At 63.0% G+C, this 57,671-nt stretch carries 37 protein-coding genes (2 of these 37 running past the window's edge); 12 read left to right on the forward strand and 25 right to left on the reverse strand.

Annotated elements, in window-relative coordinates:
• Positions 1-825 carry the 3' portion of a methyltransferase domain-containing protein gene (locus tag VC352_RS03940; RefSeq protein ID WP_322978283.1) on the forward strand. 768 nt of this gene lie to the left of the window's left edge, so only the last 825 of its 1,593 coding nucleotides appear in the window; its start codon lies off the left edge, out of view; its stop codon occupies positions 823-825.
• 41 nt (positions 826-866) lie between these two features.
• On the opposite strand, the gene VC352_RS03945 is transcribed toward VC352_RS03940, so the two are convergent.
• From VC352_RS03945 to VC352_RS04005, 13 genes are all read right to left on the reverse strand, one after another.
• Entirely contained in the window at positions 867-2,477 is a 1,611-nt protein-coding gene (locus tag VC352_RS03945; protein WP_322978284.1) for a flagellar hook-associated protein 3, read from the reverse strand.
• Positions 2,474-4,495: a flagellar hook-associated protein FlgK gene (gene flgK / locus VC352_RS03950; protein WP_322978285.1), complete on the reverse strand. Its 2,022-nt coding sequence runs from the start codon at positions 4,493-4,495 to the stop codon at positions 2,474-2,476. The genes VC352_RS03945 and flgK overlap by 4 nt, the downstream gene beginning before the upstream one ends.
• A gap of 8 nt (positions 4,496-4,503) precedes the next feature.
• Entirely contained in the window at positions 4,504-5,664 is a 1,161-nt protein-coding gene (flgJ, locus tag VC352_RS03955) for a flagellar assembly peptidoglycan hydrolase FlgJ (protein WP_322978286.1), read from the reverse strand.
• Between the two features lie 9 nt (positions 5,665-5,673).
• On the reverse strand, positions 5,674-6,981 hold the full coding sequence (locus tag VC352_RS03960) for a flagellar basal body P-ring protein FlgI (RefSeq protein ID WP_416340078.1): 1,308 nt from the start codon (positions 6,979-6,981) through the stop codon (positions 5,674-5,676).
• Positions 6,982-6,991: 10 nt separating this feature from the next.
• A complete protein-coding gene (gene flgH, locus VC352_RS03965) occupies positions 6,992-7,681 on the reverse strand; it encodes a flagellar basal body L-ring protein FlgH (RefSeq protein ID WP_322978287.1) in 690 nt (229 codons plus the stop codon).
• Positions 7,682-7,730: 49 nt separating this feature from the next.
• Entirely contained in the window at positions 7,731-8,516 is a 786-nt protein-coding gene (gene flgG, locus VC352_RS03970) for a flagellar basal-body rod protein FlgG (protein ID WP_322978288.1), read from the reverse strand.
• 33 nt (positions 8,517-8,549) lie between these two features.
• Positions 8,550-9,290, reverse strand: coding sequence for a flagellar basal body rod protein FlgF (locus VC352_RS03975; RefSeq protein ID WP_322978289.1), 741 nt, complete (start codon positions 9,288-9,290; stop codon positions 8,550-8,552).
• A 157-nt stretch (positions 9,291-9,447) separates the two neighbouring features.
• The gene (gene flgE, locus VC352_RS03980) at positions 9,448-10,761 is read right to left on the reverse strand and encodes a flagellar hook protein FlgE (protein WP_322978290.1); all 1,314 of its coding nucleotides are present in this window, start codon (positions 10,759-10,761) and stop codon (positions 9,448-9,450) included.
• A 26-nt stretch (positions 10,762-10,787) separates the two neighbouring features.
• Complete coding sequence (locus VC352_RS03985; RefSeq protein ID WP_322978291.1) at positions 10,788-11,477, reverse strand: flagellar hook assembly protein FlgD; 690 nt, start codon at positions 11,475-11,477, stop codon at positions 10,788-10,790.
• A 12-nt stretch (positions 11,478-11,489) separates the two neighbouring features.
• Positions 11,490-11,933: a flagellar basal body rod protein FlgC gene (gene flgC / locus VC352_RS03990; protein ID WP_322978292.1), complete on the reverse strand. Its 444-nt coding sequence runs from the start codon at positions 11,931-11,933 to the stop codon at positions 11,490-11,492.
• A gap of 11 nt (positions 11,934-11,944) precedes the next feature.
• Positions 11,945-12,352 carry a flagellar basal body rod protein FlgB gene (gene flgB, locus VC352_RS03995; RefSeq protein ID WP_322978293.1) on the reverse strand — a complete coding sequence of 136 codons (408 nt, stop codon included), beginning with the start codon at positions 12,350-12,352 and terminating at the stop codon, positions 11,945-11,947.
• 256 nt (positions 12,353-12,608) lie between these two features.
• Positions 12,609-13,436, reverse strand: a complete 828-nt coding sequence (gene cheR / locus VC352_RS04000) for a protein-glutamate O-methyltransferase CheR (RefSeq protein ID WP_322978294.1) — start codon at positions 13,434-13,436, stop codon at positions 12,609-12,611.
• Between the two features lie 45 nt (positions 13,437-13,481).
• Complete coding sequence (locus VC352_RS04005; RefSeq protein ID WP_322978295.1) at positions 13,482-14,414, reverse strand: chemotaxis protein CheV; 933 nt, start codon at positions 14,412-14,414, stop codon at positions 13,482-13,484.
• A gap of 78 nt (positions 14,415-14,492) precedes the next feature.
• On the opposite strand from VC352_RS04005, the gene flgA reads away from it, so the two are divergent.
• The 4 genes from flgA (at position 14,493) to VC352_RS04025 (ending at position 17,077) form a co-directional block, all read left to right on the forward strand.
• Positions 14,493-15,254, forward strand: a complete 762-nt coding sequence (gene flgA / locus VC352_RS04010; protein ID WP_322978296.1) for a flagellar basal body P-ring formation chaperone FlgA — start codon at positions 14,493-14,495, stop codon at positions 15,252-15,254.
• A 132-nt stretch (positions 15,255-15,386) separates the two neighbouring features.
• The gene (gene flgM / locus VC352_RS04015; protein WP_322978297.1) at positions 15,387-15,728 is read left to right on the forward strand and encodes a flagellar biosynthesis anti-sigma factor FlgM; all 342 of its coding nucleotides are present in this window, start codon (positions 15,387-15,389) and stop codon (positions 15,726-15,728) included.
• A 51-nt stretch (positions 15,729-15,779) separates the two neighbouring features.
• Positions 15,780-16,247, forward strand: coding sequence for a flagella synthesis protein FlgN (locus VC352_RS04020; protein ID WP_322978298.1), 468 nt, complete (start codon positions 15,780-15,782; stop codon positions 16,245-16,247).
• Positions 16,248-16,336: 89 nt separating this feature from the next.
• Positions 16,337-17,077 (forward strand): flagellar brake protein, encoded by a 741-nt coding sequence (locus VC352_RS04025; RefSeq protein ID WP_322978299.1) that lies wholly within the window; start codon positions 16,337-16,339, stop codon positions 17,075-17,077.
• 11 nt (positions 17,078-17,088) lie between these two features.
• Here VC352_RS04025 and VC352_RS04030 read toward each other — a convergent pair whose 3' ends face one another.
• The 5 genes from VC352_RS04030 to VC352_RS04050 all read right to left on the reverse strand — a co-directional run bounded on the left by VC352_RS04030 (position 17,089) and on the right by VC352_RS04050 (position 23,220).
• Positions 17,089-18,417, reverse strand: coding sequence for an MFS transporter (locus tag VC352_RS04030; RefSeq protein WP_322978300.1), 1,329 nt, complete (start codon positions 18,415-18,417; stop codon positions 17,089-17,091).
• 402 nt (positions 18,418-18,819) lie between these two features.
• Entirely contained in the window at positions 18,820-19,737 is a 918-nt protein-coding gene (locus VC352_RS04035) for a LysR family transcriptional regulator (RefSeq protein ID WP_322978301.1), read from the reverse strand.
• A gap of 43 nt (positions 19,738-19,780) precedes the next feature.
• Positions 19,781-20,752, reverse strand: a complete 972-nt coding sequence (gene speB / locus VC352_RS04040; protein ID WP_322978302.1) for an agmatinase — start codon at positions 20,750-20,752, stop codon at positions 19,781-19,783.
• A 42-nt stretch (positions 20,753-20,794) separates the two neighbouring features.
• Positions 20,795-22,354: an amino acid ABC transporter permease/ATP-binding protein gene (locus VC352_RS04045; protein ID WP_322978303.1), complete on the reverse strand. Its 1,560-nt coding sequence runs from the start codon at positions 22,352-22,354 to the stop codon at positions 20,795-20,797.
• Positions 22,355-22,398: 44 nt separating this feature from the next.
• The gene (locus VC352_RS04050) at positions 22,399-23,220 is read right to left on the reverse strand and encodes an ABC transporter substrate-binding protein (protein ID WP_322978304.1); all 822 of its coding nucleotides are present in this window, start codon (positions 23,218-23,220) and stop codon (positions 22,399-22,401) included.
• Between the two features lie 450 nt (positions 23,221-23,670).
• On the opposite strand from VC352_RS04050, the gene sstT reads away from it, so the two are divergent.
• Both sstT and VC352_RS04060 read left to right on the forward strand, forming a co-directional pair.
• Positions 23,671-24,894 (forward strand): serine/threonine transporter SstT, encoded by a 1,224-nt coding sequence (gene sstT, locus VC352_RS04055; protein WP_322978305.1) that lies wholly within the window; start codon positions 23,671-23,673, stop codon positions 24,892-24,894.
• A gap of 154 nt (positions 24,895-25,048) precedes the next feature.
• Positions 25,049-25,816 (forward strand): ATP-binding cassette domain-containing protein, encoded by a 768-nt coding sequence (locus VC352_RS04060; protein WP_322978306.1) that lies wholly within the window; start codon positions 25,049-25,051, stop codon positions 25,814-25,816.
• 7 nt (positions 25,817-25,823) lie between these two features.
• Here the strand turns inward: VC352_RS04060 and fhuF are convergent, their stop codons facing one another.
• The 4 genes from fhuF to VC352_RS04080 form a co-directional block, all read right to left on the reverse strand.
• On the reverse strand, positions 25,824-26,573 hold the full coding sequence (fhuF, locus tag VC352_RS04065; protein ID WP_322978307.1) for a siderophore-iron reductase FhuF: 750 nt from the start codon (positions 26,571-26,573) through the stop codon (positions 25,824-25,826).
• 31 nt (positions 26,574-26,604) lie between these two features.
• A complete protein-coding gene (locus VC352_RS04070) occupies positions 26,605-27,585 on the reverse strand; it encodes a GNAT family N-acetyltransferase (RefSeq protein WP_322978308.1) in 981 nt (326 codons plus the stop codon).
• A gap of 59 nt (positions 27,586-27,644) precedes the next feature.
• Positions 27,645-28,967, reverse strand: coding sequence for a lysine N(6)-hydroxylase/L-ornithine N(5)-oxygenase family protein (locus VC352_RS04075; protein WP_322978309.1), 1,323 nt, complete (start codon positions 28,965-28,967; stop codon positions 27,645-27,647).
• A 168-nt stretch (positions 28,968-29,135) separates the two neighbouring features.
• Positions 29,136-29,612, reverse strand: a complete 477-nt coding sequence (locus VC352_RS04080) for a sigma-70 family RNA polymerase sigma factor (protein ID WP_322978689.1) — start codon at positions 29,610-29,612, stop codon at positions 29,136-29,138.
• A gap of 149 nt (positions 29,613-29,761) precedes the next feature.
• Between VC352_RS04080 and VC352_RS04085 the strand changes: the two genes are divergently transcribed.
• The 5 genes from VC352_RS04085 (at position 29,762) to fhuB (ending at position 38,177) form a co-directional block, all read left to right on the forward strand.
• Positions 29,762-30,760, forward strand: coding sequence for a FecR family protein (locus VC352_RS04085; RefSeq protein ID WP_322978310.1), 999 nt, complete (start codon positions 29,762-29,764; stop codon positions 30,758-30,760).
• 196 nt (positions 30,761-30,956) lie between these two features.
• Entirely contained in the window at positions 30,957-32,639 is a 1,683-nt protein-coding gene (locus VC352_RS04090) for a cyclic peptide export ABC transporter (RefSeq protein ID WP_416340079.1), read from the forward strand.
• A 114-nt stretch (positions 32,640-32,753) separates the two neighbouring features.
• Positions 32,754-35,165, forward strand: coding sequence for a TonB-dependent siderophore receptor (locus VC352_RS04095; RefSeq protein WP_322978312.1), 2,412 nt, complete (start codon positions 32,754-32,756; stop codon positions 35,163-35,165).
• 98 nt (positions 35,166-35,263) lie between these two features.
• Positions 35,264-36,190 (forward strand): ABC transporter substrate-binding protein, encoded by a 927-nt coding sequence (locus VC352_RS04100; RefSeq protein WP_322978313.1) that lies wholly within the window; start codon positions 35,264-35,266, stop codon positions 36,188-36,190.
• Positions 36,183-38,177, forward strand: a complete 1,995-nt coding sequence (gene fhuB, locus VC352_RS04105) for a Fe(3+)-hydroxamate ABC transporter permease FhuB (RefSeq protein WP_322978314.1) — start codon at positions 36,183-36,185, stop codon at positions 38,175-38,177. Before VC352_RS04100 ends, fhuB begins: the two co-directional genes overlap by 8 nt.
• A gap of 55 nt (positions 38,178-38,232) precedes the next feature.
• Here the strand turns inward: fhuB and VC352_RS04110 are convergent, their stop codons facing one another.
• The 3 genes in view from VC352_RS04110 to VC352_RS04120 are tightly spaced (each overlapping or abutting the next) and all read right to left on the reverse strand, a layout consistent with a single transcriptional unit that may run on beyond the window.
• Positions 38,233-39,201, reverse strand: coding sequence for an alpha/beta hydrolase (locus VC352_RS04110; protein ID WP_322978315.1), 969 nt, complete (start codon positions 39,199-39,201; stop codon positions 38,233-38,235).
• Positions 39,198-48,290 carry a non-ribosomal peptide synthetase gene (locus tag VC352_RS04115; RefSeq protein ID WP_322978316.1) on the reverse strand — a complete coding sequence of 3,031 codons (9,093 nt, stop codon included), beginning with the start codon at positions 48,288-48,290 and terminating at the stop codon, positions 39,198-39,200. Before VC352_RS04115 ends, VC352_RS04110 begins: the two co-directional genes overlap by 4 nt.
• A protein-coding gene (locus VC352_RS04120; RefSeq protein WP_322978317.1) for a non-ribosomal peptide synthase/polyketide synthase crosses the window boundary here: on the reverse strand, positions 48,290-57,671 show its 3' portion. 3,419 nt of this gene lie beyond the right edge of the window; 9,382 of the gene's 12,801 nt are visible here — the last part of the coding sequence; its start codon lies beyond the right edge, outside the window; it ends in the stop codon at positions 48,290-48,292. The genes VC352_RS04115 and VC352_RS04120 overlap by 1 nt, the downstream gene beginning before the upstream one ends.

Below are 57,671 nucleotides of genomic sequence, written 5' to 3' on the forward strand. Positions count from 1 at the left end.
TACTGGTACTACCAGGGATACGTCCAGTTCAAGGGCAAGCGCAGCGCGGTGTTGTTCCGCCGAGCGGTGACACCCAATGCCGCGGACGTGGTCGAGGTGATCGCCGCCCAGTCGCTACGCGAGACTCTTGAACTGAGCGACGCACAGGAGCTGCTCTGCTACTTCGGCACGCCCGCCAGCGAGGCCGATCAGGCAGACGACTGGCTCGCCTGCAAGCTGGACATACACGAGATCTTTCTTGAGAAAGGCCAGGCATTCGGCCGTCATCAGGCTCTCTACCAGGGGCATGAGGGTTGGAACCTGCCAGGCCAGCGCCCAACGCTGCAGCGCATGCGACACTACTCACTGGAGCGCTGGCTCGACGAAAGTCAGCGGGTACTCGACATCGGCTGCAACATTGGCTGCTTCGGCCTGGAGGTCTCACGCCACGTGCGCCAGTACGTCGGCTTCGATATCAATGAGTCGCTGATACGCATCGCCCAGCGCCTGGCCCATCATCATGGCGTGGACAACTGCGAGTTCCGCGTCAGCGCCTTCGATGATTTCGCCAGCCGCGAAACGCAGACCTTCGATCTGATCTTCTCGTTCGCCGTGCACGTCTGGATTGGCAGGCCCATGCCCGAATACGTCAAACAACTGCGTAGCCTGCTCAACCCTGGCGGCCGCATCATCATCGAAAGCAACGATCTGGTTCGCAATGACGAGCAGTTCTTCACCAACCTGGCCAGCTTCTACGAGGCGGGATTCGCCCTGCTGCACCAAGGGCAACTGGTGGATGACGGTGTGATCAAGCGCGGGTTCTGCGTGTTTCAAGACATCGCCTGAAACACCAGAGGTGCGAGGCCCAACAGGCTTCGCACCGGTGCTTACAGCTTGTTGAACAGGCTCAGCTGGGAAATCTTGACGAACGAGGCCTGCGCCGCTTCCAGTTTGGTTTGCTGCAGCACCAGCCTGGAAATGGCTTCGGACATATCGGTGTCACGGATGGACGACTGATTGCTGGCGGTGCTGATCTGCAGGCTCTGGTTCTCGGTGCCCAGGGTATCGATCACGTTCAACCGAGCGCCAATCGAGGACACCGTAGCATCCACTTGCCTCATGCCGTTGTCCAGATTGCTTAGTGCCGAAGCAACCGAATCCCTCAGCGCAAGCTGCGCGGCAGTATCGCCGGCAACCGGCGTTTTCAGTGTGGAGCTGAGGCTGGTGAGGGTCTCGAAAACGCTTTGCGTTTCCGCCGATTTGCCCTGCACGACGAATGTGTCCCCGGCAGCGGCAGCGGCGCTGATTTGCACCTCCACCCCGGCAAAACTGATGGTATCGGGGTAAATACCGGATAGCGTACCGCTGCTGATCGGCGTATTGCCGTTGAGCACAGGCTGGGCATAAACCTCGTAGTCCGTCGCGCTGGTGAAGCGAATCTGCACACCATTGTTGGGAAATTGGGTCGTATAGACCGTCTGGTTGGTTACGCTGCCCGAGGTAATCTGCGCAGTGCTGGTATTGCTCGCGCTGCGCGTAATGGCCACCTCGGTATCCGCGACACCGAAGCTGAAGCTATAGCCCGTGAGCAAGGTGTCCATGTCGCCCTGCTCATCAGCACTCTTCAACGCCACATCGAGCTCGAAGGTGGCACCGCGGAAGTTGATGGTCGTACCGTCGGTGGCGTTGGGGTCGAAAGCGCCATTGGTCGATGAGGCTTCGCTGGTCACATCGTTGCCGTTGGTATCGAGGATGCGGAATTGAGTGCTGCTGACCAGCTCCAGAGTGTAAGGCTGACCATCACGAAAATTCTTGTTGTATTGCGTGCTGTTGGCAACCAGCCCCGGGGACAGAAACACACGCTGGCCGTCGGTATTAGGATCGGTTGTCAGGCTGGACTGCGTACGACTGGAATTGATCACGTTCTCGAAAATGCTCCAGCCACTGTCATTCACCGCGAGCGATCCCGAACCGGAAACCTGCAGCGTCAGGTTGGTCTGATCGCCCTGATAGCTCACAGAGCCATCGGGATTACGTACGAAGGGCTGAACGCCCGTCTTCGAACCACCGAAAATGTAATTGCCGCTGGCATCCTTGCTGTTCATGATATCGAGCAACTGATCGGTGATCTCATCGAGCTCGCTGGCAACTGCACTGCGATCTTCATCAGACAGCGAACCGCCCCCCGCCTTGACTGTGAGCTCACGCGCCCGCTGCAGTATGTTGGTAACCGTTTCGAGCAGCGCATTCTCGTTGGTCAGCGCATTGGTCGCGCTGGTCATATTGGTGCTGTATTGCTTGAGCTGCTCCTGCTGTTGATCGAGCTGCAGCAGGCGAGCCGCACCGACCGGGTCATCGGCAGGCGTCTGAATCCGTACGCCGCTGGAGATCTGCTGCTGGGTCTTGACGATATCGGCGTACCCTTTCTGATAGCCGGAGACGTTACTGTAGAACATCTGCGGAGTCGAAATGCGCGTACTCATGTCGTCATGCCTCAAAAGCTGTTGATCAGGGTATCGAACGTAGAACGTGCAACTTGAATGATTTGTGACGCGGCCGTGTAGTACTGCTCGAACTTGACTAGATTCGCAGCCTCCTCGTCCAGGTTGACCCCCGACAACGATTGCTGAGCGGTTGTGGCCTGGGTCAGGATCGCCTCGGTGGCCGAGGCGTCCATTTGCGCCTGGTTGGTCTTGGCACCTACGGTCTCGATCAGCGAGCTGTAGGCAGTAGTCAGGCTCATGCCGCTGTTACCGTTGACCGCGATGGTCTTGGCAGTCTGCAGGTTCAGCACGGCCAGGGCATTACGGTTGTCGCTGCTGCCCTCGGAATTGAACGCGATGCTCAGGCTATCACCTGCTGCGGGTGAGCCGGCCAAAGTCATTTCAAAGTCGAAAGCAGTGGGAACCGTCGGCGGGTTAGCCGCGATATTGACGGTCACCTTGTTGCTCTGGCCGGGCACTATGCTCCCCGTGCCGATGCTGTTACCAGAGGCATCGTAGAGGGTATAGCCCTGCGCCCCACCACTGGCAGCATCATAGACCAGCTTGACCGGCATGCCATTTTCGAGGCTGGTCTGCATGTCCGCGACCGCGGCGCTGTCATAAATGTCGATGACAGTGGTCAACGCAGGTTGGGTGACGCTACCCGTACCAACATTGCCGGTGGCCAGGGTCGCACTCAGCGGCGCGGCGAATGCCAGTTGGTTGGAATCGGTCATGCTGACGTTGATATCGCCGGCAGCATAGCGGGTTGGCAGGATGGTGAACTTGTCGCCGGCGGCAACGGTGCCTGCATCGAGTTCAAGGGCAAAACCATCGATCACCGGCACGGGTGAGTCGGTGAGGTCATAGTTACCCATATCCTTACCGTCGGACAGGCGCCGCACGCTGTAGCCCGTCGCGCTGGTAAAGGTCACCTCGTAGTCGCTGTTGCTGAGCTTGCTGGTGTCCTCGATGGACACACGCAGATTGGCCGTGGTGTCACTGTTGCCCGTTTGCGCCAGGCTTCGCTGCTGCTGCAGGGAGAGGTCATTGATATCGCCGAAGAGCATGGCACCCAGTTCGGCATTCAGATCGAGCCCCTGCCCCAACTGGCTGTTGATCTGGTCGGAGACCGTCAGAGCCAGGCGCCCCAGGTCATTCATGGTGGTATCGAGCACGTCCTCGCGATAACGCAACAAGCCACCGATCTGTCCACCGGTGAGGGTGGATGTGACATCCAGCGAGGAGGAGCTGTTCTGGCTGAGCTGCAGGGAAAACCGCGCGGGGTCTTCGGTACTGGCCACAGCACTGAGCGTCGAGGCTGTATTGCCCACTACCAGTGGCTGACCATTGCCGACGAAGAGATTGTAGTTGCCGTCCTGCTGCACCACCGTGACACCGATCAGCTCGGAGAGGCTACGCACCGCCTCGTCGCGCTTGTCCAGCAAGTCGTTGGGCGAGCCACCAGCCGCCGACACATTCATGATCGCCTGGTTATACCCTGCCACACTGGTCGCCAGGCTATTGACCTGCTGCGTCATGCTGGCGAGTTGCTGGTTGATATAGCCGTTCTGATCCGACAGCTGGCCGTAGATCGAGTTGAAACGTTCGCTCAGGGTATTGGCCTGGGTCAGCAGCAATTGCCGCGAGGCGGTGTCGGTTGGACTGGCAGCCGCCGTCTGCAGGGACGCGAAGAAATTCGCCATCACGGCCGTGATACCGGTGGTGCTGTCGGCCAGCAATGAGTTGACCTGGTTGATCTGCGCCAGATAGGTCTGCGTTTCGCTACCCAAAGACGTAGCCGTGCGTACCTGTGTCGTCAGGAAATCGCTGTAGATGCGCCTCACATCGGTAATCGAGGCGCCACTGCCGAGGTAGGTCGCACCCAATTTCTGCGAGGGGTTGGAAACCTGCACCACCTGCTGACGGGTGTAGCCGGCCGTATCGGTATTGGTGATGTTGTTACCGGTCACGGACAGCGCGGTCTGGCTGACACGCAGGCCGGAAACACCAATCGACAGAAGATCAGCCATGAATCACCTCAGAGCGTCCGTGTTGTCGCCGCATCACTGCGTGCAATGGTCTGGTAAGTCGCATCGATCTTGCGTGCGATCTGATTGATCTTGCGGGCGTACTGAGGGTCGGTGGCATAACCGGCCGACTGCAACTCACGGACGAACTTCTCCGAATTACCGGTGCTGGACAGAGCCGTTTGATAGCGCGGGTTGCTCTGCAGGAAATCCACCAGATCATGAAAACTCTGTTTGTACGAATCGTAAGCACGGAAGTTGGCGGTCTCGCGCACCACCTGTCCATCCTGATATTCGCTGGTGACGGCACGTGCGGCATCGCCCTTCCACTGACCATGGGTCTTGATGCCAAACAGGTTGAAGCTGCTATCACCGTCGCTGCGCCGCAGGATCGACTTGCCCCAGCCGGTTTCCAGTGCGGCCTGAGCGACCAGATAGTTGGGGTCGACCCCAATACGATCAGCCGCCTCCTGAGCCAGAGGCAACATGGTCTGCACGAAATCCTGCGCCGAATCGAAGGCGGCCTTGCCCTTGGCGAGCGGAGGCTGAGCCACGCTGCGCGTCACGATCTCTTTCGACTCGTCCGAGGCCTTATCGCTGCTACGGGTCTTCGGCAGCCAGTCGGCGCCGTTATTGACCTGGCTTTCGGTAGCACTGGGGACGATCCCGGCCAGCAGACGATCCTCCAGGCGCGACGGCAACGACAGACGCCGACGATTGAGTAGCGCGGCCTGCGATACCGGCGCCTCGTCGCTGTCCTTGCTGGTGGACTTCGTGCTGCTGCCGGACTCTGCCTGCTGTACGACGGTTCCAAAAGGGCTGCTACGCGCCGGCTCGCCACGCAGGCGACTCATCTGACGAACCAAGACATCCGCCAGGCCGATACCACCGCCCTCACGCGAGAGAGTGATCGACAGTTGCTGATCGTGCATTTCTTCGTAGTGACGCGTCGTCTCGCTGTCGAACAGGCTGTCCTTGGAAATCAGCTCGTTGGCCGAGCGCATCGACTTGAAGATCTGATTGATGAACATCGCTTCGAATTCCTGGGCGACGCGTCGAACGTTGCCCTCGCTGTCGCGCTTTTCACCATTCTTCATGCTCGTCAGACGATTGAGGTCGGTGTAGGCCTCCGAGTCGCTGACCGTGCGTGTACCGCCGAGCAAGGTATTCATGGGGCCACCTCAGATGACGATCAGATCAGCCTGGAGCGCGCCCGCCTGCTTGAGCGCTTCCAGAATGGCCATGAGGTCGGAGGGCGATGCGCCCACCTGGTTGACCGCGCGCACGATCTCGTCGAGGCTGGTGCCGGGCCCGAACTTGAACATCGGTTTGGCCTCTTCCTCGGCGCCAACACGCGAGCGCGGCACTACGGCGGTCTGCCCGCCCGACAGGGCATCAGGCTGGCTGACGATCGGATCTTCAGTGATGGTCACGGTCAGGCTGCCGTGAGTCACCGCCGCAGGCTGCACTTTGACGTCCTGACCGATGACGATGGTGCCGGTGCGCGAGTTGATAATGACCTTGGCCACCGCCTTGCCAGCCTCGATCTGCAGGTTTTCCAGCACCGACAGATAGTCGACGCGCTGATTCGGATCGAGTGGCGCGCTGACGCGAATCGAGCCACCATCGATGGCCTGGGCCACACCCGGGCCGAGCAGATCATTGATCTGGTCGACGATATTCTTGGCCGTGGTGAAGTCCGGCCGATTGAGATTGAGGGTCAGAGTGTTGCCCTGATCGAAGCCACTCGGCACCGGACGCTCGACAGTGGCGCCCCCCGGGATGCGGCCGGCCGACGGAACGTTGACGGTGATACGCGAACCATCCGCGCCACTGGCATCGAAGCCGCCAACGACCAGGTTGCCCTGGGCAACGGCATAGACGTTGCCGTCGATCCCCTTCAGCGGCGTCATCAGCAGGCTACCGCCGCGCAGGCTCTTGGCGTTACCAATGGAGGAGATGGTGATGTCGATGGTCTGCCCCGGCTTGGCGAACGCAGGCAGATCGGCATGGACGGACACCGCAGCGATGTTCTTCAGCTGTACGTTGCCACCGGTCGGTACCTTGATGCCGAACTGGGCGAGCATGTTGTTGAAGGTCTGTACGGTGAACGGCGTCTGCGTGGTCTGGTCACCCGTGCCGTTGAGGCCGACAACCAGGCCATAGCCAATCAGCTGGTTACTGCGCACGCCCTGGATGGACGCCAGATCCTTCAACCGCTCGGCCTGGGTCGGCAGACTCAGGGACAGGCCGAGCAGAAGGGTCACCAGCAGCAACCAGTCATTGGCTCCCCGGTGGCGATAGCCGCGATGGGCGGTGGCGAACTGCTGCCGACAGGAAATCGCCGCCGAACCGGCAGCCCCATGACGTACCGAACCGGCTTTGCCGACCTGACGGGCGAAGGCATTGCGTGTGTTGCTGCTCTTGCGACTCGTCTGCAAGCGAGAAATGAGCAAAGCGATACCCGTGGTAATGACGGAGGTCTTCATGCGTATACCCTCAGAACGGCCACAGTGGGCTCATGAAGAACTGACTGAGCCAGCCTGGCTGACTGCTATCGGCAAATGAACCGGTTCCCGAGTAGGTCAGTCGCGCATCGGCGATACGGGTCGAGGAGACGGTGTTGTCACTGGCGATGTCATCGGCCCTGACCAACCCCGCAATTCGCACCATTTCATTGCCCGTGTTGAGCGTCAGCCATTTCTCGCCACGCACCACCAGTACTCCGTTGGGCAGCACCTCCGCCACGGTCACGGTCACGGAGCCACTGAGGCTGTTGCTTTGGGCAGCCGTAGCCTTGCCTACGTTGCTGCGCGTGCCGTTGTACTCACCACCGAGCGTCATGGTATTGCGCGTCAGCGGGTTGGTCGCCGATACCGCGCCACCGAACAGCGAGGTCAGGCCGATATTGGCCGAACTGTCCTTGCTGAGGTCGGAGCTGGCGGCCTTGCTCGCCTGCGTACGTTCTTCCAACGTGATGGTGATGACATCGCCGACGCGAAACGCCTTGCGATCATCGTAGAGATTGGTCTCGAAACCCGCCTGGTAGATAGCACCGTTGGTCGCGCTTGCCGGCAAGGGTGTACGCGGCAATACCGGCGCATAGTAGGGATCGTCGGCTTTGGGAGTCGGCGCTATGCAGCCGACCAGCGACACGCAGAGCGGCAGAAGAATATAAAGACCTTTCATTACATACCTCACATCACAGACGCTTACGCAGCGCCCAGCTCAATCAGGATCAGAGGTTCTGATTGACGAACTGCAGCATCGAGTCGGCTGTGGAAATCACTTTGGAGTTCATTTCATAAGCGCGCTGGGTGGTGATCATGTTGACCATCTCCTCGACCACGCTGACGTTGGAGTTCTCCAGGGTGTTCTGCAGTACAGTGCCCAGGCCATTGAGGCCCGGAGTGCCGACCTGAGGAGCCCCACTGGAAGCCGTTTCCAGGAACAGGTTGTTGCCGATAGCCTGCAAACCGGCGGGGTTGATGAAGTCGGCGGTCTGAATGTTACCGATGACCTGCACCGCAGCACTGTTGGCGGTCGTGACCGAAACGGTACCGTCCTCACCCACGGTGAAGGTCTGGGTCTCGGCTGGCACCACAATCGCCGGCTCCAGCGCAAAGCCATTGGAGGTCACGATCTGGCCATCGGAGTTCAGGTGGAAAGTGCCGTCACGCGAATAGGACACCGTGCCGTCGGGCATGAGAACCTGGAAGAAGCCCCGCCCATTGACGGCCATGTCCAGCGGCTGATCAGTGGTCTGCAGGCTGCCGGAGGTGAAGTTCTTCTGCGTACCGACGATGCGCACACCGGTACCCAGTTGCAGCCCCGACGGCAACTCGCTGTCCTGAGTGGTCTGGCCGCCCGGCTGACGGCGAATCTGGTAAAGCAGATCCTGAAACTCGGCGCGATCACGTTTGAAACCGGTGGTCGAGACGTTCGCCAGGTTGTTGGAAATCACCGACAGGTTCATGTCCTGTGCGGAGAGGCCGGTCTTGCTGACCCATAGTGCTGGAAGCATGTCTATCTCCTCGCCCTCATCGGGCGGTACTCATTAGCTGATCTGCATGATCCTGGCCATGGACTCCGATCCTTCCTTGGCCGTATTCATCATCTTCACGTGCAGTTCGAACTGCCTGGACAGCGCCAGCATGGACGTCATTTCGGCGACCGCACTGACGTTGCTGCTTTCCAGAAAGCCAGAATTGAGTCGGACATTGGCATCGGCCTCGAACGGCTGGCCATTACGCGAGTGGATCATTCCATCGGTTTCCTTGCGGATTTGCGCCGTATCCGGATTGACCAGCTTGATCCGGTCAACTTCGGCCAACACATTCGGCGCCTCGCCGAGTGCGCGAATGCTGATGGTGCCGTCCTGGCCGATTTCCACCTTCTGTTCTGGAGGTACAGCAATCGGCCCGGCATTGCCCATGACCGGCAAACCATTGCCGGTACGCAGCACACCCAGCGCATCGACGGAGAGGCTGGCGGTACGCACATAGGCTTCACTGCCATCCGGAGCCTGTACGGCGATCCAGCCATTGCCCTCGATGGACACGTCCATATCACGCCCTGTCTCCTGAAGCGCGCCCGGCGTGAAGTCAGTGCCTGGACGTTCGGACATGGCGTAGACGCGCGACGGATAACTGTCACCGAAGACCGGCATGGCACGCGCCTGCTCGAGATCCGCACGAAAACCGCTGGTAGAGATATTCGCCAGGTTGTTGGCGTGCGCCTTCTGCGCCAGCGCATTCTGGCTGGCACCGGTCATCGCCACATACAGCAACTTGTCCATCTCAAGATCCGCCTGAAAAACCACAGTCAACCAGGCTTCAGCAAGTCCCGTGCCACACCCACAAATAATCAATTAACTTATTGTTTTTAAAAACAAAAAGCCTCTCACTGGGAGAGGCTTAGAAGACAGTGACGGCAAGAATCTGCCGCCAGGATCATCAGCGGATATTGATGATCGTCTGGGCGATCGCATTCTCCGTCTCGATGGTCTTGGCGTTGGCCTGATAGTTACGCTGCGCCACGATCAGATCGACGAGCTGTCCTGTCAGATCGACGTTGGAGTCTTCCAACGCCCCCGCGGCAATTCCCCCCAAGGTTCCGGATGTAGGCGTACCGACAACAGGCTCACCAGAAGCCAGCGACTGCCTCCAGGCCGTGCCTCCAACAGGGGTGAGGCCCTGCATGTTGGCAAAGGTCGCCAAGGCCACCTGCCCGATCACCTCGGACTTGCCGTTGGTGTAAGTGGCAAACAATTGCCCGGTTTCATCGAAGGACAAACCCGACAACTGCCCAGTGGTGTAGCCATCTTGCGACAAGCTGTTCACTGCGAAGCTGGAATTGGTCTGGCTTGCCTTGCGCAGATCCAGGGTGACACCAGTAGCGCTGGGATCAGCGCCATTGGAGCCCCAGGTCACCGGGTCGGTCGTGGCATCGGTGATGGTCGCCGGAATCCAGTTGGCCAGTTCCAGTGTGCCATCGGCATTGACAGTAAAATCAGCCGACAAGATATTGGCCGTATCCAATGCACCGGAAGTGGTGAACGGCAGCGTGGCCTGGTAAGGCGTCGTACTGGTCGGATCCCCCGGGTTACGCCCATCCACCAGCACGTGCATGTTCCACTGATTGCTCGAATCCTTGACGAAGTATTGCGTCATGGTATGAGCGTTGCCCTGCGTGTCGTAAAGGCTCACGGAGGTCGACCAGTTATAGGAGGTCGACACGGCAGGATCGAAAGGCGAACTGGTCGGCACACTGGCCGACGAGTTGAGCGTGAGGTTCTGGGTGACCAGCGAGGTGGCGTTGGGTTCCTGGTTACTGGTATCGACCACCAGATTGGTCAGCACGCCATTGACCAGATTACCGTCAGCATCAACACCATAGCCCATCAGGTTGTTGCCGGCGCTATTGACCACATTACCCGCATTATCGACTTTGAAAGCACCGGCCCGGGTATACAGCTGGCTGCCACCATCATTCATGATGAAGTAGCCACTGCCGTTGATCGCCAGGTCGAGGCTGTTATCGGTGTAGGAAATATTGCCCTGCGTGAACTGCTGGGCAATATCGGACGTGATGACGCCACTGCCAATCGAGTTGCTTCCCGTGCCGAACATGCTGCTGGCATAGAGATCGGCAAACTCGGCGCGCGAATACTTGAAACCTGTAGTTCCCGTGTTGGCAATGTTGTTGCCCGTTACGTTCAGATACGAACTGGCCGCCTTCAGACCACTTAACGCTGTATTGAATGTCATGCTCGCGTCTCCCGACTACCTGTCGATTACTGGCCGATATTGATTACTTTGGACAACGCAACACTGCCTACGCCGGCGAGGTTGAGTGTCATATCACTTGTTCCGGAACCCAAGGTAACGCTGCTGACCGTAGCCGGCAGGTAGGTTTCGAGCGCCGTCGTGGTACCGTCCAGCGAAGCGGAAGCCTTGAAGGTGTAGGCCCCCGAGGCCTGAGCGACACCACTCTCATTGGTGCCGTCCCAGGTAAAGCTGAGGGTTCCGCTTTTTGTCTGGCTATCGAGGGGAATGGTCTTGACCAGGCTACCCGCCGAGTCATAGACCTTGACGGAGATGTTGTCAGCCGCAGACGGAATGACCAGACTGCCCGTCATACCCTCTGCCCCATCAACGTAGGTACTACTGGCCGAAACCGTCACACTACGCCCCACCAGCGAAGACGCCTGAAGTGCCTGCGAGGACTGGTAGGCGCTCAACAGCGAGTCCATCGAACTCGACACATTGGTGAGACTTTCCAGACTGCTGAACTGGGCAAGCTGGGCGACGAACTCACTGTTATCCTGCGGATCCAGCGGGTTCTGGTTGTTCATCTGCGTGACCAGCAGCATCAGAAAGTCATCCTTGCCAAGACTGGAGTAGCTGGACTCATTGGTGGTACTCGTCGAAGTCCCGGAGTACTTCGACAAGATGCCGCTGGAAATGGAATCTGTCGTGCTCATGGCGCCACGTCCTTACTGACCCAGAGTCAGAACTTTTTGCAGCATGGTCTTGGCGGTATTCATCATTTCCGCATTGGTTTGAAACGCCCGACTGGCCGAAATCATGTCCGCCATTTCCTCGACCACATTGACGTTCGGGTAGAACACATAGCCATCTGCGTTCGCCGCCGGATGATTGGGCTCATAACGCATGTCCAGGTTGCTCTGATCCTCAACGATACCGAGCACCTGCACACCGCTCCCGGCTTCATCCTGCTCGGCGAACAACGAGCCGCCACCACTGCCCTGAGCCTGCTGGAATACGGTAGCGAATACGGGATGCCGGGCACGATAGGTCTGGTCGATGCTCGAGGACACCGACTCGGCGTTGGCGATGTTGCTGGCGACGGTGTTGAGGCGAGTAGTCTGCGCGCTCATGCCGGTACCGGCGATATTGAAGACACTGGCAAGAGACATGGTCGCGCTCCTTATTCGCCACGCAGGGCTGCAGTCAGCCCTTTGAATTTGCTATTGAGGAAGGTGAAGCTGGCCTGAAAATGCACGGCATTCTCGGCATAGTTGGACTGCTCGATCTGCAGATCCACGGTGTTTTGATCCAGCGAAGGCTGCAACGGCGTACGGTAAGGCAACTCGGCTTCGCCACTGAGCACGCCATCGGCGGCAATGTGACGACTGTCGGTAAGGTTCAGGGAGACCGGGCCGCGTTGCTGACGCGAGCTCTCGGCTGCCAGGACACTGGCAAAATCCAGATCCCGCGCCTTGTAGTTGGGGGTATCGGCGTTGGCGATGTTGTTGGCCAGCACCTCGGCGCGCTGAGCGCGGAAACCGAGTGCCTTTTCATGAATGCCGAGGGCGCTGCCGAAATTGATGCTCATGTTCTGAACCTTTGCCGCTGAGGGCATCTGATCGCTGTCGCGAGATATTCAGCAAAGGCTGTGCCAACTGTTTAAAACCAATAAAATCAAATGGTTAGCTTTAATCAAGAGCAGGAAAGCAGGCAAAGCGGCAAGGCTTTACCGCCGGTGGCAAACAAGCGGCAAACGCTCAGCGTTGCCTTGCCCCTTTCACGGAATGTTCTCGCCACAAAGCAAAACGGGAGGCCGAAGCCTCCCGTTCTGGAGAATCAGGCCATCATTTGGCCTTGTAGATGATCCCCGGACTGCACTGAACCATCTGGTACTTGTCCGGCAGGCCATTGAGCGCCTCGGATGCCCCGAGGAACAGATAGCCTCCGGGCTTCAGGGTGGCATGGATGCGCGTCAGGATGTCCTTCTTCACCTCGGCGGAGAAATAGATCAGCACGTTACGGCAGAACACGATGTCGAACTTGCCCAGGGCGGCATAGCTGTCCAGCAGGTTCAACGGACGGAATTCCACTCGGCTCTTGATCGCCGGCTTGACCTGCCAGCGCCCCGGCCCGCGCGGATCGAAGTAACGCTGCAGGCGTTCCTGCGACAAGCCTCGGCCCATCGCCAGACTGTCGTACTCACCCGACTTGCAGTTGGTCAGCATCGACGGCGACAGATCGGTGGCAACGATCTGCACACCCGCCTTCAGTTGCCCCAGATTGCTGCGCTCGAACTCGTCGATCGACATGGACAATGAGTACGGCTCCTGACCGGAGGAGCAGGCAGCCGACCAGATGCGCAGGCGCTGCGCCGGGTAAGCCTTGATCAGCTCAGGCAAGACCCGGCCCTTGAGCACCTCGAAGGGGTAGGTGTCACGAAACCATAGCGTCTCGTTCGTCGTCATGGCATCGACCACCTGCTCGCGCAGCCCCCCGCGCGGCTGGCTCTGCATGCGCTGCACCAGCTCGCCCAGGGTCTTGATGCCGTTCTGTTCCATCAGCTTGTTCAGACGGCTGGAGACCAGATACTGCTTGTTACTGCCAAGCAAGATACCGCAGGCCTTTTCCAGGAATGTCCGGAACTGCTCGAAATCCAAATTACCTGAAGACACTAGTGCCGCCTCACCAACCATAACGTTCGCCAAGAAGTCGCCCTCTTAGCCCTCATCCGCTGCCCGGATACGCTCGACCACGCGAGATGCCAGATCATCAGGCTTGAACTTGGCGAGGAAGTCATCGGCACCGACCTTCTTCACCATTGCCTGGTTGAACACACCCGAGAGCGAAGTATGCAGGAGTATGTGCAACTTCTGCATGCGGGAATCAGCACGAATCTCCGTGGTCAGGGTGTAGCCGTCCATCTCCGGCATCTCGATGTCGGAGATGATCATCAACAACTCCTTATCAGGGTGCTTGCCTTCATTGGCCATGGCCTTGAGGTAATCGAGCGCCTCACGCCCATCGTTGAGCGCGATAACCTCGACGCCGACACTATCCAGGCAACGCGAGACCTGCTTGCGTGCCACCGAGGAGTCATCGACGATCAGCACGCGCTTGGACACCGCGCGACTCTGTACGTGCTCGTCGATCACCCCTGCGGAAATCACCTCTGACGTGGGCGCGACTTCGGCCAGGATCTTCTCCACGTCGATGATTTCCACCAACTGCTGATCCAGGCGGGTCACGGCAGTCAGGTAATGGTCACGGCCGGTACCCTTGGGTGGCGGATGGATCTCTTCCCAGTTCATGTTGACGATGCGCTCGACCGAGCGCACCAGGAAGCCCTGCACCTTGGTGTTGTACTCGGTGATGATCACGAAGCTGGTCTTGATGTTGTCCAGCGGCGCCCGGCCGGTGGCAATGGCCAGATCGAGAATCGGGATGGTGCCGCCACGGATGTTGGCCACGCCACGCACCACCGCGTTGGATTTGGGCATGATGGTGAGGTTGGGGCACTGCAGCACCTCCTTCACCTTGAATACGTTGATCCCGTACAGCTGAGGGCCATCCAGGCGGAACAGCAACAACTCCAAGCGGTTTTGCCCCACCAGCTGTGTACGCTGGTTAACCGAATCCAGTAACCCGGCCATGCCCGGACTCCTTTTCGTCAAGTAACGCTAACTCTGATTAGCCTAGCAGGCGGCACGGGGCTTGCTACGTCAAAGCTCATGAAGCCAATAACGTCATCATCCCGTCAGCTACTGGCAAAATGCCTCAGCGCCCTGCCCGTTTTACTCGCTTTGCCTTTGATCGGCTATAGCTGCAGCAGTGCAGCTGCGGCCATCACGACTACTGATGAGCTTATCGGCGCTGCCGAGTCCTTTCTTGAGCAGGCAGTCGTGGAATATTTACAGCGTAGCGAAATCCAGGGCCGCCATGAGGTCAGTATCAATCGACTCGACCCGCGCCTACGTCTGCCGGAATGCGACCAAGCCCTGAGCGTGCGCCTGGAAAGCCCAGCGCAACCCATCGGCAGAGTGACAACCCGTGTTCGCTGCGATGGCAGTACGCCCTGGACGGTTTTCGTGCCTGGAGAGGTTCATCTGTATCGAGACGTGGTCATGCTGACTCGTCCAATGAAACGCATGAACGTGATAAAAGCCTCGGACATTACCGTGGTGGAGCGCGATGTAGGCGAACTGACGCAAGGCTATCTGACAGACCCGACCCAGGCGATCGGCAAAAAATTGACGCGGCAGCTGCAAAGCGAGCAGGTTCTGTCCCCCAATCATCTTCAGATTGCCGAGGTGATTCGCAAGGGTGATCAGGTAGTCATCAGCGCTCGCAGCACCACGATCACTGTCCGCATGCCAGGGGAAGCGCTCTCTGACGGCGCCCCAGGCGAACAGATACAAGTGCGCAACCTGAGATCACAAAGGGTCATAAGAGCGCGCGTAATCGCCCCCGGGCAAGTCGAAGTGGCGATGTAGGCACGTTTCTTGTAGCGCAATTGAGTGGCGATTTTCTAAACTGCCGAGCGGCGCTAATTTTTTTTCTAAAGTTTTGGCGGTGGTGGCCGAAAGCTTGGCAAGCGTCCACCATATCGTCCGAGGTTCTGCATCATGGTCATTGACTTCAATCGGCTGAACAACGTTGCCACGCCGACCAGTACAAGCCGTACGGGCTCAACCCAGACCGGTAATCGTAATGAGGTCGCGCAAGGCTCGCAGGCTTCGATCGCCGCCAAGAATGAAAGTCAGCAGAGTTCCGTCAAGAACGGCGAGTCCGTGGAACTGAGCAGCGAAGCACAACAGTTGCAGAAGGTCAGCGAGAAGCTGAATGATCAGCCGATCGTCAACAGCGAGCGTGTAGCTCAACTGAAACAAGCCATCGCCGATGGCAGCTATCAGGTCGACAGCAAACGCGTCGCCCAGAAACTGCTCGACTTCGAATCCCAGCGCTAGTCCTGAGGGCTGCGCTGGGGGTGTTGGACGCCCGACCCCCAAGAGCCCGCCATGCACGACACCTCCCTGCTACACCTGTTCACTTCCGATATCGGCACCGCCGAGCAACTTCTTGAGCTGATCGACGCCGAATTCCTGGCGCTCGGCCAACGCGACCTGCCCAGCCTAGACAAACTGCTGGGAGACAAGCAGCCGCTTCTGGCTCAACTCCAGCAACACGGCAATGAACGCAGCCAGCTACTGCACGCGGCAGGCCTGAGCGCTGATCGCGAAGGCCTGGCAGCCTTGGCCGCTCGCTCCGCCCTTGGTGCAGAATTGCTCGCTCGCAGCGAAGAACTGTCAGCCCTGCTGCAACGCTGCCAGGATGCCAACCTCCGAAATGGCCGCCTGATTCGCGCCAACAAGGCGACGGTCAGCAAAATGCTGGGCATTCTGCACGGGGGGGAAACGCCAGGCCTCTATGATAGCCGCGGCGGCACAGCTAGAATCGCGCAGCACCGACCGCTCAGCCAGGCCTGAGCACCCAACAATAAAAGCACAGGTATATGCGGGCACCCAGCCAGTATGCTAGTGCCCGTCGTAGTCGAAGACTCGGAGAGTTCCGAACTGTGTCCAGTGCGTTCAACGAGGAGAATGGTCCTCAGCCCCCCAAGTTGCTCAAGGCGCCGATGGAAATCATCGCGACCCTGCGCCAACTGCTGCAGTACCACGATCCCCTGATCATCCAGTTTCACGAACGCAACCAACGCTTTCAGAGCTATGTTGTGGAGATCGACCGTGACCGGTCGCGTATCGCCCTGGACGAAGTGATTCCCTCGGATGGAGAACGCTTTTTCAAACAGGGTGAAGGCTTTTCGGTGGAAGCATTCCGCGATGGCGTGCGGATAGCCTGGAAGTGCGAGCACAGCGTCCAGTTGGGGCAACACGACGGCGCGCCCTGCTACTGGGCCCCGCTTCCCACCGAGGTCATCTATCACCAGCGGCGCAGCGCCTTTCGCGCCACGCTCAAGCAGACCGATCTGGTCAGGATCGTCCTCTCTGGCGACAAGCTACGCGAACCCCTGCCTGGACATCTGCTCGACATCTCCGCCACTGGCTGCAAGCTGCGCTTCGCGGGCGACCTTAGCCAGCAATTGCAGAACGGCCAGGTGCATGAACGGCTGGTCGCTCAACTGCCGTTCGGCGCCATGACCACCGCCGTGGAACTGCGTCACGTGCACTACGAACCCAAAGTCGATGCCACCTTCGTCGGCACACGCTTCTTCCGCATCAACGGTCTGGAACAGCGCCAGGTGGAACGCTTCGTCTACCAGTTGCAGCGCGAAGCCCGGCGCACCGAGAGCGACTGACCGCCCACGCCTCAGCCTGCGGCGTTGCCGCTGCGCTCGCGGTCTTCGCTCTGTGCAGCCTCGGCCGCCATCGCTACGGCAGGTTCCTGCATCTGTTCCTGCACGGTCTGCTCATCGACCCGTGGATCCAGCGCCGCGACCAACGGTGAGCTGGCCACGTTGCCCGGCATCGCCATGTGCTGCAGCGGCGCGTCATCGACCTGATGCAGGTGGGTGACCACTTCAGGACGAATTCGCCATATCAGGATCAACGCGCAGAAACAGACAAAGGCGTAGAGCATATTGGCGCCGTAGAAACGCATCAGCAGCCCGGTCAGCAATGGCCCGATGCAGGCTCCCACCCCGAACGTCACCAGCAGCATGGCCGTCAGTGACACCCGACGCTCGGGCTCCACATGGTCGTTGGCCAGTGCAACCGCAAGCGGATAAAGACTGAACTGCATCAGGCTGACGAGAAAGCCGATACCGATCAGCAGGCCGAGAAACACCTCCGGCAGCGCGGCGAGCGGCGCGGCGGCAATCAGCAGCAGCACCGCGCAGCCGCGAATCAGGCGCACACGATCACGTCGGTCGGACAGCCAGCCCAACGGCCACTGCACCAGCAGACCGGCGAGAATGCAGCTGCCCATGAACATACCCACCTGCTCGGTGCTCAACCCGATACGCGTCGCGTACAACGGTGCCAGACCATAGAACGAGCCAATCAGCAGCCCCGCCACCATGACGGTGGTCAGCGACAAGGGCACTCGCTTGATGAAAAAGCGTAGCTCCAGCGGCGCCGGATACAGAGGCGCCGGGTGCAGGCGGCGAGTCAGCGCCACCGGCACCAGGCACAGCGCAAAGCACAGCGCCACCAGCATCAGCAGTTCCAGCCCAAGCGTCGGATGGATCACCAGCGCCAGTTGCCCCAGGATCAACCCCAGATAGGACGCCGCCATATAGCCGCTGAAAACCAGCCCTCGCTGGCTGGCGTCAGCCTGCTCGTTGAGCCAGCTTTCGATCACCATGTACTGGCACATCATGCCCAGGCCAACCAGCATGCGCAGCAGCAGCCAGAACGGCAGCCACTCGACCAGACCGTGGCCCAGCACCGCAGCCGTCACCACGCCGGCGCAGGCCACATAAGCTCGAATATGGCCGACACGCGCAATCAACCTGTGCCCCAGTTTGCCGCCCAGCACCAGGCCGAAATAGTTGGCCGCCATCAACGCACCGACCCACAAGCCGTCCACCGTGTCAGCCAGGCGCAAGGCCAGATAGGTGCTGAGCAGACCGGAGCCAAGCAGCATCAGCAAGGTGGCGAAATACAGCGAACGGAAGGATTTCCAGATCAGGCGCACAGTGGGTAGAACTCCTTTTGCGTAGCGTGGCCAGTAGCTCACGCCCAGTACAGCGGAACATCGTGAAACGGTGGGGATGCCCCCAGCGTGGCATAGCAGAGGTTCTGAACTTCGATGGGTTCAGGCCCGAACAGTTCGACGGGCAGATCACTCGGCTTCAGATGCTCTATGACGTCATGCATGGTACATGAGTAGCGGCCTTTCATCCGGCGCTTCCAACGCATTTCCGCTCGGCTCAGCCACTGCGGCTCACGCAAGAAAAGACACGGCCGACATCGAGCGACACCTCATACCGGCGCGGCCCGCCAGGCGCTGCCTCGCTGGGTGCCTTTGGCGCAGTAGCGCAGCTCGCGTTGCAAGGGCGAGGGGATGCGATGAACCGAGTCAGGCGTTGCAGCGCGCTCATCCCGGATGGGCTGAGCTTTCGCTGCAAGCCTGCAACAATTGCAGCAGGCGGCTCACACCCGGTTTCTGCTCCAGCCCCTGACGCACGATGCATTCGAACTGCGCATCGAAAGACAGGCTCTCCGGCCGTATCGGCCGCAAACGCCCGCGCGCGACCCAGGGCTGGGCGTAGTGCGTGGGCAGATAGCCGATGTAGGTGCCGGAGAAAACCAGCAGCGCCGTGGCCTCCATGGTGTAGGCATTGACGAAATGCTGAAAGCGCAACTGGTGCGGCCGCCGACTTTCGCTCAAGTAACCACGGTCGACGTAGACGGCCTCGCTGAGAACATCGACGTTCAGGCGCTCGTCGGCCATGGCGAAGAATGGATGTGCGTCGCTGCAATAGAGTACGTTGCGCTCATGGCATAGCGGTGCGTAGTTGAGCCCGGAGAGATGGTGATGAAAGGCCCCCACGGCCAGTTCGAGCCGCTCATCGAGCACCGCCTGCTCAAGCTCGTCGGGGCGCATGATGTGCAGCTCGATACCGATCTCAGGCGTGGCTCGGCGAAACGCACTGATCGCTGGTACCAGCGGAAATGCCTCGAAGCTGGTCAGGGCGTCGACCGCACCAATCATCAGGGTTTCCCGCGGGCGCTGACTGAGCGAGGTGGTGCGATCCTGAAAGTGGGAGACGCTGGCGAACAACTCCTGCGCCGCGGCGTAGGTTTCCTGCCCCTGCTCCGTCAACTGGAATCCGGACTTGCCGCGTTTGCACAACGAATAGCCGAGACGTACTTCCAGATCGCGCACGATCACGCTGAGACGCGGCAGGCCGAGATTCAGACGAGCCTGGGCAGCGGTAAAACCGCCCGCCTCGACGATGACGCAGAACGTGCGCAGCATGCGCAAGTCAATGTCGCTCAGATTGCCTCGCATCGCGTTTGCCCCGTCCGTTCAATGGCGAAGCGAGGATTGTGCCTCATTTGTCCTGCGAGAGTGCCCGCTCGGCTACCGACTCAGCCACGATACACAGCAGCTCGAACAGCATCGTCGCGCCCACCAGCGCCGTGCAACCTCCCACGTCGAAGGGGGGCGCCACCTCGACCACATCGGCGCCGATCAGGTTCAAACCGCGCAGGCCACGAATCAGTTGCTGGGCCTGCAAGGTCGTCATGCCGCCAATCTCTGGCGTACCGGTGCCGGGTGCGAAGGCCGGATCGAGCACGTCGACGTCGAAACTGACGTAGGTCGGTTCGTCACCGACGATCCGCCGGGCTTCGCGCAACGTGGCCTCAACACCGATGTCGGCAAACTCCTCCATGGTGATGATGCGAATGCCCACCTCCTTGGCAAAATCCGTGTCACTGGCCGACGCCTGGGAGCCGCGAATACCGATCTGCACGGTACGCCGTGGGTCGAGCAGCCCCTCCTCGACCGCGCGGCGAAACGGCGTGCCATGGGTGTAGAGGTTGTCACCGAAGTAGCGGTCGTTGGTATCGGAGTGCGCATCGAAATGCACCATGCCGATGGGGCGCTGCCGGGCGATGGCACGGAACACCGGCAACGTCATCAGGTGGTCGCCGCCCACGGATAGCGGTATGGCACCTGCGGCATGAACGGCGGCAAGAAACCCCTCGATACGCGTCAGCGCATCCAGCAGATCGATTGGATTAACCGGTGCATCGCCCACATCCCCCACCCGAACCTGATCATAGGGCGACAGCCCGGTGACCGGGTGCACACGACGGATGAGGCTGGACATGTTGCGTACTTCACGCGGGCCATGACGAGCACCGGCACGGTTGGTCGTGCCGCCGTCCCAGGGAATGCCCAGGAGCGCGATCTGCACCTGGGCAGGGTCTTCGAACGCCGGTAGGCGCATGAAAGTCGGCAGGCCCGCGAAGCGCGGCACCTCGTAGGCATCGAGTGGCTGGGGAAAGGGATGGGACATGGGAAAGGGCTCCAGAGGGGAATGGGCGTTGGGGCCGGTTGCTCAGGCAACCGGTGACAGGTCGGCGTTACTCGCACGCTCGTCGAGCTTCATGAAGCGGCGTACGCGCTGGACAGCCGAGGAGCTATCCGATGCGCCGCGCAGAATTTGTAGAGGAGAGGCATCGAGCTGAATGCGTCCTTGCTCCATGAAAACGATGCGATCGGAGGTAGATAGGGCGAAATCCATCTCATGGGTCACGACGAGCATGGTCATGCCCTCACGCGCGAGGTCGCGGATGACGTTGAGCACATCCACCACCAGCTCTGGGTCGAGGGCCGAGGTCGGTTCGTCGAACAGCAGGATGTCCGGCCTCATCGCCAGTGCCCGGGCGATGGCCACGCGTTGCTGCTGACCACCGGACAACTGCTGCGGATAACGATGGGCGTGGCTCAGCAGACCGACCTTGTCCAGCAGTGCCAGCGCGTTGCGCTGCGCCATGTCCGGTGTATCCAGCCGATGACGCAGCGGCGCCAGGGTGATGTTCTCCAGCAGCGTCAGGTGGGGGAACAGCTGGAAGTTCTGGAACACCATGCCAACTCGGCGGATGCCCTGCCGCACCTGGGGTGCCGTCGGTGAACTGTCGGCGGTGATGTAAGGCATGTCGAACAGCACGATCTCGCCTTGATCGATCCGTTCCAGCGCGTTGATGGTGCGGATCAATGAGGTCTTACCCGAGCCCGATGGGCCGATGATGCTCACCACCTGGCCGGCGGCAATCTCCAGATCGATACCGGCGAGCACGCGCTGTCGCCCGTAAGCCTTGTGCAGGTTGCGCAGGCGCAATGCCTTGGGCGCCCCAGGCTGTGCGGCTTGCTCTGCCCTTAGCAAGCTTTGCGCGGTATTTCTCAATGACTGACAGGTTGCATCGTCCAGCGGCGCCACGGCACGACGCCCAAGGTCTAGGTAACGCTCCAGGCGCGCGAAGCCCCAACCGAACAGCGTGACGATCAGCACGTAGTAGACGGCCACCGCTGCCAGGGTTTCCAACACCAGGAAGTTCTGTGAGTAGAGACGCTGGCCGGTCATCAACAGCTCGGGGAGCGAGATGACAGAGACCAGCGAGCTGAGCTTGACGATGGTCACGTACTCGTTGACCAGGGTCGGCAGCGAGATACGAAACGCCTGCTGCACCACCACCAGACGCAAGGTGGTCCAGTAGGAAAAACCCAGCGCGTGCCCCGCTTCGCGCTGCCCGGCGGCAACCGAGAGCAAACCGCCGCGATGGATCTCGGCCATGTAGGCGGCTTCGGTGGCCACCAGGCCGATCAGACCGGCCGTGAACGGATCGCCCAACCACGCACCAGTCTGCGGAAATAGCTGCGGCAGGTTGTAGACGAATACCAGCAGTACCAGCAGCGGAATACTGCGGAAGAACCAGATGTACAGCCGCGCCGGTAGGCTAAGGCCACGCCGCGCCGACATCCGCGCACAGGCGAGCAGGAAGCCAAGGCAGAGCCCCAGCCCCCAGGCCGCGCTGCTGAGCACGATGACGGTGACGCAGGCACTCCAGAAATCGCGAAGGGTGAACAGGGATAGAAAGTAAGACCAGTCGAACGTCATGGAGTACCTGCATCATCGGGCGGATCGAGAAAGGGAGCGATGCATCAGTCAGGCGTCACGCCTTCGAGCTGGTACTTGTCGATCAGCGCCTGGTATTCGCCGCTTTCGCGCATCGCCGCCAGCGCCTGGCGCAGTTGCGCCTGCAGGGCGTCATTGCCCTTGCGGGTGAAGATGCCGAGGGTTTGCATGTAGATCATGCGCGGCGAGCTGACCACCAGACGGCCGCGCGAGCGCTCGGCGAACATCCTGGCGGTTCCGGCGATCTCGATCTGCGCGTCGATGTTCTTCGACAACAGAGCCTGAGAGGCTTCCGGCGCAGTCGGAAATTCGCTGACCACGATCGGCTCCTTGCCGTTGGCGACGCAGTGGCTGTCGGACAGCTCGCGAATGGGCGTGACCCATGAAGTCCCCTGCTGCAAGCCCACCCTCAGACCGCACAGGGCTTTTTCGTCTTCGGGCTGTACCGGATTGTCCTTGCCGACCAGGATGAAGGCGCCGCTGCGTGCGTAGGGAATGGCGTCTGCCTGAACCAGACGCGGCGGGGTGATGTAGAGCGCCGAGATCGTCGCGTCGAACTTGCCGCCGTTGAGGCCGAGGATGAGGTTGGCGAACTTGGTATCCTGGAAACCTACCTCCACCTTCATATGCCGGGCGATGGCCTCGCTGAGTTCAGCATCGAAGCCAACCACCTTGCCGTTCTCCCAGGACTCGAACGGCGGGTAGTTGATTTCCATCGCGACGTTGAAGGTACCGGGTGTGACGACGCTTGCAGCCGTGGCGAGTTGAGCGGTGGTCAGGGCGCCAACAGCGACCAATGTCGCTGCGCATAGCACCTGCCGCCCTTGCTTGCAGACATGTCCGCGCATGGGAATTCCTTATGAATGGGCATTCTTGGGGGCAGGTTTGCAAGAGCCGGAGCGCGTGGGGGGCATGCGCTCCGGCAGAGGTTTCACACTGATGCGTGATTATTGGTATGGGCTTGCGAGGTCACCATAAACAGGATCTGCAGAGGCATGAATCCCGAGTTGCAAAAGCCAGCTTTCGCATTTTGACAATTTACCCAGTGACATGCGCGGCAGCCGCTTTACCGGCCTCTTGTCCCTGCGTAGCGACCACAGAAGACGCTGTGGTTTGCATCGATGCGACAGCAGGTTACAGCCCTTCGCCCATCCCCGTTCTGCGTCAATGCCGCTACTCATGTCTGTGCTAGAGTCGCGCGCTATTTTTTCGGCTGCCTTCTGCTGGCTCCGCTGAAAAACCTCTCGAACCAGGCGAGACGCCACTTGCAACGCGCCCAGCAACCAGAGACCCACGCGATGTCCCAAGCCATGCCCCCTGCCCTGCAGTTCCTCAACCGCACCAGCCTGGTGACGCAGATCATCATCGGCCTGCTCGCAGGTATCGCCCTCGCCGTCATCGCCCCACAGACCGCACTGTCCGTCGGCTTCATCGGTGATGTCTTCGTTTCGGCCCTGAAGGCAGTTGCTCCGGTGCTGGTCTTCATTCTGGTCATGGCGTCCATCGCCAATCACCAGCAAGGCCAGCAGACGCATATCCGCCCGATCCTCATGCTGTACCTGATCGGCACGTTCAGCGCCGCCCTGGTCGCCGTGGCGGCAAGCTTTCTGTTTCCTTCGGCGCTGGTGCTGAGCAGCCAGGCCGGCGAACTGACACCGCCCGGCGGTATCGGTGAAGTGCTCAAGACGCTGCTGATGAACATCGTCGACAACCCGGTCAACGCCCTGCTCAAGGGCAATTTCATCGGCATCCTGGCCTGGGCCATCGGCTTGGGCTTCGCTTTCCGCCACGCCAGCAGCGGGAGCAAGCAACTGCTGGGCGATCTGTCGCATGGCGTGACCTCCATCGTCAAACTGGTGATCCGCTTCGCCCCGCTGGGCATCTTCGGCCTGGTGGCCTCCACCCTGGCCACCTCGGGCCTCGACGCACTGCTCGGCTACCTGCATCTGCTGATGGTGCTGGTGGGCTGCATGCTGCTGGTGGCGCTGCTGGTCAACCCGGCGCTAGTGTACTGGAAGATTCGCCGCAACCCCTACCCGCTGGTCTTCACCTGCCTGCGCGAAAGCGGCCTGACCGCCTTCTTCACCCGCAGCTCGGCTGCCAACATTCCGGTCAACCTGCAACTGTGCCAGCGCCTCGGCCTGCATGAGGAAACCTACTCGGTCTCTATCCCGCTGGGTGCGACCATCAACATGGCCGGCGCCGCCATCACCATCAGCGTGCTGACCCTGGCGGCCGTGCACACTCTGAACATCGCGGTCGATCTGCCCACCGCCCTACTGCTCAGTGTGCTGGCGTCGATCAGCGCCTGCGGCGCCTCGGGCGTGGCCGGCGGCTCGCTGCTGCTGATCCCGCTGGCCTGCAGCCTGTTCGGCATCCCCAACGACGTGGCCATGCAGGTAGTAGCCATCGGCTTCATCATCGGCATCGTTCAGGACTCGGCGGAAACCGCGCTGAACTCCTCCACCGACGCGCTGTTCACCGCAGCGGCCTGCCTGGCGGAGCAACAGCGAAAAATCTGAACGGTACAGCCATAAGCTGAAGGCCTGGGCGAGAGCATGCTTTCGCTCCGGGCCAGATGCGTGACGGCCGCGGAGACACACAGCAAAATTGATAACGATTAGCGTTTGAATTAGATTGGCGGCCTTATCAATACCCACTGCCGCGGATGGCCCCATGTTCGAATTGGAAAGCGTCAGCTTCAGCATTCCTGAGCGCACTTTGCTGCATCCCCTGAACCTGCGCATTGCCCCCGGGCAGATGGTCGGCCTGATCGGTCACAACGGCTCGGGCAAATCCACCCTCATCAAACTGCTGGCACGCCAACAGCAGCCCAGCGGTGGCAACATTCGGCTCAACGGAAAAGCCTTGGCCGCCTGGGGTCAACGCGACTTCGCTCAGCAGGTCGCCTACCTGCCTCAGCAATTACCCCATACCGACGGCCTGACCGTGCGTGAGCTGGTGGGCTTCGGTCGTTACCCCTGGCATGGCGCGCTCGGTCGCTTTGGCGATGAGGATCGTGCACAGATCCAGCGCGCCATGGAGCTGACCGATACCAGCACGTTTGCCGAACGCCTGGTCGATCAGCTCTCCGGCGGCGAGCGCCAGCGCGTCTGGTTGGCCATGCTGCTGGCACAGAACACCCGCTACCTGCTGCTCGACGAGCCCACCTCGGCACTGGACATCGCTCATCAGGTCGAAATCCTTTCACGCGTCAGTGATCTCAGTCGCGAACTGGGCCTCGGCGTCCTGGTGGTGCTGCATGACATCAATATGGCCGCGCGCTACTGCGACGAGCTGCTGGCCTTGCACAGCGGCCACCTCTTGGCTCAGGGCAGCCCAGCCGAGCTGATGCACGGTGAGACCCTGGAGCGTATCTACGGCCTCCCCATGGGCGTGATGGCCAATCCAGTGGACGGCTCGCCGATCAGCTACCTGCACTGAGCAAGCGCTACAGATCGCCGGTAAGAGGCAGAGGCTGATCGAGCAAGGGGCAGTTATCGCAATGCGCGAGGCTGTCCAGGCGGTAACGAATGCAACACACCCTGCGTTGACGCCAGAGACCGTCGGGGCGCAGCGCCTGGCTAACCTGCACATACCGAACCGGCCTGAACAGGGGGTTGCGAACGCCATCGGCGCTTCGCTCCCGCTCCATCAGTTCGTGGCCGTGAAGCAATAGCGAGGGGGGCAAGACCTTGCCCATTTCACCGACGAACCACTCCAGGTAATTGCCGGCGTTGCTCCAGAGCACCTTGGGCGACAGCCGCGCCTCCTTGGCCAGAATCTGGGTAAACGCCTGCAGATGATCGATCAGTTCGGCGAAGCGCTGGAAGGCATCCGACGGTTGCTCGGCAAACGACTCGCCATCGCCGGATAACTTGAAGGCCTGCGGCAGTCCCTGCTCGTCCAGCACCACCTCGACCGTATCGAACGTCAGAGGCAGCCGCCGCCCCAACACCAGCGCGGTGGCGACCACCGGCGGAATCAGTCGAACCAGATAGTGTTTGGACCACTGCGAGGCCAGTGCCCGACGATCCTGGCCAGCGTGCAAGGGGTCGAAGCGCTGCAAGACCTCGTCGAGCTGGGCGGTTTGCAGGAGTTGCCGTACCGGCAACGACGGACGCGGGTCATCGAAGGTGGCCAGGACGTCGCGATAACTCGCGAACTCGCCAAAGAACAGCGGCGCAAGGGCAGCGATCATCGCCACCCCCTGCGAGCTCGGAAGAAACGACTCAGCACAATCGGCATCGGTCGAAGAAGCGCTCGCGACTCTGCACCATCAATGCGGCGCGCTTGTGCGGGAAATCGAATTCCTTTTCCTGCCAGAAGCCCAGGCGCTGCATGTGGCCAATCATGCGCTGATTATCGGCGCGCGGCTCGGCGACGATACGCCGGGTACGGGGCTCATCCAGTAACAGATAATGCACAAGAGCCGATAGCCAGCCTTCCACCTTGTGCGGCCCGCGATGATCTTCTTCGCCAACCAACATGTGGATACCTCGATCGTAGTCATCGACCGCATAGAAAGGCGCAATGCGATCCTCCTTGGCCCAGTAAGCCTCGAAATAGGCGAACGGCTGATCGTCAAAACACCCGATCAGGGTCAACACATGCGAATCGCCCGCCAGCCGCTCCAGGTATTCGCGGTGCTGCTCGAGGCTACCCTGCTCCTGCCAGAACTCGGCTACCCGAGGGTGGTTCTGCCAGCGACTGAAGCGCTCCAGATCAGCCTCGATATCCAGTGTACGTAGCGAGATCCAGCTGCCCAGGCGCCTGTCAAAGCGACGATACAGTTCGCCATCGGGCTTCGGCGGTCGCTGCGGGTGACGCCGCCCATCGCTGAGCACGAAACGCTGCGGGTAGTTCTCGCTGGCCGCCACACGTCGCCAGGGCATGGGCAATTGCCAGAACATCGAACGCTGCACCTGCCAGAGGCCTTCCACTTCAGGACTGAGCAGCCCCGCCTGCACCAACTCAGCGGGGCAATCGTCCAGCTTCAGCAACAGGCGCTGGCAACCTGGATCGATGGCGAACCCCTGGTAGGCAAACGCCCAGACTGCAAGCGGCATATCGTGTGCCTGCAGCCACCAGACCTCGTCCTGAAGCTCGGCACGCAGCAGCGGTTGCCCATCCAGCAGGAGGGTCAGCGCATGGGCGCCACCTTCGACCAGCAGCGTGCGTCCATCGGGCAAGGGCAGAGAAACACCGGGCATGGATATCACCTCGAAAACCTCAAGACGAATGGCAGATGAAAATATTTAGTCGAATCAACTCAGGCACTTTCCAGCGCCCGAGTCGGAGTCGAAATCGCCGCCGGCAAGTGCTCGAACAGGGATTGAGAGATCTCCTGTGCACGCATCGGCAATACCGACAGCAGGGTATCGCTCAGCCCGTGACTGCTCTGGCTGAAGCCTTGCAGATAGATACCCGCCCGCAGGCGCGCATCGGCACGCACGCGATAGTCGCGCTCGACGCGGAAGTCACCCAGGTACTGCTGCAGAGGCGCCAGCAATTCGCGGTGCGAGTTGCGCTCGTAGCCGGTGGCGAGGATCACCGCATCGTAGCGCTTGCTCTCCACACTGCCGGTGGCGCTGTCGCGCAGCGCCAGCTCGATACCCGCATCACTGGCACGCGCGCTTTCCACCGTGCGCCGGCACAGGAAGCCATGGCGCGCCTGTTTGGCCACCTTCTGCCGGTAGAAGATGCCGTAGATACGCTCGATCAGATCCAGATCGACCACCGAATAATTGGTGTTGTGGTACTCCTGAATCAGCTTTTCACGCTCGGCCTCAGGCTCGTTGAATACCAGGTCGGTGTAATCGGGGGTGAATATCTCGTTGACGAATGGGCTGTCGTCAGCCGGCTTGAGCACTGCCGCGCGCAGGATCATGTCCACCTGCACCGAGGGGTAACTGTCGTTGAGGTCGATGAAAGCCTCCGCCGCGCTCTGCCCACCGCCAACCACGGCGATACGCATTGGCTCATGGCGAGTGCAGGCCTGGCTGGCCATGCGCTCCAGGTACTGGGCGTGATGGAATACGCGGGCGTCATCACGCAGATGAGAGAAGGCCGAGGGAATCCGCGGCGTACCGCCGGTGCTGAGGACGATGGAACGAGCGAGCCGGAAGCGTTCGCTGCCCTGGCTGTCGCGAGAGATCACCCGCAACTGATCAATGCCCTGGGCACCCTGCACCGGCTCGACGCGGATCACCGTCTCGCCGTAAGCGCACTGATCGGCGAATTGCTGGCCGACCCAGCGCAGGTAGTCGTTGTACTCCAGCCGACACGGATAGAAGGTACCGAGATTGATGAAATCGACCAGACGCCCCTGCGCATGCAGGTAATTGACGAAGCTGTAGGGGCTGGTGGGATTGCGCAGGGTCACCAGATCCTTGAGGAAGGAAATCTGCAATTCACTCTGGCTCACCAGGGTATTGCCATGCCAGCGGTAATCCTGCTGCCGATCGAGGAACAGCGCGTGGTAAGCACGCCCCTCACGTTCAGCCTGCTCCTGCAGGGCGATGGCCAGTGCCAGGTTGGAGGGGCCGAAGCCGATGCCGAGCACGTCGTAGGTCGGAACGATCAACTGAGTCATGATGCCTGTGTCCTTTAGCCGTTTGCCACGAACAAGCCATGGGCCTGTCTGGGAGAGTCCGCTTGCTCGGCCTGAAGGCGTGAGACTGCGGTCTTGAAGAAAAGACGAGGCAGGCACTCAGAAATTTATAATCATTCTCATTATTGATACTGGATCGACACTCGGGTCTCACCCCGCCCAATGACGCAGACGCATGCGGCAATGTTTCATGGCGTTGACGATGTGCTTCTCCACCATATCGCGAGAGATGCCCATGCGCTCGGCGATCTCGGCATGAGAACAGCCTTCCATCTTGCGCAACAGAAACGCCTGGCGACAAACCGCTGGTAGTTCGTCCAATGCGCGCTTCAACAGGCCCAGTTGCTGCGCCTGGCTGGCCTGAGCCTGCGGGTCACACGCGTCGTCGAGTTCATCGTGCCCCAGTGATTCGAGCGGCTCAGCAGCACGCACCAGCGCACTGCGGTGCCGGTCAACACTCAGGTTGATGGCGGTACGAAAGAGAAAGGCGCGCGGCTGCTCGATGACATCCATGGTCTTTCGCTCGAGCAGCCGCAAGAAGCTCTCCTGAGCCAGATCCGCAGCTGCCTGGCGATCACCCAGCGTGCGATTGAGGTAGCGGATCAATTCTTGGTAATGCTGAATCACAACGCTCTCTAAACCCCTGGAGGAACCGCCCCGCGCAGGTTCCTGATGTGTCACGGCAACAGACACTTGCTGACAGCCCGGCTCAGCGATACTTATAATCACTCGCATTTTATGCAAATGAAAGCCTTGCAAAACCTCGGAACGCCCGAATGATCGAGCAGCAATCCAGCGACGAAGACGAACGCGTCAGCATCGAGGCGGCGCACTGGTGCGCGCGCCTGCATGATGCGGACTGCACGGCCGAGGAGCGCCAGGCTTTCGCTCGCTGGATAGCCGCCGCCCCCAGTCATCAGCACGAGTACGACGTAATGCTGGGGATCTGGCAACTGGCCGATCACTTGCGCCCGGCGCATGTACCTGCGCCTCGACACGCAACCGCTCGCCCCCGTCGTCAGCGCAAACGCTGGCGCGCCGCCAGAATGGCCACTGCCGCCATGCTGGGAGCGGTGACCATCTGGCTGGGCGGTTGGTCGGCCGGTCTGCTGCCAGCGCAGGCCGGCTACTACGCAGCGCAGGAGACCCCACGCCAGGTCATGCTGGCAGACGGCTCGCACGTGCAACTGAACAGCCACAGCTGGCTGATCTTCGCCAGCTTCCGCGATCGCCGCAGTGCCTGGCTCAATAGCGGCGGCGAAGGCTACTTCGAGGTTGCCCACGACAGCGCACATCCCTTTAGCGTGCTGACCGACAACGGTCAGGTTCGCGTCACCGGCACCCGCTTCAACGTCTGGACAGACGACCAGCAGATGCTGGTCAGCCTGCTCGAAGGCGCCGTGGTGGTCAGCCCACCGAGTGGCGTCCAGGGTAGCCAGGCGCAGCTTTCGCCCGGCATGCAGGCGCGCTACCGCCAGGGCAGCAACCAGATCGACGTGGAACAGGCGAGTACCGCCAGCGCCATTGCCTGGATCGAAGGAAAACTGGTGCTGGATGACCTGTCACTCAACGTCGCCCTGCCCCTGATCAACCGCTATCTCGAACGACCGGTGCGCCTGGGCGACGCCGCCAGTGGCAACCTGCGTATCGGGGGAATCTATCGCACCGATGACCTCAAAGCGCTGATCGAATCGTTACCGACCGTGCTGCCCATCGAACTGAAGCGTCACGAGGACGGCGCACTGGTGCTGAAGAGCCGCTACGCCTCGCTCTAAAGGGTGGTGTGTCACGTAACGACCTCGCTTGCACCCGAAACGAAATCAGCACTGCCAGTCCGATCGCGGGTTTTCGTTGAGTTTTCTCCTGCCTCATTCGTCTTAACAAGAACGATTCGGCTTTGCAGTCATTTCGATTGCAACCGCGTTGCCTCGTTTTCCGGCGCAGCCTTGCGCCGAGCCTCAGGACTGGATGATGCAGACACCTCCGCAAAGTACGTTCCGCGAACTCTTCCGGCTGTTACGCCCGTTCGCCCCGCAACTCGCCGCCGCCACCCTGCTGGGCATTCTTGGTGGTGCCAGCATTACGGCGCTTCTGGCCACCATCAACTACAGCCTGCACTCTGACGAAGGCATGCAGAGCGCCCTGCTACTGGGCTTCGCCGGTTTGTGCCTGATGGCGCTGGTCGGCTCGATCATCTCCGACATCGGCACCAACTATGTCGGCCAACACGTCATCGCCAGGCTGCGCAAGGATCTGGGCAGCAAGATCATCTCGGCACCGATCGACCAGATCGAGCGCTACCGCAGCCACCGCCTGATTCCGGTGCTGACCCATGACATCGACACCATCAGCGACTTCGCTTTCGCCTTCGCTCCGCTGGCGGTGTCACTGACCGTCACCCTGGGCTGCCTGGGCTACCTGGCCTCGCTGTCGTTGCCCATGTTCCTCACCACTGCCCTGGCGATCGTCATTGGCAGCGCCATCCAGTACGTGGCGCGCAGCAAGGGCATCCGTGGTTTCTTCCAGGCCCGTGACGCTGAGGACGACCTGCAGAAGCACTACCGAGCCATGGCCGAAGGCGCCAAGGAACTGCGCATCAGTCGTCCGCGCCGCTTCCAGCACTACAGCGAGCGCCTGCAGGGCACAGCCGAACGCATCTGCGACATTCAGATTCGCTCGATCAACCTGTTCGTGATCGCCAAGGGTTTCGGCTCGACCCTGTTCTTCATCGTCATCGGCGTGGCCCTGGCCTACCAGAGCTTCTGGCCCAGTACCGACAAGGCGACACTGAGCGGCTTCATCCTGGTGCTGCTGTATATGAAAGGCCCCCTGGAGCATCTGGTCGGCCAGTTGCCTATCGTCAGTCGCGCCCAGGTAGCCTTCCGCCGTATCGCCGAGCTGTCGCAGCGCTTCTCCTCACCGGAACCCAACCTGCTGCTACGCGACGACGGCCGCAGCGTCCCGCCGATGCAAGGCATCGAACTGCGCGGCCTGCACTACCGCTACCCCACCGAAGATGGCGGCGAGGGTTTTGGTGTCGGCCCGGTGGATTTGCATATCCGCCCCGGCGAGATTCTCTTCATCGCGGGCGAAAACGGTTGTGGCAAGACCACACTGATCAAGCTGCTGCTGGGCCTTTACGTCCCCAAAGGGGGCGAACTTCTGCTCAATGGCGAGCCAGTCACCGACGCAGATAGAGATGATTACCGCCAACTGTTCACCACCATCTTCGCCGACTACTTCCTCTTCGAGGATCTGCTCAAGGGCAGCCAGGACATCCCGGCCGAAGCCAACCGCTACCTGGAGCGGCTGGAGATCGCTCACAAGGTCAGCCTGGATGACCACAATTACTCCACTACCGACCTATCCACCGGCCAGCGCAAGCGCCTGGCGCTGGTGCAGGCCTGGCTGGAGAAACGTCCGGTGCTGGTGTTCGATGAATGGGCGGCTGATCAGGATCCAGAGTTCCGCCGCATTTTCTACACCGAGCTATTGCCGGAGCTAAGGGCGCAGGGCCGTACGCTGATCGTCATTTCTCACGACGACCGCTACTTCCACGTCGCTGACCGCCTGTTGCACATGGCGGCTGGGCGAATCGTGTCGATAAAAGAGCATACGCCGGAGCCAGCCGCAGCAAGCTCAGCGATGTCATGACGCGCAAAAAGAAGCCGGACGAAAAATTTTCGTTCCGGTTTTTTTACGCTCAAACGTCTTAAAGCAAATCATTCTAATTAAAACCAACACTACACACCGATCAGGAGTACTGCAGTGCACTCTTCGCGTTCACTCTTCAAACCCGACACTTCGCTCGCGCCCCTTGCCCGACTGGTGCGCGCTGCTGCATTCGGCCTGGCACTCAGTGCCTCCATGCCATTGCTGGCAGAGCCCGTGAGCATCGATCTGCCCGCGCAGCCGCTGGCATCGGCGCTGACCAGCCTGGGGGCACAGACCAACCTGCAAATACTCTTCAATCCAGCCCAGCTTGCCAGCCTGCGCAGTCCTGCCCTGCGTGGAGAAATGGAGCCCTTGCAGGCACTGGACACCCTGCTCAAGGGCACCAACGTGCGCTATCAGGTCGACGGTAATCGCATCAGCCTGATTGCCAGCAGCACTGATGACCAGGCGGTGTCCTTGCCGGCACAAACGATCGAAGGCCGCATCGAAGGCCAGAGCAGTTTCGTGCCCAAGACCAGCAACACGGCCAGCAAGACCAATACCCCCCTGGTGGAAATTCCCCAATCGGTCTCGGTGATCACCCGCGCGCAGATGGAGGCACAGGGCGCCCAAAGCGTTACCGAGGCGCTGCGTTACGTACCCGGGGTCAAGGTGGAAACCTACGGTCTGGATCCCAAAGGCTACGACTGGCTGTTCATCCGCGGCTTCAATGGTCAGAGCACCAGCGACTACCTCAACGGCCTGCGCCAGCAGACCAACGACTACGCCATGTTCCGCAGCGAGCCTTATTCACTTGAGCGCGTCGACGTGCTGCGTGGCCCATCTTCCACCCTGTTTGGCCAAGGCGATGCCGGCGGCGTGATCAACCGGGTGAGCAAGAAGCCGACTGCCGACCAGATCAACGAAGTACAACTCTTGGCAGGCAGCCATGATCGCCGCCAGGGTCAGTTCGATGTCGGTGGCGCGCTGGACGAACAGAACCAGTTCCTCTACCGCGTTGTCGGCCTGTATCGCGAAGCCAACACGCAGTTGGAGTACGACGATGGCCATGAGCTGGAAGATGATCGCCAGTACATCGCACCGTCCTTCACCTGGGCGCCGGACGAAGACACCAGCCTGACCCTGCTCACCGACTTCCTGCGTGATCGCAACGGCGGCAGCCTGTTCGTCTACACCAAGCCCAACGGCCACACCACCGATACGCTGCTGGGCGATCACAGCTTCAACCGTTTCGACCAGGATCAGTACAACCTGGGCTACGAATTCCGCCATCGTTTCAACGATACATTGGAGTTCCGCCAGAACCTGCGCTACGGCCAGGTGGATCTGACGTTCAATAACCTGTTGCCCAACTGGGCCGCATTCAACTCAACCACCGGGAACCTCGTAAGGATTGCGGATCGCCGTAATCAGCACATGGATACCTTCGCGGTGGACAATCAGCTACAAGCCGATTTCACCACGGGCTCGATCCGCCACATCCTGCTGAGCGGGGTGGACTATAGCTGGCAGGACGCAGACGTCACCTTCTACCGGAACTTAGGCCCAACGCTGAACGTGTTCAACCCCGTCTATGGCCAGCCAGTAACGACGCCGGGCCCAACCAACGGGCTAACACAAGCCGACTACAACCAGACCATCGAACAACTCGGTGCCTACATCCAGGATCAGATCTACTTCGACGATCACTGGTTGCTGACCCTGGGTGGCCGCCACGATCGCGTGCGCAACGACTTCGACAACAACATTGCCGGTGGTCGATCCACCAACCAGAAGGACGACGCCTTCACTGGCCGCGTAGGTCTGACCTACCTGACCGACTTCGGCCTGGCACCCTATGTCAGCTACGCCGAATCCTTCGTCCCGAACACCGGGGTCAGCAGTCAGGGCAGCACCTTCGAGCCCAGCGAAGCCAAACAGTGGGAAGTGGGGGTGAAGTACCAGCCGCATGACGACCTGCTGCTGACCCTGGCCGCCTACGATCTGACCAAAACCAATATCCTCACCGCCGAGCGTAATAGCAGTGGCGGCACTACCGGCTTCAACGTTGCAGAAGGTGAGCAGCGCTCGCGTGGCATCGAGGCCGAAGCTCGCCTCAAGCTGGATGAACACTGGGATATTCTCGGTTCCTACACCTACACCAAGGCGCAGATCACCCGCAGCAACGACAACAATGAAGGCAACCGCCCGGCCAACGTGCCGGAACACATGACTTCGGCCTGGGTGAACTACAACTTCACCAATGGCTCGCTGCAGGGCCTGACCCTTGGCGCCGGCGCCCGTTACGTTGGTTCGATGTACGGCACCAATGCCAACACCTTCGGTGCCGACAGCTACACCCTGTTCGATGCATCGGCCAGCTACCGACTGACGCGAAACGTCACGCTGGCCGTATACGCGCAAAACCTGTTGAACGAGGACTACATCGCTACCTGTGACGCCGCAACCAGTTGCTACGTGGGCCTGGAGCGCAACCTGATGACCAGTGTCAAGTACAGCTGGTAACCAGACGCAAAGCCCGGCACCGCCATTGGCGGTGCCGGGCTTTTGCATGCTGACTGATCAGGCTCCTGCGGGAGCCTTGCGCATATCTGGAGAAACACTTGCCAGCCTCAACGCCCCTCCCCCACCGGCTCCTGAAACGCCGCCACCTGCTGCAGGCCATGGCCATCGGCGGCCTGGCCCTCGGCTGTGGCTTGCCACTGCGCGCAGAGCCGCTACAGAGCGTGGTCGCCATCAACTGGGCCGCGGCCGAAACCCTGCTGACCCTCGGTGTAGAGCCCCTGGCCATTTCCGATGTCGGCTACTACCGCAGACGCATGCCCGCCCCACCGTTGCCGCAGACCGTGCGTGATATCGGCCCCTACTGGGAGCCGAATCTCGAGCTGCTGCATCAGTTGAATCCGCAGTTGATCCTCAGCGATGCCCTGCCCAACAGTGTGCTACGTGCGCTGAGCGGTATCGCACCCACCGAGGTGGTCAACATCTTTCCCACCACTCAGGGTGTATGGAATAGCGCCAGCGCCTTCATGCGCCAGTTGGCCGAGCGCCTGCACCTGAGCGAGCAGGCCGCCGTCTATCTGCAAACGGCGGAGCAACGCCTGGACGCTCTGCGCGCTCGCTTGGCGCTACGCCCACAACCGCCGCTGTATATCGCCGTGCTCAACCAGGATGGCCGCCACGCCACGGTCTATGGCCAGCACAGCATGGCGCAGGACGTGCTGCAGCGGCTGGGGCTACGCAACGCCTGGAGTGGCCCGAGCAATGCCATGGGCTTTAGCCTCACCGGCATAGAGCGCCTCAGCGAGCAGCCCGATGCGCACCTGCTGTACATCGAAATCCCTACCACCTCGGCGCGCCTGCAGAGCCTGCGCCAACCCAACGCCCTGTGGGACAACCTACCGGCGGTGCGCCGCAATCAGGTGCATGCGCTGGGCAAATTCTATCCCTATGGTGGCGTGGCCTCTTACCTGAGCCTGGCCGAGCGCATTGCCGACTATCTGGACAGATCGGAGGTGCAACATGGCTGAGTCACTGAGACTGCCAGTGCAACGCATCAATCGCAGCCGGGGTTCAGCGCTTTGCACCCTGGTCATCGCCACGCTGGCGGCACTGCTGGTGTGGCGCGGACTAAACGGGCTGCTGCCCCGCGAGCTATGGTGGCAAGCATTATGGTCACCGGATCTGGACAGTCCCAACCAGGTGCTGCTGCATTTCAGCTTCGCGCCACGCCTGCTGGTCAGCCTCATGGTCGGCGCCGCCCTCGGCCTGGCCGGCACCCTGTTCCAGCAGATTCTGCGTAACCCGCTGGCCGAACCGGTGACCCTTGGCGTCGCGGCCGGTGCCAACCTGGCCCTGTCGGTTACCACCATCTGGGCACCGACCTTGCTGATCCATGGCCTGGAAGCCGTGACCCTGGCAGGGGCCGGGCTGGCCACGCTGGCCCTGTTCAGCTTCGCCGGGGGGCGCCAGTTGTCACCGCTGCGCTTCATCCTGGCCGGCATGGTGATCAGCCTCTACTGCAATGCGCTGAACGCCCTGCTGGTGTTGTTCAACCACGACTATCTGATCGACCTGCTGCTATGGCAGGCCGGCTCGATCAACCAGAGCGGCTGGGACGGCGTGCTCTACCTGGCGCCACGCCTGGCCGTCGCCGCCACGCTCGCGGTGCTGCTGGTTCGCCCACTGGCAGCGCTCGGTCTGGAAGACCAGAGCGCTGCCAGCATCGGCGTGTCGCTGCGCGCCACCCGTGGCTTCGGCCTGCTGATCGCGGTGGCGTTGAGTGCCTTCGCCACCAGTGTGGTCGGCATCATCGGCTTCGTCGGCCTCGCCGCACCTGCAATCGCGCGCATGACCGGCGCTCGCACCCTGCGCCAACGACTGCTGTGGGCGCCTCTGCTCGGCGCCGCGCTGCTGTGCCTGGTCGATCAGTGCGCACGCGAGCTGTCGCGCCTGGTCGGCGAAGTCCCGGCCGGCATCCTCACAGCGGTGTTCAGCGTGCCGCTGCTGCTGTGGCTGCTGGCGCGCCAGCGCAGCGGCGGTATCCAGCCGCACAGAACGAGCCTGGGACAGCCAACGGCGCATCCATGGCGGCCCATCCTGCTGGTTTTCGGGCTTCTGCTAGTGTCGCTGATACCCGCCGTGTTTTTGGCCAAAGGGCTGCACGGCTGGCAATGGGCAGAACTCAGCGAGCTGCACTGGCGCCTGCCGCGGGTGTTCGGTGCACTGGCCGCCGGCGCCATGCTGGCCATGGCCGGGCTGCTGGTGCAACGCCTGACCGGTAACCCCATGGCCAGCCCGGAGGTATTGGGTGCCAGCTCAGGTGCGGCGCTAGGCGTGCTGGTGCTGTTCCTGCTGGTACCGCAGCCGCAGGCGCTGATGTTACCGGCCGCCGGCCTTGGCGCCTTGCTGACCCTGGCGGCTCTGCTCTGGTTCGCCTGGCGCAGTGCCTTCAGCCCTGAGCGTCTGCTGCTCACCGGGGTGTGCCTGACCACCTTGATGGGCGCGTTGAGCACCCTGCTGATGGCCAGCGGCGACCCGCGCATGACCGCGCTGATGAGCTGGATGACCGGATCGACCTATCAGGTCGATGCCGCTGCCGCCACGACCGCCGTGATCATGGCCGTACTGCTGGGCGCCGCTGCAATGCTGCTGGCACGCCCACTCGACCTGCTCGGGTTGGGCAACGGTACAGCGGCAGCGCTCGGCCTGCGCCTGCGCGCCAGCCATCTGGCCATTCTGCTGTTGGCCGCCCTGCTCACGGCCGCATCCACCCTGATGGTCGGCCCTCTGAGCTTCGTCGGTCTGATCGCACCGCATATCGCCCGCCACCTTGGCGTGCGCCGTGCGCTGCCGCAGCTGTTGCTGAGCGCAGGTGCCGGCGCGCTGATCATGCTGCTGGCCGACTGGCTGGGACGCAACCTGGCCTATCCCTGGCCGGTTTCCGCCGGGTTGCTGGCTGCCTTTATCGGCTGCCCGTACTTTCTCTGGCTGATGCAGCGCGAACGTCACGGCTAGCACATCGTCGACGGCTGGTGCGCAACGCGCACCAGCCTTTCGTTGATCGATATGCCTACCAGCAGCGCCGCAGAAACGCTGCCGCCTGCGCGTAGTACTCCAGCACCTCAGGCACCAGCCCGGCCATGCGCAGGAAATCATGGGTCATGCCACGGCATAGCCGGCTCTCTACGACCACACCCTGTTCGCGTAGATGCTCGGCATAGGCCAGGCCCTCATCCAGCAAGGGGTCGAACTCGGCGATCAGCAGCAGCGCCGGCGCACTGCCACGCAATTGCCCCTCGGCCAGCAACGGCGAGCAGCGCCAGTCACAACGCTGCGCCGGCTGTGGCACGTAGTGTTGGTAGAACCAGGCCAGTGTCGCGCTTTCCAGCAGGTGGCCTTCGGCGAACAATTCTTGGGATTCGCTGGCCTGGCGTGCGTCCACCGCCGGATAGAACAGTAGTTGCGCACGCGGCTTGGCCCCCTGCGTGGCCGCCAGTTCGGCGCAAATCACGCTGGCCAGGGTCGCACCGGCGCTGTCCCCTCCCACGGCCACTCGTGCCGTATCCAGCCCCAGCGCCAAGCCGTCTCCTTGCAGCCAGCTCCAGGCATCGCGCACATCCTCCAGGGCAGCGGGAAACGGATGCTCTGGCGCCAGTCGATAGTCCAGCGCCAACACCGCGCACTGCGCGCTGACGGTCAGTTGCCGACAGACCGCATCATGCGAGTCCAGGCTGCCGATGCAATAGCCGCCGCCGTGCAGGTAGATCAGCACTGGCAACGTCGCATTGGCCAGCGCCGGCCGATACAGCCGTGCGGCCAGTTGACCGTGGCGCACCGGCAGCGACAGTGGCTCCACGGCACAGGCCTGCGCGAATGGCGGCAAGCTGCGCGAAGCTGCCTCGAACTCCGCACGCGCCTGTGCCACCGGCAGTTCGTGCGGTGCCTGCCGCCCTGCCCGTCGGCCTTCGTCGACCATATCGAGATAGGCGGCGATTTCCGCGTGCAATTCGCCGGGCGCAGTAGAAAGGGCAACACTCATAGCGCAAGGGCCTCCTGCGCGACTTGCGCGCAACAATGATCGATGACTGCCAGCAGCTGCGCCTCGTACAGCGCCATGAAGCGTTCGATGCTGGTGGGACGGAATACTCGCCGACTGAACAGGCAGCGCAGCGCCAGTTCGCCGTCGTGCACCTGACCGACGATTTCCAGCCAGTTGTTCAGCGGCGCGCTCGCGGCATAGGCATCGCCTGGCCGCTCATCGAGCAGGCTGAACAGGGCGTCGCCTTCGCCGTTCTGGTCGAGCTGGCCCAGGTAGTTGAAAGTCACTCGTGGCTGCGCCCGTGCGGCCAGCCTGCTGCGCGTCTCGCCATCGGCCAGGTAGCGCAGCACGCCGTAGCCGATGCCCTTGTTCGGCACCGTACGCAGACGTTGGCGCAGCGCCGTGATGGCCTGGCCGTAATCACCCTCGTCAGTCTCCAGGCGCACCGGGAACAGGCTGGTGAACCAGCCCAGAGTGCGGCTGTGATCGAGGCCGTCGAACAGATCCTCGCGACCGTGCCCTTCCAGCCCGACCAGCACCGCACGCTGCTCGCTCCAGCCACACAGGGCGCGGCCGAGGGCGGCCAGCAGCAGGTCGTTGATCTGCGTGCGATAGGCGTGCGGCGCGACTTTGAGCAGGCGCGTGGTAGCGGCTCGATCCAGGCGCAGGCTGATCTGTTCACGCAGCGCCACCTGAGCCCGGCCGCGAGGGTTGTCACGCGGTGGCTCACCCAGCCCCTCGCTGGCAGTCTGCTGCAGCCAGTACGGCAGCTCCTCGCGCACGCTTGGCTGACTGGCGTAAGCCGTCAAGCTGTGCGCCCACTGACGATAGCTGCAGGACGCCGGCGGCAGACTCGGGGCTTCGCCGCGCTGCAGCGCCCCATAAAGCCGCTGCAGATCCTCCAGCAATACCCGCCAGGACACGCCGTCCACACCCAGGTGATGGATCACCAGCAACAGGCGGCGACTGCCATCGGCCAGCTCGCTGTAGACCGCCCGCAGCAAGCGACCCTGACCGATATCCAGGCTGCGCTGTGCACGGTTGGCCAGTGTCAGCGCCTCGTCGGCATCGCCCGGTTGTCGATGCCAGAGCAGCGGGTCGGCCTCCAGCCCCAGTTCGTCGAGCTGGCAATAACGCTGCCGCCACTGACCGTCATCACCCTTGGCGAAGGCCAGGCGCAGGCTGCCATGCTCGGCCAGCAGCAAGCGCAGCGCCTGCTCCAGCAGGCTGGCGTCCAGCGCTCGATGGCAGGCCAGCAGCAAGGCCTGGTTGAAATGGTCGGGCTCGGGCAGATGCTGGTCGAACAGCCATTGCTGGATCGGCAGCAGGGCGAAGTGTTCTTCGTCCTCGGCCATGTCCGTCACCCGCGTTGGCGTGGGTTCGCTGACCTGCTGCGGACGCTCCAGCAAGGCGGCGATACTCTGGTACTGCAACAGGTCGCGCAAACGCAGCTCCAGGCCAAGACCCTGGGCCTGACGCGCACGCGACACAACCTGCAGGCTGAGAATCGAATCCCCGCCCAGGTCGAAGAAGTTGTCGTGGATGCCGACCTGCTCGACCTGCAGCACCTGCGCCCAGATTTCGGCCAGGATGCGCTCGGCCTCATTGCGCGGAGCCACATAACCCGCGCCCTGCCAGTTCGGCTCCGGCAGCGCCTTGCGGTCGATCTTGCCAGCCGGTGACAGCGGCATGCGCGCGAGCCTGAGGATCTGCGCCGGCACCATATAGTCCGGTAGCTGCTCCCGCAGGTAGCTGCGCAGCGCGTCGCCCTCGACCTCACCGACCACATAACCGATCAGTTGCTTGCCGCTGCCTCCCTCGCGCGCCACCACCACGGCTTCGCGCACTTGCGCATGCGCCTGCAGGCGCGCCTCGATTTCGCCCAGTTCGATGCGAAAACCGCGGATCTTCACCTGATGGTCGATACGCCCCACGTACTCGACGACACCATCGGCGCGACCACGCACCAGATCGCCACTGCGATACAGACGCGCGCCCGGCTCACCGAAGGGATCGGCGACGAACCGCTCGGCGGTCAGCCCCGGTCGCTGGTGATAACCGCGCGCCAGCAAGTCACCGCCGATATACAGCTCACCGGCGACGCCGAGCGGCACCGGGCGTAGCTGCGCGTCGAGGATGTACAGCCGGCGCGCACCGACCGCCTGGCCGATGGGGGCATAGGCGGCCTGGCAACGGGTGCTCGCATCGGCCTTCCACAGCAGCGGCGTGACCACGGTTTCGGTCGGCCCATAGCCGTTGATCAGGTACTCGGCCTTGAGGGTACGGCGCGCCAGCTCGAAGGCGGCTTCTGGCACCGCATCACCACCGAAGCAATAGATGCGCATGCTCGGCACATGGCCAAGCTGCGCGGCCTGATCGGCCAGTTGCAGCAGATAAGCCGGCGGGAAGGCCGCGACCGTGACCTGGTGCTCGCGCAGTTGCGCCAGGGTCTGCTCGGCGCTCCACAGCGCCTCCCCACGGATCAGCAGACTGCCGCCATGGCTGAGAGTGGTGAGCCAGCGCTCATGGGCACCGTCGAAGGCGAACGACATGAAGATCAACTCGCGATCCTTCGCCGTCATGGCGTAACGCTCGCCGATGGCGCGGCAGTGCGCGGCGATCTGCCCATGCGCCACGGCCACGCCCTTGGGCTGGCCGGTGGAACCCGAGGTGTAGATCAGATACGCCAGATTGCCGGGCTGCACGGTTATCTGGGGCAGCTCACAGGACTCTGCGGAGAGATCGAGCCTGTCCAGCTCCAGGCACACCACGCCTTCGGGTACAGGCAGGCGCTCACGCAGGCGACTGTCGGTCAGCAGCAAGGTGATGCCAGCGTCCTGTATCTGGAACGCCAGGCGCTCACGCGGGTAGTCGGCGTCCAGCGGTACGTAGGCGCCCCCCGCCTTGAGCACGGCGAGCAACGCCAGCGGCAACTCGACACCACGCGGCAAGGCCACGCCCACGCGCACCTCGAGGCCAACGCCAAAGGCAATCAGCCGCTGGGCCAGGCGGTTGGAGTCCAGCTCCAGACGCTGACGATCAAGACGCCCCGCCTCGTCGATCAGCACAGGCTCCTGCGGCCGCTCGCGGTTGTGTCGGGCGATGGCCAGGTGCACCGGCTCGAATGCCGTAGGCAGCGGCGCCTGACCGTGCAGACGCTGGTGCGCCTCGTGTTCGAGCGTGCTCAGGCAATCGAGATCGCCGAGGCGCTGCTTGCCCCCCAGCAGCATGGCGGCAAGAATCTGCTCGAAGTTGGCGCGGATACGCAGTACCGCGTCCTCATGAAAATGGCTGCGCAGGTACTGGTATTCGATCTCCATTCCCTCGCCCAGGCGCACGGCCAGATCCATCGGCACGCTGGTCACGTCCTTGGACGCCAGCTCGCCGAAGCGCGGCCCGTCGCCGCCTCCGCGCCGCAACGCCTCGTCCACCGGGTAGTTCTCGAACACGATGATGCTATCGAACAGCGCCTGGCCGCCATGACCCGCCCAGCGCTGGATGTCATACAGCGGCGTGTGCTCGTATTCGCGCACCTCCAGGTTGTATGCCTGGAGTGCTCGCAGCCAGTCACCGAGCCCAGCATCCGCCGTCGGCGCCTGCACCACTGGCAGGGTATTGATGAACAGCCCCAGTAGCGTCTCGGCGCCCGCCAGGCTGGTGGGTCGCCCGGCAACGGTGGCGCCGAAGGTGACCCGCTGCTTGCCGGTGTAGCGCTGCAACAGCAGTAACCAGGCACCCTGCAACAGGGTGTTGAGGGTCACGCGCTGCTGCCGGGCAAAGGCTCGCAGGCGCTCGGTTGCCGCTGCATCGTAATGGCTGTAGGTCACGCCATGGCCACTGCCTTCAGCGGGGCGCGGCAGGCTGTCGGCCAGCAAACAGGGTTCGTCCAGCCCGGTCAGGCGCTGCCGCCAGAACGCTTCGGCAGCGTCGCCGTCCTGGCGCTGCAGCCAGGCGATGTAGTCGGCGTAGCGTGCGACCGGCGCAGGCAGACGCTCGCCGGCATAGACCTGCAGCACCTCCTTGATCAGTTGCGCACCGCTCCAGCCATCGGTGACCAGGTGGTGCATGGTCCACACCAGTTGCCAGCGCCCCTCGCCCAGCGCCAGCAGGCTCATGCGCTGCAGCGGCGGTCGGGCCAGATCGAAGCCTGCGGCGCGGTCTCGCTCGGCGAAGGCGATGACATCCGTCTCGCCCTCGATCACCCGCACCTCGGTCGGCACCTGACGCTGCACCACCTGCAAGGGCTGGCGCAGCCCACCCTGCCAGAGAAAACCGCTGCGTAGCGTTTCGTGGCGCGCCACCACCTGCGCCCAGGCCGCCTGCAAACGCGCCGGATCGAGCTGCTCGACCGCCACACTGATCTGGTTCACGTAGAGCCCGGAGCCGGGATTGTCGAGGGCATGGAACAACATGCCCTGCTGCATCGGCGACAGCGGGTAGATATCTTCGATGGCAGCGGCGGGCAGGTCGAGGGTATCGAGCTGCGCCTGATCGAGACCGGCCAGAGGGAAGTCCGCTGGTGTAACGCCACCCGCGCCCGGTATCAGGCAATGGGCGATCAGCGCGCGCAGCTCGGTCAGGTAACGCTGTGCCAGTTGCATGACCGGCGCCTCGTCGAACATCGCGCGGCTGAAGGTAAAGCGCAGGCCCAGGCGCGCATCGAGCACCTGACCATCGATGCTCAGCCAGTTGCCCAGCGGCGCGTCGCCGTCGCGATTCGCCCCGGCGCTTTCGCTGGCCAGACGCAACAGGGCATCGCTGGCGAAGCTGGCATCGAACTGGCCCAGGTAGTTGAAGGTCACCCGGGGTTCATGCAGCCCGTCCAGCGCCTGGCCAAGATGGCGCAGCAAGCCATAGCCAAGCCCCCCACGCGGCACCGCACGCAGTTGCTCCTTGACCGCCTTGATCGCCGCCCCCGGCTCGCCGTCAGCCTGCAGGCGCAGCGGGTAGAGGCTGGTGAACCAGCCCAGAGTACGGCTCAGATCGATATCGTCGAACAGCGTTTCGCGGCCATGGCCTTCCAGCAGTACGGCGGCACTGCCCTGCCCGCTCCAGGCACACAGGGCACGGGCCAGGGCGGTCAGCAGCAGGTCGTTGACCTGGGTGCGGTAGGCCGCTGGCGCCTGTTGCAGCAGAGCGCGGGTTTCGCCCTCGTCCAGTTCCAGGCGCAGGGTGTGGGCATGACGTTCGGCCAGGCTGGCGTCGGCGCGGGCGCCGGGCAAGCTCGGCGCCTTGGCTTCGAGCTGGGCCCGCCAATAATCCTGCTCGGCGCTCAGCTCGGGGCTGGCAGCAAGGTCGACCAGACGCTGCGCCCAGCGTTTGAACGAGCTGCTGCGCGGCAGCAGTGGCTGGCCGTCGTAATGCGCCTGCAGATCCTCCAGCAGCACGCGCCAGGACACGCCGTCGATCACCAGATGGTGTACGACCAACAGCAAGCGCTGGCTGCCATCGGCCATATTGACCAGCATGGCGCGCAGCAACGGGCCGCGCTCCAGGTCGAGGCTACGCTGCGCGGCGGTGCAATGGCGCTCCAACTCGCTGACATCGGCCGCTTCGCGCAACCAGAGCACGTCGGCAGCCACCTGCTCGGCGTGCACGGCATGGCTACCATCGGCAGCGAAGCGCAAGCGCAGGGCATCGTGATGAGCCTGCAGCGCCGTCAGGGTTGCGGCCAGACGCTGCGCGTCCAGCGTCTCGCGGCAATGCAGCAGCACGGCCTGGTTCCAGTGCGCACGCTGCGGCATGGGCGTGGCGAAGAACAGACGCTGGATCGGCAGCAGTGTCGTCTCGCCCTGCTCCGGCCCCTGCTCGGGCTCGCTCACCGCCTCACGAACAACAGAGGCCAGGGCACGCAGACTCTGGTGCTGGAACATGTCCTTGGGGGTCAGTTGCAAACCGGCCTGACGGGCACGGCTGACCACCTGAATGGAAACGATGGAGTCGCCACCCAGTTCGAAGAAATTATCCTCACGCCCCACCTGGGCCACGCCCAGCACGCTTTGCCAGATCTCGGCCAGCAGCCGCTCATGCGGCGTTTCCGGGGCCTGGTAATCGGCCTGAACGGCGCTGAACTCCGGCTCCGGCAATGCTTTGCGATCCAGCTTGCCGTTCGGTGACAGCGGCATGGCATCCAGTACCAGGATGCGCGCCGGCACCATGAACTCCGGCAACTGCTCGGCCAGCGCCTGGCGCAGTACTTCACCGTCGCAAGCGGCCACGGCGTAGCCCACCAGTTGCTTGCCACGCGGCGTATCGCGCGCCACCACCACCGCTTCTTCGACCTGCGGGTGCGCTTGCAGACGCGCTTCGATCTCGCCCAGTTCGATACGCAGGCCACGGATCTTCACCTGATGATCGATACGGCCGACGTATTCGATGGCACCGTCCGCCCGCCAGCGCGCCAGGTCACCGGTGCGATACAGGCGCCCGCCTTCGCCAAAGGGATCGGCGACGAAGCGCTCGGCAGTCAGCCCCGGTCGTGCGTGATAACCACGCGCCAGACCAACGCCGCCGATATACAGCTCGCCGGCCACGCCCTGCGGCACCGGCTCCAGCCAGGTGTCGAGGATGTACAGGCGCAGGTTGTCGATGGGCCGGCCGATGGGCACGATGTGCCGCTCGTTCTCCTCCTCACACGCCCAGTAGCTGACGTCGATGGCCGCTTCGGTAGGGCCATAGAGGTTGTGCAGTTTGGCGCTGTGGCGCTGACGGAACTGCTGTTGCAGCTCATAGGGCAGCGCCTCGCCGCTGCACATCACCTGCTTGAGGGACGGGCAGTGCTCCAGCTCGCCGGAGGCAACGAAGGCCTGCAGCATCGACGGCACGAAGTGCAGCACGCTGACCTCGCCCTCATTGATAACCTGGCGCAGGGCCAGCGGGTCGCGGTGCGCACCCGGCTCAGCCACCACCAGCGCCGCGCCAGTCAATAACGGCCAGAAGAACTCCCACACCGACACGTCGAAGCTGAACGGGGTCTTTTGCAGCACGCGATCAGCCAGCGTCAGGCCGTATTCCTTCTGCATCCAGTGCAGGCGGTTGATCAACGCCTGGTGGCTGTTACCGGCGCCCTTGGGCTTGCCGGTCGAGCCGGAGGTGTAGATCAGGTAGGCCAGGTTGTCCGGCGTGCCCTGAACGGGCAGATCGCTCGTCTCCAGTCCTTCCACTTCTGGCCAGTCGCTATCCAGGCAGAACGTCCGGGCGTTCGAGGCTGGCAGCGCATCACGCAGATGCGCCTGGGTCAGCAGTAGCGTCACACCACTGTCGTCCAGCATGTGCTGCAGACGGTCATGCGGGTAATCCGGATCCATCGGCACATAGGCGCCACCGGCCTTGACGATCGCCAGCAAGGCCACCACCAGCTCGACGCTGCGCTCGGCCGCCACGCCCACCAGCACGTCCGGGCCCACACCTTGCGCGCGCAGCCAGCGTGCCAGCTGGTTGGCGCGCTGGTGCAGCTCGCAATAGCTCAGGCGCTGCGCGCCGAACTGCAGCGCCAGGGCGTCCGGCGTTTGAATAGCCTGCTGTTGCAGCAGGGTTTGCAGTTGCACGTCAGCGGGGAACGCCGCTTCGGTGGCATTCCAGCCACCCAGCAGTTGCTCGCGCTCCGCGCCTGCCAGCATGGGCAGACGCCCCACCGGGCACTGCGGGTCGGCCGCCAATGCCTTCAGCAAGTTGAGGAAGTGACCACACAGACGCTCGATGGTGGCCGCCTCGAACAGATCACTGGCATAGGCGAACTGCCCACGCACCGCATCCTCACGGCTCTCCTCGGTCTGCAACATCAGATCGAACTTGGCGATGCCGGTCGCCAGTTGCAGAGGTTCCATCGTCAGTGCCCCACCATCGGCAACGGGCAGTTCGCACAAGGCATCCTGCGCGCTGGGCAAATGGTTGCAGGCCACCTGAAACAGCGGGTTGTGGCTCAGGCTACGCTCAGGTTGCAGGGCCTCCACCAACCGCTCGAAGGGCAGTTCCTGATGGGCCTGTGCCTCCAAGACGGCCTGGCGTACCGCGCCGAGCAGCTCGACGAAGGAAGCGCTCTCCTCGACTTCGCCGCACAGCACCTGAGTATTGACGAAAAAGCCCACCAGGCGCTCGCACTCGGCCCGACCACGGTTGGCCACCGGCACGCCGATACGCAGTTCGCGCTGGCCGCTGTAGCGCACCAGCAGAACCTCGAATGCTGCCAGCAGCACCATGAACAGGCTGGCCCCCTGGCTACGCGCCAGGCTGCGCAGCTCGCTCACCAACGCCGTGGGCAGTTGGAAGTCCAGCGTGGCGCCCCGGTAACTCTGTTCCGGCGGGCGTGGCCGGTCGCTGGGCAGGCTCAGCAGCAGCGACGGATCGCCGATGCGTTGCGTCCAATACTCGAGCTGACGCTGCTCCTCCCCCGCCGCCATCCACAACCGCTGCCAGCGCGCATGGTCGGCGTACTGAATCGGCAGCGGCGGCAGGTTGGCTTCATGACCGGTGACACAGGCGCCATAGAGGCTGGCGAACTCATCGATGAGCACGCCCATCGACCAGCCATCGGAGACGATATGGTGCAGGTTCAGCAGCAACAGGTGCTCGCTATCGCTCAATCGCAGCAGGTGCAGGCGCAGCAACGGGCCATTGGCAAGATCGAAAGGCTGCCGCGCCAACTGTTCCAGGCGCTCACGTGCAGCGGTCTCACGCGAGTCTGACGGCAGAGCGGAAAGGTCTTCCTCCAGCATGGCCAGAGGCAGCGTTGGCAGGATCACCTGCAATGGCTCGCCACCTTCCTCACGAAACAGCGTGCGCAGACTCTCGTGGCGCGCCACCAATGCCTCGAAAGCCTGACGCAGAGCCTTGTGATCCAGGGCGCCACGCATGCGCAAGGCCGCCGGAATGTTGTAGGCCGCACTGTGCGGCTCCATCTGCCAGAGGAACCACAAGCGGCTCTGCGCCGGCGACAGGGGCGCACGCTCACAGGGCTGACGCGTGATCGGCAGGCGCTCCAGGCTCACGCCCTTCTCTCGCAGTTGCTGCAGGAAGGTCAGTTGCTTTTCTTCAGGGAGCGCCGCCAGGCGTTCGGCAACGGTGCGCAGTTGTGCATCCAGCATGGTCATCAGAGGTTCTCCAGCTCGCCCAGCAATTCGTCCATCAGCTCCAGCTCGGCCTCTTGCGAGGGCGCGCTATCACGTTGCGCCTGCAGGTGGCTGGCCAATGCCTGGATGGAACTCAACTCGAACAACGCATGCAGCGGCAGCGTCACGCCCAGGCGATTGCGCAGGGTCATGCCGACCTGAGTCAGCAACAGCGAATGCCCGCCCAGCTCGAAGAAGTCGTCGTGGATACCGACCCGCTCGACCTGCAGCACCTGCGCCCAGATCGCCGCCAGCTCACGCTCCAGATCATTGCGTGGTGCCACGTAACCCACAGCCGAAGTACCGAACTCCGGCGCCGGCAAGGCCTTGCGATCCAGCTTGCCGTTCGGTGACAGCGGCATGGCATCCAGTACCAGGATGCGCGCCGGCACCATGAACTCCGGCAACTGCTCGGCCAGCGCCTGGCGCAGTGCCTCGCCATCGCAACCGGCCACGGCGTAGCCCACCAGTTGCTTGCCCTGCGGCGTGTCGCGCGCCACCACCACCGCTTCTTCCACCTGCGGGTGCGCCTGCAGACGCGCTTCGATCTCGCCCAGTTCGATACGCAGGCCACGGATCTTCACCTGATGGTCGATCCGCCCGACGTATTCGATGGCACCGTCCGCCCGCCAGCGCGCCAGGTCGCCGGTGCGATACAGGCGCTGGCCCGCCTGGCCATATAAACCAGCAAAGGGATCGGCGACAAAGCGCTCGGCAGTCAGCCCCGGACGCGCGTGATACCCCCGCGCCAGACCAACGCCGCCGATATACAGCTCACCCGCCACGCCTTGCGGCACCGGCTCCAGCCAGGTGTCGAGGATGTACAGGCGCAGGTTGTCGATGGGCCGGCCGATGGGCACGATGTGCCGCTCGTTCTCCTCGTCACACGCCCAGTAGCTGACGTCGATGGCCGCTTCGGTAGGGCCATAGAGGTTGTGCAGCTTGGCGCTGTGGCGCTGGCGGAACTGCTGTTGCAACTCGTAGGGCAAGGCCTCGCCGCTGCACATCACCTGCTTGAGTGACGGGCAGTGCTCCAGTTCGCCCGAAGCAACGAAGGCCTGCAGCATCGAGGGTACGAAGTGCAGCACGCTGACCTCGCCATCATTGATCACCTGGCGCAGCGCCAGCGGATCACGGTGCGCGCCTGGCTCGGCCACCACCAGCGCCGCGCCAGTCAGCAGCGGCCAGAAGAACTCCCACACCGACACGTCGAAGCTGAACGGGGTCTTTTGCAGCACGCGGTCAGCCGGCGTCAGGCCGTATTCCTTCTGCATCCAGTGCAGGCGGTTGATCAACGCCTGATGGCTGTTGCCGGCGCCCTTGGGCTTGCCGGTCGAGCCGGAGGTGTAGATCAGGTAGGCCAGGTTGTCCGGCGTGCCCTGAACGGGCAGATCGCTCGTCTCCAGTCCTTCCACTTCTGGCCAGTCGCTATCCAGGCAGAACGTCCGGGCGTTCGAGGCTGGCAGCGCATCACGCAGATGCGCCTGGGTCAGCAGCAGCGTCACACCGCTGTCGTCCAGCATGTGCTGCAGACGGTCATGCGGGTAATCCGGATCCATCGGCACATAGGCGCCACCGGCCTTGACGATGGCCAGCAAGGCCACCACCAGCTCGACGCTGCGCTCGGCCGCCACGCCCACCAGCACATCCGGGCCCACACCTTGAGCGCGCAGCCAGCGTGCCAGCTGGTTGGCGCGCTGGTGCAGCTCGCGATAGCTCAGGCGCTGCGCGCCGAACTGCAACGCCAGGGCGTCCGGGGTTTGCGTGGCCTGCTGTTGCAGCAGGGTTTGCAGTTGCACGTCAGCGGGGAACGCCGCCTCGGTGGCGTTCCAACCACCCAACAGTTGCTCGCGTTCTGCGCCTGCCAGCATCGGCAGATCCCCCAGACGGCGCTCAGCACCCTCGGCCAGGGCCAGCAGCAGACGTTCGAAATGCTCACGCAACTGCTCTACCTGGCTAGGCGCCAGGCGGTCGGCACGGTAGGCGTAACGGATATCCAGGCATTCGCCCGCGCTGGCCACCAGGGCCAGGGCGAAATGGGTGCTCTCGACCGGGCGCTGGTCGAGTACGCGCAGGCTGTCACCGCCGCCGGCAAGCACGCTGTCCATGGGGAAGTTCTCGAACACCAGGATGCTGTCGAACAACGCCTGGCCCGGCTTGCCGGCCCAGCGCTGGATGTCGTGCAGCGGGCTGTGCTCGAACTCGCGTGCTTGCAGATTGAGTGCCTGCAAGTCGCGCAGCCAGTCGCCAACGGCCCAGTGCGGCTGGATTTCATGGGCAATCGGCAGGGTATTGATGAACAGCCCGAGCAGACTTTCCGCGTTCGGCAACTCAGCCGGACGCCCGGCGACGGTAGCCCCGAAGCAGGGTCTCACCTGCCCGGTGTAACGCTGCAGAAGCAGCAGCCAGGCGCCCTGCAGCAGGGTGTTGAGAGTCACACGCTGCGCCTGGGCAAACTGCTGCAACCTCTGCGTCAGCTCGACGCTCAAGCAGCCATGCACTTCACGCGCAGGCTCTGCGGCGGCCTGCCCCAACGCACCCGCCAGCAGGGTCGGCTCGTCGAACGCGGCCATGCGCTCGCGCCAGAAGCGCTCGCCAGCGGCGGCATCCTGAGCCTGCAGCCAGGCGATGTAGTCGCGGTATTGGCCAGGCTGCGCCGGCAGTGTTTCACCGCGGTAGAGCGCCAGCACCTCACCCACTTGCCGAGCGCTACTCCAGCCGTCGGCGATCAGATGGTGGCAGGTCCACAGCAGGTGGTAGCGGCGCTCACCGAGGCGCACCAGGGTCAGACGCTGCAGCGGCGGTACAGCGAGGTCGAAGCCTTCGGCCCGTTCGGCTGCGGCCAGTGCATCCAGGGCGTCAGGCGCGGCAGCGCGTGAGCGCCAGTCGTGCTCACGCACCGGCAGCTCGGCATGACGCAGCACGAACTGCAATGGCACACCCGCTTCGGTAAGCAGGAAGCCGCTGCGCAGCACGGCATGACGCGCCACAACCTGCCGCCACGCGGCAATGAAGCGCGGCGCATCCAAGCCATCCAGGTCGACCCGCAACTGGTTGACGTAAAGACCGGAGCCCGGCACGTCGAGCGCATGGAACAACAGTCCCTGCTGCATGGGCGACAACGGATAGAGATCGTCCAGCTCACCCACCGGCAGATCGAGGCTGTCCAGCGTGGCCTGATCCGCGCCCGCCAACGGCACGTCGCTCGGCGACAGACGCGGCGTGGCGATGCGCACATGGGCCAGCAGCTCATGCAGCGCCTGCTCCAACCCCTGCACAAGGGCATCGATCGCCTCGGCCGGGAACATGGCCTGGCTATAGGTCAGTTCCAACCCCAGACGTCCGCCCAGGATGCGGCCATTGATCACCAGCCAGTTGCCCAGCGGAGCATTCTCCGGCTGGCTATGGCCAGCCGACTCGCTGGCCGGGCGCAGCACGGAATCGCCGGTGAATTGCTGGTCGAACTGCCCCAGGTAGTTGAAGGTGACACGCGCCTGCCCCGCTGCTTGCAGCGTCTGGCCATGCTCGCTCAGGTAGCGCAGCACGCCGTAGCCGATGCCGGCACGCGGCACACCACGGATGCGTTCCTTGACCGCGCGCAGTGCCGCACCCGGTTCGCCAGTCGGGCGCAGGCGCAGCGGATAAAGGCTGGTGAACCAGCCAACGGTACGCGACAGCTCCAGCGGTTCGCCCTCATCGAAAGCATCGCGACCATGGCCCTCCACTTCCAGCAAGGCCTCCTCGCTCCCCGTCCAGTGGCACAGGGCGCGGCCGACCGCCGTCAGCAGCAGGTCATTGATGCGCAGACGTTGCGCCGCCAGCACCGGGCCAAGCAGTTCGGCGGTGGCGTCAGCGTCCAGAGCGACCTGGCGCTGCCGTGCCTCGCGCCAGGTGACCGCTGCATGGCTGTCGGCCTGGGGAATCGCCGGAGCATCGGCCAGTTGCGCCAGCCAGTACGGCAGTTCGGCAGCCAGTGCCGGGCTCTTCGTCAACGCCTGCTGGCGGGCAGCCCAGACGGCATGGGAGTCGCCTTCAGCCGGCAAGGCGGCAGGCTGACCGGCGCGGATGGCGCGATAGGCAGCGTGCAAGTCGTCCAGCAGCACCCGCCAGGAGACGCCATCCACCGCCAGGTGATGGATCACCAGCAACAGGCGCTCACCCCCCTCGTCCAGGCTGACATGCATCGCCCGCAGCAATGGGCCGTGACGCAGATCCAGGCTGCGCTGCGCTTCGTCACACAGGCGCTCGAGCGTCTGCCGATCAGCCGCATGGCGGCGCCAGAGCAGCGTCAGGTCGAGCGCCCCCATCTCCGCGATACGCAGACGCGCTTGCTCGCCATCCAGGTGCAGGCGCAACGCCGGGTGGCATTGCAGCAAGGCATGCAGCGTACGCTCCAGTGCGGTGAGATCCAGCGGCTCGCTGGCCTCCAGCAGGATCGCCTGATTCCAGTGATGACGCAGCGCAGCCGGTACACGCTCGAAGAAGCGCGCCTGCACCGGGGCCAGCGGCGCACTGCTGTCGAGCGGTGCGTTGATGATGGCAGGCGCCGTGGCAACTGCCGGCACCTCACGTGTTTGCAGCCACAGCGCCAGTTGGCGCACGGTCTGCCGCTCGAACAACTGCTTGGGACTGAGCTTGAAGCCCAGTTTGCGGATGCGCGCAATGATCTGCAGGCTGAGGATGGAGTCGCCACCCAGCTCGAAGAAGTTGTCTTCGGCGCCTACTCGTTCGACCTTGAGCACGGCCTGCCAGATCGTCGCCAACTGGCTTTCCAGTTCGCTCAGCGGCGCCTCCTCGCGCGGCTTGGCAGCCACGTCCGGGCGCAGCAGGGCCTGGCGATCGACCTTGCCATTGGCCGTCACCGGCAAGGCTGGCAGCAGCATCAGGTACGCCGGCAGCAGGTAGTCCGGCACCTGGGCGGCCAGCGCCTGGCGCAGCACTTCAGCCTCGCCATCGGCCACGCACCAGGCCAGCAGGCGCATCGGGCCATCGCCTTCGCGCTCGGCCAGCACCAGAGCATCGCGTACACCTGGCAGGCGTCTGAGCACCTGCGCCAGCTCGGCCGGCTCCACCCGATATCCGCGGATCTTCACCTGCTCGTCGAGGCGACCGAGGAATTCGATCTCACCATCGGCGCACAGGCGTACGCGGTCGCCACTGCGGTAATAGCGTTCACCCTCGAGCTGGATGAAACGCTCCGCCGTCAGTTGCGGCTGGCCGAGGTAGCCGTCGGCCAGACCGGCACCGGCAATCAGCAACTCACCCGGCACGCCAAGCGGCAGACTGACGAGTTGCTCGTCGACCACCCGCACGCGGATATTGGGCAGCGCCCGGCCGATGGCCAGATTGCCTTGCGGCAGGGCATCACCGAGGCGCCATTCATGGGTCAGCACGCCCACCGTGGTTTCGCTCGGGCCATAGTGATTGACCACACGCAGATCAGCCGCCAACTCACGCAACCGGCCCAACAGCGGCGCGCCGCTGGCTTCGCCACCAAGCACCAGCAGGCGCGACGGCAATACCTCGGCCGGTTGTGGCGCAGCAGCCAGCAGACCACTGAGATGACTGGGCACGATCTTCAGCACAGCCACCGCACGCGCCTGGATGAAGGCGGCGAAACGCTCGGCGTCGGCCACCTCCTCGGCACTGGCCAGGCACAGTCGCCCGCCACTGCACAGCGCACCGAACAGGCTGGTATGGCCGAGATCTGCCGCCACCGACGACACCATCGCCCAGCCCTCACCGGGCCGGCTATCCAAGCGTGTCAGCACGCCCTGCACGTAGTTGGCCAGGGCGCCATGGCTGACCACCACGCCTTTGGGCTGACCACTGGAGCCGGAAGTGAAGATCACATAGGCCGGGCTGGTCGGATCGATGACCACGGCGGGCGCCTGCGCCGCACAGTCCAGCGGTCCGCTGGCCTCGACCAACAATGCCTGATCCGGGAACAGCGCAGCCGTTTCGTGCTCGCTCACCAGTACGCAGCGCGCGCCACTCTCGGCCAGCAGTTGCTGCAAACGCGCGGCCGGCAATGCCGGATCGAGCGCCACGTAGGCAGCACCGGACTTAAGTACCCCCAGCAGCATCAGCAGCCAGCGCGCACCGCGCGCCTGGCATAGCGCGACGCGCTCACCCGCACCGATACCCTGGGCGCGCAAGGCGTTGGCCAGACGATTGGCCGCCGCATCCAGCTCGGCATAGCGGTATTGGCCATCCCAGGCCTCGACCGCCATTTCGTCCGGACGTGCCGCGCACTGTCGGTTGAACAGTTGCAGCACATCGGCGGCCGGCCATGGACGGCGCTCGCCGGCCAGCTCCGAACGCAGTTCGGCTGGAGCCAGTGGCAGTTGCTTGAGTGGCTCGAATGGCCGGGCACAGAGTTGTTCCAGTTGCCAGGTGAAGGTGGCGACGATGCGCGCCACCGTGCTGGCATCGAACAGATCCTGGGCGAAGACGAAGCTGCCGCGCAGATGGCCATCCTCGCTGGCCTCGGCCATGTCCAGGGCCAGATCGAAACGCGCACCGTACTGCTGTTCGCTGAACAGCTGCAGCTTCAGCGGGCCGGCATCCGGCAGGCGGCTGACGTCGAAACCGAAGTTGAACTTGACCTGTGCCAGCGGGTTCCAGGCCAGGCTACGCTCCGGTTGCAGCGCCTCGACCAGTTGTTCGAACGGCACGTCCTGATGCGCCTGGGCACCGAGCGCCAGCGGCTTGAGCGTGGCCAGCAGATCGCTGAAGGAGACCTGTGCATCGACCTGGCAGGGATAGACCAGGGTGTTGACGAAGAAGCCGATCAGCCCTTCGGTTTCCAGTTGCTGGCGGTTGGCGACCGGCACCGCGATACGCAGATCGCTCTGGCCGCTGCAACTGCGCAGCAAGACGCCATAAGCGCCCAGCAGCAACATGAACAGCGTGACGTCCTGGCTGCGCGCCAATGCTCTGAGGCGGTCGCTCAGCGCCGCGTCCAGCTCGAAGCCGAGACTGCCGCCACGGTAGCTCTGCTGCGCCGGACGTGGACGGTCGCATGCCAGATCGAGACGCGGATTGTCCCGTCCCAGTCGCTGCACCCACCAGGCCAACTGTCGCTCGCCCTCGCCACCGGCGAGCAGGCTGCGTTGCCACTGGGCGTAGTCGGCGTACTGCACCGGCAGCGCCGGCAACGTGGCCTGATTGCCCGCCAGCGCTGCACTGTACAGCGCAGCGAACTCATCCATCAGCACACGGATCGACCAGCCATCGGAGACGATATGGTGCAGGGTCAGCAGCAGCACATGATCCTCTGCGCCCAGACGCAGTAGCGTCAGGCGTAGCAGCGGGCCGTCGCGCAGGTCGAACGGGCGTCCGGCCTCCTCTTCAGCCAGGCGATGGGCCTGAGCCTCGGCATCACCGTGGGCGGACAGATCCAGGCGCACCATGGGCAGTTCCATCCGCGCATGGATGACCTGGCACGGCTCGCCGTCGCACTCGTCGAAGGTGGTGCGCAGGGTCTCGTGACGCGCCATCAGCGCAACGAATGCCTGGCGCAGCGCGGCTTCGTCCAGCGCGCCGCGCAGACGCAGGGCACCGGGGACGTTGTAGGCGGCACTGTGCGGCTCCATCTGCCAGAAGAACCACAGGCGCGCCTGCGCCGGGGACAGCGCCAGCGCGCCATCACGCGGCACGCTGCGCAGTGGCGGGCGGCTGTCGGGGGCAGCGAGCGCCGCCACACGGGCGGCGAAGGTATCCAGCCGCGAGGCCTCGAAGATCATCGGCAACGGACACTCGACGGCGAGGCGTTGGCGTATCCGCGAGACCAACCGGGTCGCCAACAGCGAATGGCCACCGAGCTCGAAGAAGTCATCCTCGCGGCCGACTCGCGGCAGCTCGAGCAGCTCGGCCCAGAGATCCGCGAGCTGGGCTTCCAGACCCTCGCGCGGCGCGCTGTAATTGTCATTGACCTCTGCCACGTCGGGCAGGGCCTTACGGTCGATCTTGCCATTGACGTTCAGCGGCAGCTGCGCCAGCGCGATGATCTGCGTGGGCACCATGTACTCGGGCAGTTGCTCGCGCAGCGCCGCCTTCAGCGCCTCGGTCGCCTGCAGCGGCGCCACGTAGGCCACCAGCCGGCGCCCCGCCGCGCCATCACGACAAACCACCGCCGCTTCGCTGACGCCATCGAGCATGCGCAAGCGTGCTTCGACCTCGCCCGGCTCGATGCGGAAGCCGCGAATCTTGACTTGCTGATCGACGCGCCCGAGGTAATCGAATGCGCCATCTTCACGCCAGCGCACACGGTCGCCGGTACGGTAGAGACGGCCACCCGCCATGCCGAAGGGGTCGGCGACGAAGCGCTCGGCGGTCATGCCTGGACGTTGATGATAACCACGCGCCAACAGCTCGCCGCCGATGTATAGCTCACCGGCCACACCGCGCGGCAGCGGCTGCAGGTGCTCGTCGAGCACGTACAGATCGCGAGCACCCACGGCCTCGCCGATGGGCGCGTAAGCAGCGCCACAACGGCTGGCCGCATCGGCCTTCCACAACAGGGGCGTGACCACGGTTTCGGTCGGCCCGTAGCCATTGATCAGGTGCTCCGCCTTGAGGCTGCGCCGTGCCAGCTCGAATGCCGCTTCCGGCACCGCGTCACCACCGAAGCAGTAGATGCGCATGCTCGGCGCATGGCCGAGGCGCGCCGCCTGCTCGGCCAATTGCTGCAGGAAGGCCGGCGGGAAGGCGGCAACCGTCACCTGATGCTGTTTGAGGCGCTCCAGGGTCTGCTCCGGCGTCCACAACGCATCACCGCGAATCAGCAGACTGGCGCCGTGGCTCAGCGCGGTGAGCCAGCGCTCATGGGCACCGTCGAAGGCGAACGACATGAAGATCAGCTCGCGGTCGCTCGGCTGCATCGCATAGCGCTCACCGATGGCGCGACAGTGTGCGGCAATCTCGCCATGCGCCACGGCAACGCCCTTGGGTTGGCCAGTGGAGCCGGAGGTGTAGATCAGGTAAGCCAGGTTGGCCGGATGAACGCGGGAAGCCGGGCATCGCGCCGGCCAGGCGGCATCATCGAAACGGTCGAGATCCAGGCGCTGCACCGACTCGCCAATCGGCAGCTTCTCGGCCAGCGTGGACTGACTGATCAACCAGCCGATGCCGGCATCCTCGATCAGCCAGGCCAGGCGCTCGCGCGGGTGATCCACATCCAGCGGCACGTAGGCGCCGCCAGCCTTCATCACGGCCAGCAGGGCCAGCGGAATGTCCACGCCGCGCGGCAGGGCCACGCCGACCCGCGCCTCGGGGCCGACACCCGCCGCCACCAGCGCCTGAGCCAGACGGTTGGCGCGCGCATCCAGCTCGGCGAAGCTCAGGCTGCGCTGCTCATCC

The sequence above is a fragment of the Pseudomonas sp. C11 genome (assembly GCF_034683865.1).
Classification (GTDB): Bacteria; Pseudomonadota; Gammaproteobacteria; order Pseudomonadales; family Pseudomonadaceae; genus Aquipseudomonas.

What these genes read in the sequence shown, in the direction of transcription:
- flgB (WP_322978293.1), bottom strand. Translation starts at nt 12,352, where the DNA reads ATGAGCATCAATTTCGGCAGCGCCCTCGGCATTCATGAAAAGGCACTC.
- VC352_RS04070 (WP_322978308.1), bottom strand. Translation starts at nt 27,585, where the DNA reads ATGCCCGGTGTTTCTCTGCCCTTGCCCGATGGACGCACGCTGCTGGTC.
- VC352_RS04115 (WP_322978316.1), bottom strand. Translation starts at nt 48,290, where the DNA reads ATGACCATGCTGGATGCACAACTGCGCACCGTTGCCGAACGCCTGGCG.
- VC352_RS03960 (WP_416340078.1), bottom strand. Translation starts at nt 6,981, where the DNA reads ATGAAGACCTCCGTCATTACCACGGGTATCGCTTTGCTCATTTCTCGC.
- sstT (WP_322978305.1), top strand. Translation starts at nt 23,671, where the DNA reads ATGTCCCAAGCCATGCCCCCTGCCCTGCAGTTCCTCAACCGCACCAGC.
- VC352_RS03975 (WP_322978289.1), bottom strand. Translation starts at nt 9,290, where the DNA reads ATGGACAAGTTGCTGTATGTGGCGATGACCGGTGCCAGCCAGAATGCG.
- VC352_RS04020 (WP_322978298.1), top strand. Translation starts at nt 15,780, where the DNA reads ATGCACGACACCTCCCTGCTACACCTGTTCACTTCCGATATCGGCACC.
- flgA (WP_322978296.1), top strand. Translation starts at nt 14,493, where the DNA reads ATGAAGCCAATAACGTCATCATCCCGTCAGCTACTGGCAAAATGCCTC.
- VC352_RS04035 (WP_322978301.1), bottom strand. Translation starts at nt 19,737, where the DNA reads ATGCGAGGCAATCTGAGCGACATTGACTTGCGCATGCTGCGCACGTTC.
- fhuF (WP_322978307.1), bottom strand. Translation starts at nt 26,573, where the DNA reads ATGATCGCTGCCCTTGCGCCGCTGTTCTTTGGCGAGTTCGCGAGTTAT.
- flgM (WP_322978297.1), top strand. Translation starts at nt 15,387, where the DNA reads ATGGTCATTGACTTCAATCGGCTGAACAACGTTGCCACGCCGACCAGT.
- flgE (WP_322978290.1), bottom strand. Translation starts at nt 10,761, where the DNA reads ATGACATTCAATACAGCGTTAAGTGGTCTGAAGGCGGCCAGTTCGTAT.
- VC352_RS04005 (WP_322978295.1), bottom strand. Translation starts at nt 14,414, where the DNA reads ATGGCCGGGTTACTGGATTCGGTTAACCAGCGTACACAGCTGGTGGGG.
- speB (WP_322978302.1), bottom strand. Translation starts at nt 20,752, where the DNA reads ATGTCCCATCCCTTTCCCCAGCCACTCGATGCCTACGAGGTGCCGCGC.
- flgJ (WP_322978286.1), bottom strand. Translation starts at nt 5,664, where the DNA reads ATGAATACCTTGCTCGGCGGTACACGCACGGTCAGCGACTCGGAGGCC.
- flgH (WP_322978287.1), bottom strand. Translation starts at nt 7,681, where the DNA reads ATGAAAGGTCTTTATATTCTTCTGCCGCTCTGCGTGTCGCTGGTCGGC.
- fhuB (WP_322978314.1), top strand. Translation starts at nt 36,183, where the DNA reads ATGGCTGAGTCACTGAGACTGCCAGTGCAACGCATCAATCGCAGCCGG.
- VC352_RS04045 (WP_322978303.1), bottom strand. Translation starts at nt 22,354, where the DNA reads ATGACGTTCGACTGGTCTTACTTTCTATCCCTGTTCACCCTTCGCGAT.
- VC352_RS04050 (WP_322978304.1), bottom strand. Translation starts at nt 23,220, where the DNA reads ATGCGCGGACATGTCTGCAAGCAAGGGCGGCAGGTGCTATGCGCAGCG.
- VC352_RS04075 (WP_322978309.1), bottom strand. Translation starts at nt 28,967, where the DNA reads ATGACTCAGTTGATCGTTCCGACCTACGACGTGCTCGGCATCGGCTTC.
- VC352_RS04110 (WP_322978315.1), bottom strand. Translation starts at nt 39,201, where the DNA reads ATGAGTGTTGCCCTTTCTACTGCGCCCGGCGAATTGCACGCGGAAATC.
- VC352_RS04060 (WP_322978306.1), top strand. Translation starts at nt 25,049, where the DNA reads ATGTTCGAATTGGAAAGCGTCAGCTTCAGCATTCCTGAGCGCACTTTG.
- VC352_RS03985 (WP_322978291.1), bottom strand. Translation starts at nt 11,477, where the DNA reads ATGAGCACGACAGATTCCATTTCCAGCGGCATCTTGTCGAAGTACTCC.
- flgG (WP_322978288.1), bottom strand. Translation starts at nt 8,516, where the DNA reads ATGCTTCCAGCACTATGGGTCAGCAAGACCGGCCTCTCCGCACAGGAC.
- flgC (WP_322978292.1), bottom strand. Translation starts at nt 11,933, where the DNA reads ATGTCTCTTGCCAGTGTCTTCAATATCGCCGGTACCGGCATGAGCGCG.
- VC352_RS04090 (WP_416340079.1), top strand. Translation starts at nt 30,957, where the DNA reads ATGCAGACACCTCCGCAAAGTACGTTCCGCGAACTCTTCCGGCTGTTA.
- VC352_RS04085 (WP_322978310.1), top strand. Translation starts at nt 29,762, where the DNA reads ATGATCGAGCAGCAATCCAGCGACGAAGACGAACGCGTCAGCATCGAG.
- flgK (WP_322978285.1), bottom strand. Translation starts at nt 4,495, where the DNA reads ATGGCTGATCTTCTGTCGATTGGTGTTTCCGGCCTGCGTGTCAGCCAG.